Here is a 55,536-nt window from a genome sequence, read left to right on the forward strand (position 1 = left end):
CATCAACAACACAGGTGAAGCGACTGCAAACACAAGAGAAAAGACCGTAATCAGAAAGCCTGCTTTCCCGATACTGACCTGTAAATCCTTTGCGACCAAGTCTAAAATTCCACCTATGATCAGTTCGACCATCCCTACAACAAAGGAAACAATGGTCAATAAGTAAACACGTTTATTCAAAGTACTCATCCTTTATTAAAAAGTTACCACTGTAATAGTAACATTATTTATGAGAAAAACAAGACAAAAATGCTGATGTGTAGAAAATGGAAGGCACTATGGTATGATTAGCTTACGAAATTGAGGCAAGGAGTTAGAAAAATGCTGCAGCAATTTGGATTTACGCAATATGAAAGCCAGGTGTATCAATCGCTGGTCACCTCTGACCAACCCCTTGATGCCACGGGTGTTGTCAAGGGTTCTGGTGTTCCCCGCGCGAAGGTGTATGAGGTGCTTCACCGTCTGGCCGAAAAGGGAATGATTTTGGAGTCAACTGTTGAAAAAAAACGCCTCTATTCAGCATTGCCGGTTGAGTCTGCCATTGAAAAACTTAAAGCAGATTTTGAGACGAATGTGCAGCAGCTGAGAGAGGCCAAAAGCAAACAAACCATAACAGACGACAGGGTCTGGACGTTGAAGGATAATCAATCGATTCAGTCGTTGATGAAAGGCATGCTGGATGGCGCTGAACAGTCTGTTATTCTTTCCGGCTGGTCCGATGACCTGAGTTCCCATTTACCGCTGCTGGAGAAAAAATATAACGATGGTATCGATGTCAAAATCCACGTAATCGGCGAGCTTTCCACAGTGATTCCCGACGTTTCCACATTATTACCTGATACCCAGCATGGAACGCTTGAACGAAGCCGAATCCTTATTATTGATCAGCAGGAAATGCTCTTTGCGGGCATCGAAGATACCGTTTGGCAGGCGATTCGCACGCGATCCAAGCCGCTTGTAAAGTTTTTTACTGAGTTCTTCTACCATGATGTGGCTTTAACAGAAATTACGAGAAAATATAAAGATATGGTGATGGAAGATAAAGCTGTACGGGATGTGCTCTTGAATTTGAGGTATTAAGGAAAACCCCTATGAAAGCGGGTTTTTAAATGGATAAAATTTACGTGTTCACAAAGCAGAGATTTAGGGTAAAGTTCTGTATGACAAATACAGAACGGGAGTTGCTAGAATGGAAAATAAACGACCGGTGATTGGTATCACCTGTTCCACGAAGGATATTGGGGGTCTTGAAACGGCCTATCTTCATTACAGTTATACGACATCAGTAATGAATGCCGGCGGAGTGCCTGTTATCTTGCCAATGGCAGATAAAGAGATAGCCAGGGAATGGGCAGCGCTGTGCGATGGTATTCTGCTCAGCGGTGGCGAGGATATGGATCCCCAGCAAATCGGTGCCGAACCTCATCCAAATCTCGGCAAGGTCATTCCGGAAAGAGACAAGACAGAAATGGATCTCATTGAGTTTGCCAAGGAGCAGAAGATTCCGATTTTCGCCATTTGCCGGGGAATCCAGGTGCTTAATGGTGCACTTGGCGGTACTCTGTACCAGGACGTGTATGACGAAATGGAAAAGGTCATTAAACATTATCAGGATGGTGCAAGGGACGCTGCGACCCACTCCATCTCGATCGAGGAAGGCTCATTGCTGGCTGAAATTATCGGAAGCAACGAAACTTCGGTCAACAGCTTTCATCATGGAGCTGTCCAAGAAGTGGCACCTGGCATGAAAGTTACCGCCAAGGCACCGGATGGTATCATTGAAGCGATTGAAAGTGAAGACTTTAATAAAAATTGGATCCTTGCTGTTCAGTGGCATCCCGAGGATATGACCGAGGTGAGCGAAGAAATGCACCGATTGTTTACCTATTTTGTTAAAGCGGCAGAGGAACGTGCAGGGAAGAAAGAAACCGTATCCTCTTCATAGAAATCATCAAAAAAGCGGTGGATTACTGAAAATCCACCGCTTTTTTCTAATTTTCATAGTTATGCTGTTCTTCAATTCGTCCATGTTCGTTATGGATGATGGCCATGGTGCCGGCTTCTTCCGCCATGCGGTTGGCTTCTTTTACCGCTTCGGATTTGGAGCCGGTTGTGTGTGCTGGCTCGTCTTCTCCTTCTTTCTTTACAGCCCAGCCTTCTTGTTCATGAGGAACCACATGGAAGTGGGCTTTATCTGTGCCTGCGCGGTCCTCGAAATATTGGTCGCGCTCTTCATTTCCTAATCGATTGTTATTTTGTGCCATGATAAACCCTCCCGTTAGATGAATTAATCAATGTACTATACTCTACCCGCATTTTTAGATTTAAACACAGGTTGTTTAACTTAGTTCTTCAACGTCCCAGGTGTTTTCAATGGCTACAGCTCCCTTAAGGGTTTGGGCCACGGGGCAGTTCCGTTCAAAAACGGAGAGAGCCCGAATCGCTGCTTCTTTTTTGCCCTGGGGAACTTTCAGGTTAAAGTGGCATGAAATTCTTGTGATTTTCAAAACACCCTCCGGCGCCTCAATCATGCCTTGGACGTTAGCGGATAATGTGTCAGGAGATGCTGGTATGTGACGCGCATCCAGCGCGCCTGCTAATGTACCGGTCAGTCAGCCACCGGCAGCGGCAACAATATGGTCGAGGGTGGACGGGTATTCCACCTCAGGATCCACACCGTAAAATTGTTTAACTCCGCCATGTACGCCATAAAAAACAGGATCAGGAAATTCTCCGATATACGCTCTGCGGACCTTGTTTTTTGTGTCATCCTGAAAGATGGTAATGCTGGTTAACGCAATAGGATCACTCATTATTTACCGCCTCCTTATCTTCCTTAATATCCGTGCGGTTCGTGTTTCAAACCTTTTCCTCTTCGTTGGGCGGAACAAAAACAGAAATGTGGCGGGAGAGGACAGAGGCGGTAAAAGGCAAGGGCTCTCCTTCATCTCCGTCAATATTGACAGCCATCGTTTCGGAAGAGGATACATCAAGGGATGAAGACTGTATGTATGTCACATCGGAATGCTCTTGCAGTTCCCCTTTGAATAATTTTGGAAAAAGCTTCAGGGTACCGGGTAGTGAAATATTTTTTATGATATATACGTGAAGTCTGCCATCATCCACCTCAGCCTGGGGAGCAAGCTTTTCAAAGCCACCGACAGAGTTGGTCATCGCGGCGACCAAAAGGTAGGCATTTCCTTCCCAAGTTCCCTCGTCGTGGGAAATCTTTAATGAAAACGGCGTTTTATTCGCCAGTGCTTTCATGCCTTCCACAAAATAAGCAAGCGGACCAAGTTTTGTTTTTTGGTCAGTGCTCACATTATACGAGGCTTCAGCAATCGCTCCCACAGCGAGGACATTCATAAAGTATTGATGGTTAATTTTGCCGATGTCGGCTTTTCTGAATTTTTCATAAGGAAGAATTCTTATGGCCTCCTCGGAATCAAGCGGAATTTGAAGAGCTCTCGCAAAGTCATTGACCGTTCCAAGGGGAATGATGCCAAAATGTGGCCGATGTTCCTGCTCGGCCAGGCCATTTACCGCTTCATTTACCGTTCCATCTCCGCCCATTGATAGTACAGTATCATAATGTTGCTCACAGGCATTCTTGGCGAATGCAGCAGCGTCGCCTTCCTTTTTAGTTTCACAGACCAGAACTTCATCATGAAACGTCTGAAGAACCCTTTCAGCTTCTGGAAGGAGCTCCATGGCTTGTTCTTTTCCTGAAGAAGGATTTACGATGATCATGGCTTTTTTCAATGGATTTAATACCCCCTTTTAGTGATCCGTCTTCTGAAAAATACCCGTTTTAGGACGGTTTCTAACCGTTTGGCTAAAATAGTCGCGGGGGTCAACTGGTTACCCGCCTTAAATAGGGAAATACTCGCTATAATCTAACATTTACCAGCCATTTCACGATTATGGTAAACTGCAGCAAAAAAAGCGGATGCAAAATATACAATGGCGTTCTTAATCCTGCCATTCATTACCATTTCATAATGAATGATTTTATATTGTAATCTTCATCCGGCCAACATAAAATAGGAACATACGTTTGTTTTGATGGAGGGAAGCCAAATGGAAGAGGAATTAAGGTATTTTTTCATGTATAAAGAACGCATGGCAATGACCAATGATGTTATCATCCAATTCATGGATTTTAAGGGGAAGCGCCTTGTACGGGCGATGGTACAGGATCTGAATACAACCACCAACAAAAAGTTAAAAGAAGATGCCCGGACTCAATGGGAGCAGATCAAAAAGGCAGATACACTTCAGCAAAAATAAAAAGAAGGACTATAGAAACACGTCTTTTGTCACAGAAATTTGTAAAATAATGTAGAAGTATTCCGAATTTTTGTTATACTAAAGAAAGTGGATGAACATATCCGCAGAGAAGGAGGGATGCGATTGTCTTAACCTGGATTCAAGAGGAGTAACCAATGGGGGCTGGATTACTTCCAAATGTGAGAGGGGAACGGGTTTATGGACAAAAAGGCAGAAAATCAGGGGAATCAGTACGAAATCCATGGAGACACCATGGCATTGCTTCCTATTTATCAAGAGTATGGAGAATTACTTACGAAGGTTCTTGAAAAACATCAAACACTGGTAACAAGTGAAAAACCTAAAGGTGTCATACAGTATAATTGCCGTTATTATGGTTCAAGCTACCGGGGCAGAAAGGATGGGGCTACTGCCATTATGGGTTACCGGAAACGGGCACCGATTGTGATCAGTGAGCATCTGGGCATTTTCTTCATACCTCTGGAATCACCAGATAATGAATCATGCATATGGATTGCCCAGGCTCATGTAAAACAGGTCAAACCCACCTCGCCAGACACCTCAGACATCATTTTTTCGAATGACACCTTCATTTCAGTCAACCAGGGGAAAAGCGCCCTTGAAACAAAAATTCATCGTGCCACACATTATCGTTTTGTATTGGAATTGCGGATCAAAGAGAAAAAAACACCCTATTCCCGCAGTTTTATTTTGCCATAAACATATAACCGTAATGCCCTGGGAGCTGAGATGCAACCAGGGTTTATTTAGTATTTTTCTTTCAGTTGGTTGAGTGTTTTCACCAGAATGATATTGCTGCTTTGGCTTCATACTAATAGCGAGCAGGATGGAGGAAGCGGCGATGAAAAAACGGACACTAAACTGCCTGTTCATGCTGGTTGTTTCGGCAAGCATTCTTATGATTCAGCTTCCGGATCCAGCACAGGCTTACAAAATTGAACGAAAATATTATGAAAAAAAGGGGCTGGTAATCTGGGATGTCCCCTCTCCACAAAAGGAAGTGGCCATAACGTTTGATGATGGACCAAACCCTCTGTATACACCGGCGATTCTGGATGTTCTAAAAAAATATCATGCAAAAGCAACCTTTTTCGTTGTTGGCAAGCACATCAAACGGAATCCGGAAATCGTGAAACGCGAAATAAGAGAAGGCCATGAGCTGGGGGATCATACGTACACACATCCCCATAATTTTTCCTATGCTTCCAAACGGCTGTTTGCAAAAGAAGTAACAAAAACCGAAAAGCTGATTGAAAAAGTACAGAAAAACGAAGTGAAGCTGTTTCGTCCTCCAGGTGGAAACCTGAATAAACAAATCATCAAGTACTCAAATAAAAAAGGATACAAAATCATATTGTGGTCCTGGCATCAGGATCCAAAAGACTGGCGAAATCCGGGAGCGGGCTACATTTCCCGCCATATCCTGTCCAATGTGAAAAACGGGGATATCATTTTGCTGCATGACTCCGGAGGGAACCGCAGGCAAACGATCGAAGCATTGAAGATTGTATTGCCCGAACTGCAGAAACGGGGTTTTAAATGCGTAACGGTATCCGAATTATTGCAAAATGATCCGAAGTTCACCCCGCTTTTTCCCGCGCAATTGGCACCCTTTAAACTATTTGATGCACCTTCCTGATGGGCTTTCTTAATTGAGGGCCCGTTTTCTTATATTTCCGTACCTGACCTTTGCTTAAGGAATAGTATAGGGTATCACGGGAAAAGAGAAGGGTTGTGAACTAATGATTAAAGTAGGGCGTTCACAGTTTGGCAGAGGTATATTTGCAACCCGCGATATAAAAAAAGGAGAGCTGATTCATGAAGCTCCCGTCATAGCGAGTCCGAAAGAAGAATGCAAATATATGCTGAAAACGGTATTGGCAGACTACGTATTTAATTGGGATGACGGATACGCAATCGCTTTGGGATATGGATCCTTGTTTAACCATTCGTACGAACCAAATGCCAGGTATAAATTAAAAAAGAAGGACTTGGTTATTCGGTTTTATGCCTATAAAGACATTGCAGCCGGAGAGGAAATCCTCGTCAACTACAATGGCGATCCAACAGACAAACAGAAGTTATGGTTTGAACCGAAATAAATTTCTCCAGACGAAAGCCCCTTAATCAAACGATCAAGGGGCTGTTTCTTGTTTCTATTTCGTGTGGCTTTGCGAAAAAGTGGGACTGCTTGAGTGCTGTTGCTTTTGATGGTTCGAATTTTGCCAATCCGACCGCCATGCCACAGCCATTGCGATCAAGAGAAATACTCCGGTCACAAGGAAAACGCTGTGAACGGTAAAAATGCCTCCGATGAATCCGCCGAGCATTGGACCAATCATTCCTCCGATTTGGTTGGCCGTCTGGTTCAATCCGAAGGCTCTTCCTCTGAAATCATCAGGTGTTACTTTTACGACAAGGCCATTAATGGCGGGGAATACCGCACAGAAGAAAATGCCGTAGACAAAGCGGATGATGGAAAATCCCCAGATGTCGTGAAACAGCAGCTGAGCGAGAGTACCAATCCCTCCGCCAAACAGCCCGATGATCAATACGGTGCGAAATCCGATTCTGTCTCCAAGCTTGCCCCAAAAGGCTCCGAACAAGACACTGGCAATCCCGGGCAACGAAAAGATAACCCCCGCCAAAAAGGAGACATTATGCTCAGCGCTTCCCAGTTTTTTTATATACAGCGGAAGGACAGGCTCTATGGTCATAAGAGAACATACGGTGACCATCGTAAGCAGCAATACGATCATAAACGGGCGATTAGAAGCTGCGGTTTTAATATCCTTCGTGACCGATCCTTTCACCTTATTGGGAGTAAAGTTGTCTTCAGTCACTAAGAAGATGACGAGCAGGGTAGAAATGAGCACCATGAAACCACCGCTCGCAAAGGACCACCGGTTTCCGACGAGCGCTGAAATACCCCCACCAAGCAACGGGCCAACAATCCCGCCCGAAGCCGTTGCCGTAGAAATCATTGCCAGAGCGTAGCCAACATGTTTTTTGGGGGTATTGGTTCCGATCAATGCGATGGAACCAGGTATAAATCCGGTCAACAGCCCCTGCATAATTCTTAGGGCCAGAAGCTCATAGGCATTGGTAACAAAGGCGGTAAGCGTATAAATCACAAAAAGTGCAATTCCTGCGCGGATGATCATTGGCTTTCGGCCATACCGATCCGCAAGCAAACCCCAATAAGGGGAAGAGATGGCGCCGGCTAAAAAAGCGGCACTGAACAACACTCCTGACCAGATTTCGATATTTTCACGCACACCGATCTCCAGAAGAAAGAGAGGCAAAAACGGAATGACCATTGAATAACTGGCCGAGGTGAAAAATACACCGATCCATAACACCCACATATTTCTTTTCCAACGTTCCACTAACATCCACTTCTTTCGCTCTTAACTAACATTTAGCTATTATAGCATTAAAGTTTATGAAATAACCTGCGAAAGTCTTACTCTTTTTTTCCAAGAGGAAGCGTGGTGGAATGCTTGATTTCTTTTAAAGCCAGGCTGGTCTGGATTCGAGAAATGCCAAGCTTGTTTAATTTTTTTATAAAGCTTTCCAAATCCTTGCGCCCTTTATTGGCAACTTTTAAAAGGTAATCATATTCTCCTGTCAGGCAATAGCATTCCAGCACTTCCGGCATGTCATGCAAGGCCGCTTCCAGCACCTCTAGCTTGTCGGTTTGATGAAGGTTGGTGCTGATAAAAATAAAGCAGAGCAAGTCGAACCCGAGTTTCTCCTGATTGAGAATAGCGACTTGGCGTTCAATATAGCCTTCCTGGGTCAGCCGTTTAATCCTCATATGGACAGCCGGAGGGGATAAATTAATCCGCTTTGCAAGCTCGGCATTACTGATCCCGTCCACTGTTTGCAGGATATTTAAAATCTGCAGGTCCACGCTGTCCAACGCTCTGATTTCATCCATTTTTTCACTTCCTAATTTTATTTAGCAGAAATAGGTAAGCTCGGCATTTGGGATTAATATAATTTAAAAATTTAGATATAATTATGAACTTTATTTTAATTATACCATATTACTAAAAATATTATTATCCAAATTGTTATTTCGTGTTAACATTTTAAATAAATGATTTGCAGGGAGTGTTTCATTGTGTCAATGATCTATGTATGGCTACTTCTGTTAACAAGTTTGTTCTGGGGTGGCAACTTTGTAATCAGTAAATCGCTGATCGGTCATGCTTCGCCGATGACATTGACCAGTTTACGGTGGATGATTGCGATCGTATGTCTTTTTCCGATTGTATGGCGGAAAGAAAAGAGACTGCTGCCTCCAAAAGCAGCGATCATTCCTATTTTCTTGATGGGCATGACGGGCGTTGTTCTTTTTAATGTGTTTCAGTTTGTGGCACTTCATGAAACAACGGCTACCAATGCAGGGTTAATCTCTACGTTAAATGCGATTTCCATTGCCGTATTTTCTTCTGTGTTCTTAAAAGAACGATTGAATAAGCTGCAGTTTCTGGCCATGCTTCTATCACTTCTAGGTGTTCTTCTCGTTTTGACGAAAGGAGAGATTCATTCTCTTCTATCCCTGACATTTAACAGAGGTGATCTATGGATGGTGGGAGCCGTATGTATCTGGGGAATCTATTCGATATTCAGCAAGTGGGCTACGATGAAAGCTTCTCCTCTGATCTGTACGCTGTATTCCGGTGTGTTCGGCCTGATCATTTTACTCCCGTTTAATGCGGGGGACTTTACGGTAACAGAATGGAATGCTTCCTTTACCGTATCTCTGCTTTATACAGGTGTGGTCTCAACGGTTTTATGCATGCTTTTTTGGAATATTGGAGTGCAAAAGCTCGGGGCTGGTGCATCGGGAATCTTTTTGAATTTCAATCCTGTTTTTACGTCTGTACTTGCGTATTTCCTGCTAGGTGAGCAACTGACATGGATACAGGGAGCCGGCAGCTTGCTGGTTATCGGGGGCTGTCTTCTCTTTTCATTAGTTAAGAACGTTTCTATAGAAGAAATAAAGCAACAAGAGTCTTTGGCATAAGAAGGTTCCGTAAGCGGCCGAGTTTGCCTATAATAGTGACAAGCTATTTATTGAGTGAAGGAGGTGCCCGCTTTTGGAATCGGAAAAACAATTAATGAGTTTAATCAATGCGGCCCGTGTCCTGACGTCCACGCTGGATCTGGACAAGGTGCTGCATCAACTCATGCGGGAAGTCGTACGGGTGATTGAAGGAGCGAATTCCGGCATTCTGTTCATTTATGATGAAAACAGGAATAAGCTTGTCGTAAAAAGCGGGATCGGCTTTGACCTGGAGTACCTGCAAAAAATAGCGCTCCATGTGCATGAAGGGATGACGGGTAAAACCTTTAGTACAAAAAAGGGGCAAATCTTCCGGCATATGAGGGATACAACGCGGGCGATGGAGAATATCCAAAGCGAGAATCAGAATCTGTTCAATAAAGCGGTCGGTGCCCATCAATATCCGGTGAGCACTATTTGTGCACCGCTTTTGTCCAAGGAAGGCTGTATTGGTGTGCTGACCATCGACAGTTTTTCTGAAGAGGTTTATTTCAATTCACGTGATCTTCTGCTTTTGGAAACCTTCGCGGCGCAGGCGACCATCGCGATTGAAAATGCCAGTCTGTTTGCTCATCAGGAGCGATCAGAACGCATTCACTCGGAAATGGCTGCAGCCTCCCTGTCCCATACAGGGATGAATGGAATCAACACGACTCTTTCGCGGCTCGTCCAAAAAGAAACCTGTGTGTATAATGAGCACCTTGAGATCGCGGCAAGTTCTTCAGATGAAGCAGAAAACAGCGGCAATGAACTCAGAGTCCATCTCGGAGAAGAGCTAAAAGATGTTATGTATAATCTTAACGGGATCTCCACCCGGTATGAAGCAGACGGGACTGCTTTTTATATGTTTCCTATACAAACGGATACCATCACCATCGGAATTCTCGTTGTATTTGCCATAGATCTGGACACACTTGATCAGCTTGCGATTGATTTGGGCTGCAGTTTATTTGCCCGTGAGATGATGGGGCAGGAGCGCATAAGAACCGATCTCTATAACTATGAAGGGTATCTTCTTGAACAGCTGTTCGATCAAAGAATAGATATGTTTTCTCTCCCCCAGCGAAGTCTTGTGGGCATTTCGGAAAAAAGCCGGTTTTTGTGCATTAATCTGCTGATTTCCAATGATTTTCTGCCTTTCCATGAACTTAACCGGAAAAGGCAGGTGTTCAATCGGCTGCTATACCGGGAAGTCAAAAATTTACACGATAAAGTTTTGATATTGGACCGAAACATGGAGTATGACTTGCTCGTTATCATCAATGACTCAAGAAATGAAGGTCAAATTCTGGAGGAGTTTATACGATTTTTCAAGAACTTTAACGAAAAAATTCAGGGGCTTATGACGTTTGTTTTTCATGTGGGGCTTGGAAGGGTCTTCGGGCAGATCTCGGAAATTCAAAGCTCTCACCGCGATGCCAAGCGTTGTGCCCAGTACATCCGCTCAACGAATAATGACGAAATCATTTTTTCCTATAAAGATCTAGGAATCTACCGTCTTTTTTTAAAACACGAAAGAGATGAATTGCAGGAATTCGTCACCGATATTATTGGGCCGCTCCTGTCTTATGATGAAAAACATGACTCCGAGCTGTTCAAAACCTTAAAAACGTATATTGAATGCAATCAGAATATGACGTCAACCGCGAAAGCTTCGTATGTTCATCTGAATACGATCAAATACAGGCTGCAGAATATCAGGGAACTGTTGGGAAAAGACAGCATGGAGGGCAAACGGATCTTTGAACTGCAGATGGCCATTTATATGAGAGAGTACTTGGCTTCTTCATAAATTGTCAACATTGGACAAAAAGGGACAATCCTTTTTGTCCTTTTTCTATATATTAATAATTGACTGACTATTCTATACTTTCTAATAACAAATCGAAGGAGTTTTCATATGGCTGTATTACAAAAAGATAAACTCAAAGAACGACTGTTGCAAAACTATTCGGATGAGCTGGATCATTCCGGGGTTTCAGGGGAAAGGATGGCAAGCCGTCTCTCTCTGTTATCAGAAATCGGAGTCACCGCGGACGGCGGATCCTGCAGAATTGGGTTTTCAACAGAAGAACGACAGGCGAAGGAGCTCGTAAAAAGCTGGATGCAGGAAGCTGGCCTGGTGGTCAGAGAGGACGAGGCAGGAAACATCATTGCCGTTTTTGCCGGCATCCATCCAAATGAGCCAGTGGTGCTGTCTGGTTCCCATCTGGACAGTGTTCCAAACGGCGGACATTTTGACGGGCCGTTGGGCGTCCTTTGTGCCTTGGAGGTAGCAGAGGCCTGGAAAGAAAGCGGGTACCAGCCGCATCGAACCTATGAAATGATCATCTTTTCGGATGAAGAGGGAGCAAGGTTCAACGGTGGCCTGACAGGCAGCCAAGCCTTTACGGGTGAGCTGGAAATGGAACAGCAGCTCAAGTTGAGAGACGGAGAAGGAAAGCCGTTTGAACAGGTGGTCAGGGAATACGGACTGGCGGCCAACCGTTTTTTAGATGCAAAAAGAGATATTACAGAGATCGCTGCTTTCATAGAGGTACATATTGAGCAAGGAAAGGTCCTGGAGAATAAAGATGTTCCAGTCGGTGTGGTAACAGGCATCGCTGGTCCAAAGTGGATCAAGTTTTCGTTTAAGGGGTCGGCAGACCATGCAGGCAACACACCCATGTACGACAGAAAGGATGCGCTTGTCGCTTCCAGTTGGTTTGTGTATGAGCTTTCAGGCATCCCGAAAGAGGTAAGTCCTACAGCGGTGGCAACAGCGGGGAAAGTGGAAGTTTTCCCGAACGGCATTAATGTGATTCCGGGCCAGGCAGACGTATATGTCGATATGCGGGATATCAGTGAAGAGTCGGTAGCGACTTTAAGTGAAAGGATTATTCAAAAGGCACATGAGGCAGCACAATTGCATGGCATTGCGGTTGAATACAATGAAACGCTTGATGTGGCTCCGGTCCCTATTCAAATGGAGATGCAGCATTTGCTCCTGCGGGCTGTGGAAGAGATGAAGCTGACGCCAGTGCTTCTCCCCAGTGGAGCGGCACATGACACCATGGTACTCGCAAGGTATGTTCCTGCGGCCATGCTGTTTGTCAGAAGCCAAGGAGGCATCAGTCACCATCCGGATGAGTGGACCACACTGGATGATTGTGTACAAGCGGTACATGTATTAAAAAAGGCAATTGAATCGTTAGTATCCAGATAGAAAATCAAGAAAAGTGGAGTGATCAGCATGGAAGTACAGACAAAATCAATGGATCTTTTGGTGGATGAAGTAAGAGAAAGCGTAGTGAATTGGAGAAGGCACTTGCACGAGCATCCCGAGCTTTCGTTTGAAGAAGTGAATACCTCGAATTTTGTGTACGATGTACTGAAGTCATTTGGCACTATTGAACTGTCGCGTCCGACAAAAACGAGCGTGGTTGGCAGAATTATCGGTTCGAGGCCAGGAAAAGTGCTGGCCATACGGGCGGACATGGACGCCCTTCCTATTCACGAAGAAGTAGAATCCGAGTTTTCTTCCGTTAATCCGGGAGTGATGCATGCCTGCGGACACGATGGACACACAGCCATGCTGCTTGGAGCAGCCTCTGTATTTTCTCAATTAAAAAATGAGATTCAAGGAGAGATTCGCTTTCTCTTTCAGCATGGGGAAGAATTATTCCCTGGAGGGGCAGAGGAAATGGTAGCAGCGGGAGTGATGGATGGTGTTGATACCGTGATTGGAGCGCATCTTTGGGCACCGCTGGAAATCGGCAAAATCGGAATTGTGTACGGAGCGATGATGGCTGCCCCGGATACCTTCACGATTACGGTTAAAGGAAAAGGTGGCCACGCTGCGCTGCCTCATCAGACCGTGGACAGCATTGCGGTTGCTTCTCAAGTCGTGACGAACCTCCAGCACATTGTTTCAAGAAATACGGATCCGCTTGATCAGCTCGTGCTTTCTGTCACAAAATTTATCGGAGGTACAACCCATAACGTGATCCCGGGCAGCGTTGATATCATGGGAACGGTCCGAAGCTTTGATGCCTCACTTCGGGAATCCGTGCCAGCTACCATGGAACGGGTGATCAAAGGCATAACAGAAGCTCACGGAGCAGGATACGAGTTTGGTTATGAGTTTGGATATCGTCCTGTCATCAACGATCAACAAGTGACAGCTGTTATGGAAGAAACGGTAAAAGAGCTTTATGGAGAGGAAGCCGTTGACCGTATGAAGCCGAATATGGGCGGAGAGGATTTCTCTGCGTTTCAACAAAAAGCAGCAGGCGCTTTTATTTATATCGGAGCAGGCAATGAGGAAAAAGAAGCGGTATATCCTCATCATCATGCGAAATTTTCCATTGACGAAGATGCACTGGAAAAAGGGGTGCGGATCTTTGCCCACGCAGCAGTTAAGCTGCTGAATTCATAAGAGAAGAAGGAGAGATTGTCATGAGTTTAATCAAATGGCTGGCGCTCATTCCGTTTATCGGGTTGCTCGGCGGTACATATTTTGCCAATAAAGTTACACCGTATATTTTTGGAATGCCTTTTTTACTTGGTTATTGCGTGATATGGGTAGTGATTACAACCGTTATCATGGTAATCATCTATAAGTTGGATCCAAGGAATAAGGAGGGGGATGTACAATGAATGCAGCATTGATTATAATCTTTGCCGTGATGATCATGTCGATTTTTCTCGGAATCCGGGCAAAGAAAGGAAAGGATATGGACCTGGAGCAATGGTCTGTCGGCGGCAGGGGATTTGGAACCATCTTTGTGTTCCTTTTGATGGCAGGTGAAATTTATACGACCTTCACGTTTTTGGGCGGAAGCGGATGGGCTTATGGAAAAGGCGGTCCAACCTATTATATTATCGGGTACGGGTGTCTGGCCTATATTATGTCCTATTTCCTTCTGCCGAAAATCTGGAAGTACGCCAAAGAGAATCGATTATTATCGCAATCTGACTTTTTTGTGAGCAAGTACAAGAGCCCTTATTTGGGTATACTCGTTTCACTTGTTGGTGTTGTAGCCATGATTCCTTATTTTGTTCTTCAATTGAAAGGGCTTGGCATCATCGTTTCAGAATCTTCCTACGGGACGATTTCACCTACAGTCGCGATCTGGATCGGCCTGGCGGTAGTGACCATTTATGTTATGGTTTCAGGAATTCACGGATCGGCCTGGACAGCCGTTGCCAAGGATATTCTCATTCTGGTCGTTGTGCTATTCTTGGGAATTTATCTGCCAATACACTATTATGGCGGCATTCAGCCAATGTTTGAGGCGGTAGAAGCGGCCAAGCCGGGATTCCTGGCACTTCCGGACAGCGGTATGAGTCCATCCTGGTTTGTGACAACTGTCCTTCTGACCGCGCTCGGATTTTACATGTGGCCGCATACCTTTGGCTCCATTTATTCAGCACAAAACGAAAAAGTGTTCAGAAAAAACGCGATTTTTATGCCGATTTACCAACTTGTACTGCTGTTTGTCTTCTTTGTTGGATTTGCAGCCATATTGCAGGTGAAAGGATTGACAGGGGCGGATGCAGACCTTGCTCTGCTCAGACTGTCCATTCAAACGTTCGATCCCTGGGTAATTGGTGTGATCGGAGCGGCGGGAATTTTAACCGCGCTTGTTCCTGGGTCCATGATCCTAATGGCCGCTTCTACCATTCTGGCCAAGAATGTGTACAAAGTGATAAAACCGGATCTTTCCGATGCGCAAGTTACACGTACAGCACGCTATCTTGTTCCGGTTGTTGCCCTTATCGCCGTTTTCTTTACCTTTAAAGGTGGCAACACGCTTGTTGCTCTTCTGTTGATGGGATACAGTCTTGTTACTCAGCTTTTCCCAACCCTTGTGTTCAGCTTGATGAAAAATAATTTTGTGACCAAAGCCGGTGCCTTTGCGGGTATTGGTACGGGTGTGGCAACAGTGACATATATCACCATCACGGGTAAAACAGTGGGTTCCATTTTTCCTTTTCTGCCACAGGCCATTCAGGACTTTAATGTAGGAATCATTGCCATGATCGTGAACTTGATTGTCTTGTTTGTCGTATCGGCAGTTACAAAATCCACTGCAGTGGTGAATACAAAAACAGAAAAAGCATTATAGGATGGAAGGAGAATGACGTAATTCCTCGGTCATTTGTTCGACAAGATCTGGACGGCCATGGAATTGGGCAGGCGTATTTTGAAAAAGCTGGATCTTCCAGGTGTTATCCTTTTTTACAGCAATAAGGGTTTGATGGGCGTTGAGCGCAGGATTCAACGCCTTCTCCCCGTGAGGGACCATACCTGCTATGGCACGTAAAAGGGCGCTGTTTTCGCTTAACAGTTTGATCGCCTTTACCTTGCAGGTAAACGGAGGAGTGGGGTGATCGTTGAATATCGGTGACAGGTGAGTGCGGATGTCTTCCCGGCCAATGATCTGGCTGCCGTCAAATCCAATCATTTCCCCGTCTTTTAAAAATTGTGCGGCCATTTCAACAGCATCTCGATTGTTCCAGGAACTAATCAGTGTTCGATAAAGCTTTATGATATCTTGCAGGTTTGAAGAATTCATGAATCTACCTCCTTCTTTTCTACCTCTAGCTTGCCCTTCCCTAAGGGGTATCGTCAAGAGCCTGCGTAAAAAAATGGACAGCCCATTTCTATTAAAAAGGGTGTCTGTACAAGATGATCCTGATAGAATCGCATAAGATGTGGTATAAGGGTCCTCCCTTATTATCCTTGTAAGAGGAGGTGAGGGAATGTCTATTAATCTTGTATCCATCGTTCTTGCATTACTCCTTTTGCTTGCGTTGTTAGTGGCTGTGCTCTTGGGAACTCCTGAACAGCAAGCAATTATCCGGGATGCATTAACAGCAATTCTTGGTGCTTAAATGTAACCATAGAATGATGGTTGTACCCCTTATATGAATCTTCGGAGACCTGTTCTCAGAAGATTTTTTGTTTTGATTTCTTTAATGCTTGTGATTGGAAAATCAACGGATAAAACGATAAAATAGGTTTCTACACGAAATGATGGTTATCGTTTTGTTTCCCCAATAACTCCTGATTCTGATGCGGTTTTTGATCGGAATCGTACGAAATAATACGAAAAGAATTTAAAGGAGTAAGGGAGCAAAACGTCAAACCTATCATGTGTAGTTGCCAATTAAAAAAATTTGGTGCAGGAGGGATCAGCATGAAACGCATTGTAACATACGAGCCCAATAAGCCCGACGCAACAGATATTGCAGATATTATTAGAGATGCAGCGGAATACACGAACGAGGATTCATACAGAACGGACTTGCTTTCAGTAAATCATATTAAAATCCTGCTGCATGTGATTGAACTGCTGCAAGAGGAGATGCAGGAGCAGGTTCATTACGCAGATCGGCATTTAAGAAAATGGAATGAACAATGGGAAGAAGGGGACCTTCGCTTCGTCCCTGAGGTGCTTACTATGCTCAATAGCCTGGTAGAAAATCCATCTCCGCTTTTGGAGCGGGTGGGCAGCTTGGCCTCCCATGAATAAAACGGTTAAAAGCAGCATTCTGTAATTCCGGAATGCTGCTTTATTATGCCGTAACATCCTCCGCCTGTTTTGCATAGGCTGTAAAGCAATAGCCCAATTCATATGGGGAACAGAAGGAGCGGATCGGCATGGCAGAGGAAAAGAACCAACCCACTCATCAGGAAGATGAGGCAATGGATGAAAGGAATGAAGCGCTCGACATAAACGGGATCATGAATCTTGCCGGAAGCGTATTGAATAATAAAAAAGACGACGAGGTGCTCGATCTCGGGGGCATGATGATGATGGCGGCAAACCTTCTCAAAGATGAGAATCTTCTCGGAAATCTTGGTTTTGCTCAACAAACCGAATTGTTGGGGGAAGATCAGCCGGACAGCGAAATGGAATGGCTTTCCCGGCAGCTGCATGATTTAAACCTTCAGAATGCGGAATTAAAGGGAGAGCTGGTGGCGATTAAAGAGCAAATTTCTGAAACAAAAGAAGCGATTTCCCGGTTGGTTGAAGCATCTCAAAAGAAACGCTGGTGGCAATTGGGATGAATCGTATGATTGAAAGAAGGAAGGCAAAATCTCAGGTCTTCCTTCTTTATTGTTTTTTAATCTCTTCATATTTTTGAAACCACTCAGGAAAAGCTTTGTTAAACGGCACAGGCCGGAAGTTTGTTCCATTTACTACAATATGAGTCGTTGTTCCGGTTGCACAAAGGTGTTCCCAGTCATCGTTTCTTTTTACAATTTCAAAACCATAGACTGTTTTTGATCGTTTGTTTTCTTCCACCCATGTTTTCACAAACACCTGATCACCAAAGCGAATTGGTTTTTTATAGGTAATTTCAAGGTTGTATACCGGAGCATAGTAGCCTTGTTTCTCCATCTCAAGATAATCAAAGCCGGCATCAGCGATTAGTGCGGATCGGCCTAGCTCCAAAAATTTAACATAGTTCCCATGGTAAATGACACCCATCATGTCGGTATCTGCATAAGTCAGTTGAATCGGTACAGTTGATATGTACATACTACAGTCTTTCCTTTCTCTGTGAGTAGACGTCTTCTTTATTGTACTTTCTTGACCAAAAAAGAGGGAGCAAATATACTTGTATAGGATTTTCTAACAGGTCTTTTGGCAGAGGAAGTCCATGTTGTGGCATTTAGCCACAGATAATCGTTGTGTTGTCAGTTATTATTAATATAATTCTAAAAAAATAGACGGTGAAATATATGCGGCATTGGTTAGGAAAACTAAGAAAAGATAAAGGACTCACACAGGCATATGTAGCGAGGGAGGCGTTTATTGACAGAAGCTACTATGCCCAAATAGAAAGCGGGAAACGAGATCCAAGTTATGAAGTATCGGCGAAAATCTCAAATGTGCTTGGATTCCATCCTGCCGTTTTTTATTCTGATAGTATAAGCGAGCCATTTAACAGTGCATTGGATAATTCTCCGGTAATTGTGTCTCAATGTGACCTGAATTTACGCTATACGTGGCTGTTTAACTCACATAGTGATTTCAGCAATGAAGAAGCGATCGGCAAACGTGATGATGAACTTGCAGTCAACAAGGGAACGGCAGATTTAATGGAATTAAAGCAACAGGTCATCTCAACAAAGCGATCAGCCAGAAAGATTATAACCTTTCCCTTATCAAATGGCCAAATCTCCTACGATGTTTATTGTAAGCCATTACTAGGGGAAGATGGAAGTGTAATCGGCGCTGCTACCATTTCAACAGAACTGAGCGGGTATTATACAGAGAAATAATCCTTTGAAGAACCTCTACAGGTTCTTTTTTTAAAATTTTTAACAAATCTGTTGTAAAACCGTTGTTTAAGGAAAAAATACCTACTGTGGCTAAACGCCACATCAATTTTTAAGGGTTTTATACATACGTTGAAGAAATATAAAGATAAGAAAAACAAGCAGACACCTATACTATTAAACCTTTATTAAGGCTAGATTTAAATATTACATGTTATTAACTAATTTTCTAGTAAAAAATATCTAATAGTGGCTAAAAGCCACGTCAAGTGTGTAGAGGTTTTGCGTAAGATAGAATTAATACAAGATTAGATGGTGAGCAAATGAGAAAATGGTTAGTGAATTTGCGGAAAGAAAAGAACATGACACAGGCACAGGTGGCCGCAGCGGCTTTTATTGACAGAGGGTATTATGCTCAGATCGAAACGATGAAACGACACCCGAGCCCCGAGGTTGCGCTTAAAATTTCCAAGGTACTGGGCTTCAATCCTGCAAATTTTTATTCCGAACACTTTAGTGAGCCCTTTAATATCACATTGGAAGATTCACCGGTAACAGTGGCTCAGTGCGATCTGGATTTACGGTATACGTGGATTTTTAATCCGCCGCCTGATTTTGCGCCATTTTCTGCAATTGGAAAACGTGACGATGAATTGGGTTACCATCCCGGCTCCATGGAATTTATGGAATTAAAACGACAGGTGATCCAAACAAAGGCTCCTTTGAGAAAGACCATTCCCTATTCGTTATCAGACGGGCTTCATACGTATGATATATTCGGTAAGCCTTTGTTTGATTCAAAAGGGAACATTGTAGGGGCAGCCATGATTTGTACCGATCTGACCCAAATCTTAAAAGATAATGACAGAGATAGGGGAGAGGCAAATGAGAAGGTTGAAAATTGATGAAGTGGCTCAGTTGACAGGTCTTACAAAACGAACCATCCGTTATTATGAAGAGATTGGCCTGTTTCGGACACCTGAGCGAAGCCATGGGAAAATACGGCTGTATACCGAAGATGATGTGAAACATATCAAACGGGTAATGGATGCAAAAGAAATCCTCGGTTTTTCCCTTCAGGAACTTCAGCAGTTTTTATCTTTAAAGGAGCGGGTCACTTCTCATAAATTTCATTATCAGAAGGCTTCAGAACAGGAGGATAAAGAACAGGATCTGGCTGAAATGGCTGCAGGCCTGACAGAGCAAGCATCCATGCTGGAAGAGAAAATGAAAAAAATGCTTGCTTTTCATCAAGAACTGACGGAGCTTATTCAGAAAGTTGACAGATTGTCAACCATGTCAAACACGATGTGATCCGTAAATATTTTCATAGCGACCCGATCGCCAGGAAACCAGTTGATCAGCTCCAAAGAGAAGTCTTTTCCATAAAGTAATAACGATTAAAGCGCAAACCTCGTATGGTTTGTGCTTTTTTAATATTATTTCATTCCCGAGATGGTGTAGCCCCCGATAATGTGCTTTTGGAACAGCATGAAAATGATAACGATAGGAACGACCATAAACGTTGAACCTGCCATCTGAAGGGCGAAGTTTCCGCCATACTGTCCTTTGAGCAAGGAGAGCCCGACAGACAGGGTATACAGGTTTTCGTCGTTGGCAATGATCAATGGCCATAAAAAGCTGTTCCAGCCAGCAATGAAGGTAAGAATGCCCTGAACCGCCAAAATCGGTTTGGAAATCGGAATAATGATTTGAAGAAACCGCCTGAATCCACTTGCTCCATCAAGCCTCGCTGCTTCGAGAAGCTCATCAGGGATGGTCGCCATGAACTGGCGGAACAAGAAGATGTTGATTTAAGCGGAAGACAAAAGAGCGGTATTAGGATTAACGGAAAGGAAGCGGGGGCAGAAGTCCTTTCCAACCGTTACCGAACAGGTGGTTTTAGAATCAGTCTTGACGAATTCAATGCGGCTTGCGATTCAGCCAAAGAAATCAATATTATTGAGATCAGAAAATAAGGGGCATCAGTGCCCTTCAATGACAAAAATGAACATAGGTGTGAGAACATTGTATAATAGAGATAACGTTTTCACGACAGATTGGAGTGTGCCCGGGTGGTCAGTATTAAAGATATTGCGAAACAAGCCGGCGTTTCGATTTCCACGGTTTCGTATGCGTTAAATGGAAGCCGGAAAGTAACACAAGAAACTACAGCGAAAATTTTAGCCATTGCAAAAGAATTGAATTATATCCCCAATGCAGCGGCACGGACACTGAAGAAACGGGAAACCAAGATTGCCGGGGTATATTTAACCAATTACAGCGGTGCCTTTTATGGTGAACTTCAGCAGGGCATGCTCGATCAGCTTGCTCATCATCGATATGAATTGATTGTTTGCAGCGGAAAGGAATCTCACCGGTTTCTCCCGGAAGGTATGATCGACGGGGCTATTATTCTCGACGCCCATTTTTCCAACGAGGAATTGCTCAGTTACGCAGACCGTGGACATAAACTTGTTGTACTTGACCGCGAGCTGCAGCATGAAAATATCACCCAGGTGCTGTTGGATAACAAAACAGGAGCAAAACTTGTAGTTGATCATGCGGCGGAGCTTGGCCATAGGAAGCTCTATATCGTGACAGGTCCGACCGGTTCCTTTGATTCCAGTCAGCGTCTCCAGCAGGCTTTGCTGACGGCTGAAAAGAACGGGATAGAGTGTTCGGTCATTCAGGGGGACTTTAACAAAGCTTCTGGAGAACAAGCGGGTAGAAAAATTATCGAAGAGTATTCCGGACCGGTCGCGGCATTTTGCCTGAATGACGAGATGGCCATCGGCATGTACAATGCCTTATCAGGCACAGCCTATAAAGTTGGAAAACATGTTCATATTATCGGCTTTGATAACATTGAAGTTGCGCAATATACTCATCCACGCCTCACCACAATTGATTATTCCAAACGTGAATGGGGAGCAGCAGGGGCTGAACAGCTCATCAAACTGATTAAAAAGGAATCATCTTCACATAAAAAAGTGGGGGTCACCTTGTCCGAGGGTGAATCCCTCTGCCGGCTTTAATGGGAAAAGGAAGGTACAGGGAGTACCTTCCTTTTCTGATTTAAAATTGATTGGGAAACTGTTTGACGATTCCTTCAGTAAAGGTACGAGGTCCTGATCTTTCAGTCCGGCAAGGGCGCTGACAATATAGCTTCTTGTCCAGATGGTATGGTCAATCCACAGCTTACGCAAATCCCCATGCAGTTTGACGTGTTTTGGACTAAGACATTCCTGCTGGGCGCGCTCAGGGGCTTTGGCATGGGCTTGGATAGGTGAGAGGATTAATAGAGCAGCAAGCAAAGGAACTAACGTGTGAATGAAGGGTTTTTTCATGATTATACCTCCTTTAGTGTGTATTAAATTTAATTTGGGCAATTTTTCCTGTTTTTATGAATGATTATTGAAATTTTGACTATAATTGGATACTATGTAAGTAATTCAATTCGGAAGGGTGAATAAAGGGTGATGAACAACTAATCTTATTCTTTAAAAAATTCGTATCAGTCATTACGTTAATTTTTTTCTGGATAGGATTCAGTTTGGCCTTTTATTGGTTGCCCAAAAGGAAACATACGATGAACCCGTGTGTACTCTGCCTTTTTGCGACATAAGAGCCTCCTGTCCAGAAAAACGGATCAGGAGGTTTTTTTATGAACGAAAATACAGTCCAAGAAAAAGCGGGCATGGGTGCCCTGTTTCAAAACAGGGTGGTGCGCACCATTCTTCTCTCAGTGTTCTTTCTTCAGATTGGAATTTGGGTAAGGAACTATTCCATCCTGTTATATGTTATTGAAAAGACAAATGAAAACCCGGTTGCCGTTTCTCTGATCTCGGTTGCTGAGTTTGCCCCGATCTTTCTCTTTTCGTTTATCGGGGGAACATTTGCCGACCGGTGGAAGCCAAAACGGACGATGGTATGGTGTGACCTGTTAAGCGCCATTTCTGTTTTTGTGGTTTTATTGACGCTGCTGTTCGGCAGCTGGAAGGTCATTTTCTTTGCGACACTTGTTTCATCGATCCTTTCGCAGTTTTCCCAGCCATCCGGCATGAAGCTGTTTAAGATTCACGTGCCTTCTGAGCTGGTCCAAATGGGCATGTCGATGTACCAGACCATTTTTGCGTTGTTTATGATTCTAGGTCCTATCGTGGGAACCTTCGTTTACCAGCATTTTGGCATCATGACAGCCATTGGGGTAATGGGCGTGGCCTTCTTATTATCCGCTGCCGTTCTTCTCATGCTTCCCGCCGATCGGACAGAAAAAGAAAGCGGGGTAAAAACAACATTGGTGCAGGAGATGAAAGACGGGTTTCGGTATGTGTTGAAAAGCCGGCCGCTGACTCTCCTTGGCGGATGTTTCGCGGCAGCTGGCTTAGCGATCGGCCTTACACAGCCGCTCGGTGTCTTTATTATTACTGAACGCCTTGGTCTTCCAAAGGAAGAACTTCAATGGCTGATGGCGGCTTTTGGCATCGGTATGATTCTGGGCGGGGGAATCACCATGGCCCTTTCCAAAAAAATGCTGCCGCAGGTATTGCTGGCTATCGGGTTGGCTGCAAGTGCGATTGGGTTTATCGGGATGGGGTGGTCCACATTTTTTTGGCTTACGCTGTTCGCCCAGTTCTTTTCAGGATTGTTCATGCCGTGCATCCATATTGGAATCAACACCATGATTCTGCAGAATACGGAAGAAGCTTTTATCGGGCGTGTTAACGGCATACTGAATCCGCTGTTTATGGGAGCGATGGTCATTACCATGTCAGCCGCCGGCTGGATGAAAACGCATTTGTCCATTGTCCTGATTTATCAGCTGGGTGCGCTTCTTCTGTTTGTGGGAGTGGTTACTTTACTTCCGATTATGAAAAAGCGTATCATTCAGCAGGAAATCAAGGGAGAACTATAGAAAAATGGAACGCCTGGACCTTTGTCCGGGCGTTTTTACAATTGCAGACTGTAAGATAAGGGGTGTGCACGATGAAGCACGATCAGTTATATAAAGTTTGGATCTGGTTGTTCGTTTCCACGATTATCATTGGAGTGCTTACGGTATGGATCGATACGTCTTGGATTAAAAAAGGATTATGGGGGGTTCTCGTTCTTTTCAGTCTGGCAGCGAGCATCGCGATAATTCCCAAATCGGATAATCGTGAAAAAAAGCAGTCTAAGGTGATTGATATAAAAGAAATTCAAAAAAAAAGAAAAGTAAACAAGGAGCTCGAATGATGCTGGAGAAACTACAAACCTTTGCACAAAAAGAAGAAGAGATTAAGGCGTTAATCCTGAACGGCTCCCGGGTGGATGAAAAGATAAAACATGATATTTTCCAGGATTATGATGTGATCTGTCTAACGACGAACGTAGCTTTATATCGCGAAAACCGGCAATGGATCAAGCAGTTTGGGGAAATTATGATTATGCAGACACCCGATGATATGGGAATAAGCAGATCAGACGAAAAGACAGGAAAGTTCACGTTTCTGCTTCAGTTTGCGAATGGCCAGCGTCTTGATATTACTTTTTTCCCGATGGACAACATACATAGCATGCAGCATGAAAGTTTAAGCAGGGTTATCCTTGATAAAGAGGGTCTGCTGGGTGAATTGCCGCCATCAAGCAATAAGGATTACATTACTCTGCCTCCTTCGGAAAAAGAATTTAATGATTGCTGCAACGAATTTTGGTGGGTGAGCATCTATATTGCGAAAGGGTTATGGCGAAAAGAGCTGCCGTACGCCAAAGCCATGTTCGACGGCCCGGTTCGGGATATGCTGATTCTAATGTTTCGCTGGCACATTGGCCAAAAGCATAATTTTACGGTGGATTCAGGAAAGTCCGGCAAGTACTTTGAAAACTATCTGGAAAAAGAAATATGGAATCAATTTGTGAAAACTTATCCGGATGGCGATTATGAGAATATATGGGATGCCCTCTTTGTAATGGGGAGCCTGTTTCGAAAGCTTGCCCGGCCCCTGGCTGATGAGCTTGGCTTTTCCTATAATGGGGAAGAAGATACCAGGGTGACAGCTCATTTAGAGCATGTCAGGAGACTCCCTTCAAATGCCAATTATATGTATCCGGACAAATAATTTAAACATTCTGAACAAATGTGGTAGAACAAGAGTAAGAGGTGATAGCATGCAATATAAAAAACTCGGTAAAACAGGGCTGGATGTGTCGTCCATTTGTTTGGGAACTATGGCGTTTGGACGCTGGATTGACGAAGAAGCGTCCCGCAGCATCCTTTATCAGGCGATGGAAGAAGGGATTAATTTTATTGATACTGCCAACTACTATGGCAAGGGGCAGGACACAGAAGTACCCTATGGGACGGGTGAATCGGAAGAAATCATCGGCCGGGCATTAAAGGGAAGAAGAGATGCAGTTATACTGGCTACCAAGGTCGGTATCCGCATGGGTCATGGGAAGAATGAATCAGGCCTTTCCAGATCCCATATCCTGAAGGAGATTGACCGATCCCTTCAACGCCTTCAGACTGATTATATCGATTTGTATCAGGTTCATTTGTTCGATCAAAACACACCGCTTGAAGAAACTTTGCGAGCGCTTGATGATGTTGTACGGAGCGGAAAAGTGCGCTACATCGGCTGCTCCAACTATGCCGCCTGGCAGATCATGAAAGCCCACGGAATCAGTGAAAAAATGAATCTCGAAAAATATGTTTCCGTTCAGCCGCAGTATAACTTGCTGTCAAGGGAGATCGAACAGGAGCTGCTTCCGTTTTGCGAGTCTGAAGGAGTAGGGGTTATGGTATACAGCCCCATGGCCAGAGGAATGCTTTCAGGCAAATATAAAAGTAAGGACGATGCCCCTGCTGAAAGCCGTGCGGCCAAGGGAGAACGCCTCATCCAAAACTATTTCACGGACCGGAATTTTGGCCTGGTCAGCAAATACCTTGAATTGGCCGAGAGGAATGAGGTCAGTCTGTCACAATTTGCTCTGTCCTGGGTATTAAATCAGCCGGCAGTTACATCCGCCATTGTTGGTGCCAGCAAGCCATACCATGTCACAGATGCAGTGAAAATCAGTGACTGGAAGTGGTCCGATGAACTAGTAAACGAAGTAGAGAATATTAACTAGTTCAAGAGGAACATATAGAATGAAATTTAAAACATTCCCGAAATAGAAACCAGGCGGCTATACATGTCGAAAGATGACAGTGGAGGATGCGCCTGCCGTTCTAAGTATTTATTCCGATCCGCTGGTGGTAAGAGATATGGGAGAAGGGCCTCTCAAAACTATCGATGAAGCAGAAGAAATGATTACCTTCATGAATGATTTGTTTGATGAAAATGCCGCCTTCCGCTGGGGAATTGTTCGTAGGGAAGATGATACTCTCATCGGTTCCTGCGGCTACAATGGCTGGGAAACCGTACGGGGCTTCCAGGGGAGAGATCGCTTATGACCTTGGCCGGAAGTACTGGCGGCAAGGATACATGAGCGAGACACTTGAAAAAATGATAGAGTTCGGCTTTTGTACAATGGAACTTTACCGAGTGGAAGCTTTTACGAATGTAGATGCACTGCCATCCATGAATCTTCTTGAAAAGGCAGGGTTCGCTCAGGACGGCATCCTTCGCGGCTATGCATCGTTTCATGGTCAATTTTATGATCAGCGGGTCTATTCGCTGCTTAAACCTGATTGGGAGAAAAGAAAATAGAAAGGACGAACGGCCCACTAGTTAATTCGTAGTGGGTCGTTTTATATGCCTGGATTATTATTGTTGTTATTTTTTGAGGTGTATTCTACCACATCTTTTTAGCTCTTGTTTGGTATAAACTGCAGATCATATTTCACTTTAAATAAACGATTCGATTTTGGCGTTTCAAGTGGAGTGGCGTCCACGTAAAGTTATAAGCTCCTTTAGGGACAGAAAACTCCAGAGGATTTGCGCCTACACTTGAGACGATAATCCCTTCTTCCACTGTTGAAAAGGGGAGAGAAAATGTACGCGTTGAGCCAGATGGTTTTTCATAGAGGGAAGGGGAGGATTCATTAATTTCACATTTGTAATCGGCGAGGGCTTCAAATGAGATCACGCCATCTTTTTCAATATAGCCGTGCTGAATATCGGCATCTGTCCAGTCTAAGAAGGGTTTTCAGTTCCTTTGTTGTATACAACTAATTGGGAATACGAAACGGTAAGTTCATTCACCATTTGCATGTGTGCCTCCTTAACGTCATCCAGGATTATTGTTTTATTACCTTATTGAACAATAAACAAAACCTTTGTGCCGTCAGGATAGTTTTCCACTTGATTGCCTACCCAGGCTCCTGCTCCGCGGTTATCAAAAGGAGAGATGAAGCGGATGTCTGCTCCGTATCTGCCTTCTTCACACATGGCCATTGGCCATAGTATCTTGTTTGGACAATGGTGCTTCCGACAATGACCCAGTATACGTAAATGTTAATTTTTAAAAGGAGGAGAAATGATGAAAGTCCGCTTACTTACTGCGTCAGATGCAGAAGAATATTGGAAATTAAGGCTCGAGGCGCTCATGTTTTCACCGGAGGCCTTTGCCTCCAGCTATGAAGATGCTGTGAAAAGGAAGAATGCGATTGAGCAGGTTAAGGAAAATTTTAAGGCGGAAGGAAGTTATACCTTTGGAGCATTCACAGATGATGTCATGATTGGCATGGTTACACTGGTTCAGGAGAGTTACAAAAAGATGAGCCACAAAGCGAATATCTTTGCCATGTATGTGACTTCGCGCAGCCGGGGGCAGGGGACTGGTAAAGCCTTAATGCATGCTGCGATCTCCAAAGCAAATGAAATAGAAGGCGTTGAGAAGCTGAATCTTACCGTTGTATCAAGCAATGACAAGGCAAAAAAACTGTATGAGCGATTAGGATTTACTGCTTATGGAACGGAAACAAGAGCCTTGCAGGTAGATGGCGTTTTCTATAATGAAGATCATATGGAATTGTTTGTCTAAAATGAAAAGGAGGCATCCGGAGTTAGCGGGATGCCTCTTTTTTCTGTATGGTGGTGAGTGTTTCTTTATTTCTCTTTTTTTTCGAAGACAGGTATACTCCTGCAAAAATGATAAGCAATCCTACGATCAGGTTTGGTGTGACAGGCTCCTTGAGGAGAACATAGCCCCAGATCATGGCACTTGCCGGAATCAAGTACGTGACCGTGGCGGCGAACTCCGGGCTGCCGTTTTTATTCAAATAAAAATAAATGAGCTGTCCGAGTCCGGAACCGAGACAACCGAGACCCAGAACCGCGAGCATAGGTTTAAGCTCAAGCAGTTGTCCAATATGCACCGGTTCTGTCAGCAAGACACCGACAAGGCCGGTAGCCGCTCCTGTAAGCAGCGTGAAAAATGTAATCGTGACCACCCCTACACCAGACAAATACCGCTTTGTGAGCTGCCCGGATAAACCGTAGCAAATGGCAGCAAGCACCATGGTGCCGATTCCGACAAATTGGGCGCCGAACAGATGGCCGATTTGAAAATCCATAAGAACCAATATGCCAAAAAAGCCAATAAGGATACCTATCCACTGCTGTTTGTTCAATCGGTAGGAAAAAAGGAAAAAACCAAGCAATCCGGTCCAAATGGGAGTGGTGGCATTTAAGATGGAGGCGGTATTGGACTGTATAACGGTCTCACTCAGGGAGATCAGCCCCCATGCCAGTCCGCAGTTGAAAAATCCTGTGATCAATAGCCATTTAATCGGAAGTTTTTTAGTAGAATCGGTTGTTTTTCTTAATACTAAGGGTAAAAGAATAATGGCACCAGCCAAGGTGCGAATAAAAACGACTCCCCATATGCCAGCTGGTTCCAGCAGCCATTTCATAAAAACAAAGGAGAGTCCCCAGATCAGGCTTAAACCGACCAGAGCTCCATACAAACGAATCATGTTCTTCCTTCTCTCTTTTAGGTATTAACTTATATATCCTAATGGAAAAAATTAAAAAAGGAAAGGCCCCTGGTCTTTTTTACAAGGAACCCTGTGGTGGTGTAAAATGAGAGGATTCTAGTACGTGGAGGAGGGACTTTTAGTGGTACGACCTTTAATCCTCGAAAAGACAACTCATCGCCTCCTTATCCGGCCCTATTTTGTTCATGATTATTCCAATTGGTGTGCTTCGTATGAAAGCTGTGGTAAAGCCCGCAACCGTTTCGATGAAGGTAATATGGATATGTCTGATTTTACTCATTCATGGTTCGATCAGATGGTGAAAAAACACCAACTTGCAATGGAACATGATAATGCCTATATTTTGGGTGTGTTCAAAAAAAGCGATGAAAGCCACATTGGTGTGTTGGATATATCCACATTGTTACGGGACGGATTTCAGTGGGGCAGAATAGGTTATACCATTCTAAATCCATACTGGGGGAATGGTTATGGCCAGGAAGCGGTAAAGGGTGTGCTGAATTTGGCGTTCTCGCAGCTCGGATTCCACCGGATTGAAGCACATATTCATCCGGACAATGTTCCCTCCATCCAATTGGCAACAGCTGTCGGAATGAATTATGAGTGTGTGAGGAAGGGATTTACACTGGATAACGGCAAATGGACTGATCACCTTATTTACTACAAAAATGATACCTAAGGGAGGCCGAAGCCCTACCTTTCCTGATCAGGTAAAAAAATCCATAGAGCAAACGGGTAGGCAAACGTTATCTTTTTTTGGTAAGATGAACAAAGTGAAATTTTAAAGTGCTACTTTTTTCATGGGAATGAGGTAGTGTGAAACCGACCTTTCATATGAAAGGGGTTTCTAAGAAAGGTGGAAAGAAGTTGGACGCTTATTTGCTTATTATTACTTTAGCAGCCATTGCCCTTGTTATTGTCGGGGTTTCTGTTTTTAAGTGGCATGCGTTTATCAGTTTAACGGTCGCCAGTTTATTCCTGGCCCTTACAGCCGGTCTGTCACTTGACAAGATTGTAAGCGCGTACGAAACCGGGGTAGGAGGAGTCCTTGGACACCTTGTTGGAATTCTGGCGCTCGGAACGATTCTTGGGAAGATGATGGCTGAGTCAGGCGCCGGTATGCAGGTCGCCGATTTTTTTGTCCGTAAATTCGGTGTGAAAAAATTGCCTTGGGCCATGCTATTCTCCGGATTTGTTATCGGAATCCCCGTTTTCTTTGAAGTAGGGATCTTGATTGTATTGCCGCTCGTGATTTCGATTCAAAAGACCACAAAACAAAACATTCTTCTGATTGCGCTTCCTGTGATCGCAGGTTTGTCCATTGTTCACGGATTGGTTCCTCCACATCCGGGTGCACTTACTGCAATCAGCATTTATAAAGCAAACCTTGGTCATGTTTTAATTTACTCTCTGATTATCGCCATTCCGGCAGCCATTATCGCAGGCCCGCTTTTTGCGAAATGGGTGCACAAACGTGTGGTTCCTCAAGGGGAGCCGGAATTGATTCGTTTCAATACAAACTATAAGAAACTTCCGAGCACTGGGATTTCGTTTTTTATCATTTTGCTGCCCGTTATCCTTATGGTTCTTGCTGCAGTGGCTCCTTACATGTCCATGCCAAAGGGATTTGAGAAATTTTTAGCATTTATTGGAAGTCCGGTAATTGCCCTCTTGATCTCTGTTTTTGCGGCATTCTACTTCCTGGGCATCCGTCAGGGAATGGATAAAAGTATGCTGAGAAAGTTTTCGGAAGACAGCTTGCTTCCTGTAGGTTCCATTATTTTGATCATTGGGGCCGGCGGCGGATTTAAACAGGTTCTCATCGACAGCGGTGTCGGCGATACGATCGGCCAAATGTCGGAGAACTTGTCACTTTCCCCGCTTGTTTTGGCTTTCCTGATTGCGGGTCTTATCCGGATTGCAACCGGATCAGCGACCGTTGCGCTGACCACGGCCGCCGGAATTGTATCACCAATTATCGAGCATATGTCCGGGGTTAACCTTGAGCTGCTAGTTATTGCAACCGGAGCAGGTTCCTTGATGTTCTCCCACGTCAATGATGCCGGTTTTTGGATGGTTAAGGAGTATCTTGGATTGACCGTTAATGAAACGTTCAAAACGTGGACAGTCCTTGAGACCCTGCTTTCTTTTGTCGCCTTTGCGGGCGCGCTGATTCTCAATGCGTTTATTTAACTGACAGTAACAAGCCGCCAAAGATTAAGGCGGCTTGTTTTGTTTTTCGCACGTAAACGGAAAAGGATGAAAAAAACTAATGGCGCAAACCTCAGGATTTGTTATAATGTTCATCATATTATATTGCAAAGTGAGTGATAGAAATGGATGCGAAGGAACGGGAATTGCTGCAGCTCATTGAAAAAAACGGCCGCCTTGAAAATTCAACCATTGCAAGACTAATGGGGATTTCTGAAGATGAAACGAAACAAATGATAGAAAAGCTTGAGAAAGAAAAAGTGATTCTTGGATATTCTGCCATCATTAATTGGACAAAGGGCACCGATGAGGGTGCGGTAACAGCCATGATCGATGTTAAAGTAACGCCAAAGCGGGGAGTAGGATTCGATAAAGTAGCGGAGAGAATCTATCGTTTTCCAGAAGTGAAAGCGGTCTATCTCATGTCCGGCGTTTATGATTTGTCGGTATCCATTGAAGGAAAAACGATGGCAGAGGTTGGACGGTTTGTCTCTGAGAAATTGTCTACTCTGGATTCTGTTCTTTCGACAACAACTCATTTCATTTTGAAAAAGTACAAGCATGATGGTCTTGTGTTCAGCGAAAATGAAGAAGATAAACGAATTGTGGTGTCGCCATGATTACCGAACAGCGATCTAAGTATTTGTCTGATTCTGTTGAATCCATACAGCCTTCGGGGATCCGCCGTTTTTTCGATCTGGCTTCTTCCATGGAAAATGTCATTTCACTTGGTGTGGGTGAACCGGATTTTGTGACACCATGGAACGTAATTGAAGCGAGTTACCATTCATTGGAGCAGGGGTATACCGCATATACAGCCAATGCCGGGTTGCTTGAACTGCGAAAAGAAATCACCCGGTACATGAGGCGGCGCTTTGGGGTGACTTACAATGCGGAAAATGAGATGGTCGTCACGGTAGGGGCTTCACAGGCGATTGATATTGCACTGCGTGCAGTGGTCAATCCTGGCGAAGAAGTGATTGTTGTGGAACCGAGCTTTGTTTCCTATGCTCCGACCGTAACGCTGGCTGGAGGGGTGCCTGTGCCGGTACACACATACAGCAAAAACGATTTCAAGCTTCAGCCGGAACATATCGAGGAGGCTGTGACTGAAAAGACAAAGGCCATCCTGTTATGCAGCCCGAACAATCCAACCGGTACCGTGCTGTCCAAGACAGATTTGCAAAAGATTGCGCAAGTGGTGGAAAAGCATGACCTGCTCGTTATTTCTGATGAAATTTATGCGGAGCTGACATATGACGAACCGTATACGAGTTTTCCTTCTGTAGGAAACATGCGGGAAAGAACTATCTTGATCTCCGGATTTTCAAAAGCATTCGCCATGACCGGCTGGCGGTTGGGCTTTGCCTGCGGACCAAAGGACATCCTGCAGGCCATGCTCAAAATTCATCAGTATACGATGATGTGCGCACCAACGATGGCCCAGCATGCTGCACTGGAAGCATTAGTCAACGGACAAAAAGATGTCATCAGGATGAAGGAAAGCTACCGCCAGCGAAGAAGTCTCGTAACCCATGCCCTCGAAGAGATGGGGCTCTCATGCCATATACCGGGCGGTGCCTTTTATGTATTTCCTTCTATTAAGAGTACAGGGCTCTCCTCAGAAGAATTTGCGGAACAGCTGTTACTGAAAGAACAGGTCGCCGTCGTTCCAGGAAGTGTGTTTGGTGAAAGTGGAGAAGGGCATATCCGATGTTCTTACGCCACATCCATCGCCAAGCTCGAGGAAGCAATGAAACGGATTAAGCGGTTTATTGAAAACAGGGAATAAGGGTACAGAAAAGCACCGATCCAAGAAGGATTCGGTGCTTTTCGCTTATTTATGCGGCGTACGCAAAAATTCATAGATGGCGGAGAAATCCTCTTTCCCCAGTCCGTATTGATTGGCCAAACTATACATTTCTTTTGTTACATTTGCAATGGGAAGGGAGCTTCCGCTCTGATAGGCTTCGCCTGCAATGAGATTTAAGTCTTTTTGAATATGCTCCAGAGGAAATTCGGTATCATATTGATTGGTTAGGAGCTTGTTCTTTTTACCGCCGATAAAGGCCCCGGTGGTTGGCCCTCCAATCAATGTGTTAAGGATGGTTTCTTTTTCAAGCCCGAGAGACTCTCCGAAATTGAGAGCTTCTGCAAAAACGGCCATGGACTGCGCGAGTGTCAGATTCACCACGAGTTTCATCGATGTACCGCTGCCATGCTCTCCCTGGTGATGAATGGCTTTGCCCATTACATTCAGGTACGTACGGACTTCTTCCAGAACCCCGGCGTCTCCACCCACATGGAATACCAATTCCCCATTTTCTGCAGGCTTTAGCGATCCGGCGACCGGGGCATCCAAAAAGCGGATATCAAATCGGCGGGCTTCATCCGCCATCTGTCTTGAAAAACCAGGATTAACCGTGCTGCAGTCCACCCAGATGGAATTCTTGGGAAGGTGCTGCAAAAATCCTTCATCTCCCAAAGCGACAGTTTCTACCGCTTTCGGATTGGTAAGCATGGTAAACAGTACGGTGGATTGCCTTGCTGTTTCAGCAGGGCTTTCCCCCCAAACTGCGCCTTTGTCGAGCAGGTCCAGGGCTTTTTCTTTGGTACGGTTGTAAATGACCAGTTTGTTTCCTGACGAAAGCAGGTTGGCTGCCATCCGGCTTCCCATAATGCCTAATCCAATAAATCCAATCATGAAATCCCTCCTTGTATGCCCCTATTTTAACGTTAGCGTGCATGGACTGCTAATAATCAGGCTCAAAAAAAACACCGATTCAAGGGAATCGATGAACAAAATCATAAAGCATATATGATTTTAATGTGGTGAAGGTTCCAATAAACAGTATCTCCTTCAGCATTCACAAGGGCGAGTTTGTTTTCGAAAACATTTTTCAGCAATCCTGTTTTTTGCAGATGATCTCCCAAATCAAGAACCACCATTTGATCTTCAAGTTTTTTGCATTGTTCTTCAAAGCTTCGCGACAAAGGTAAGGAGTGATGGCTGACTGGCAGTTTTTCGGAGCTTAAGGTGTAAGGGGTAACGGAGTTATTGTAGGGAATCAGCCATTTCAGATGGCTGAGGGTGATAAACATGGTTTTATAAACAGGCGAGTAAAAAACAAAGTAATCATTCATCATGCTGGTAATATAGCCATGAAGTGTTTTATCCCCCGTTACATAAATTTTGACAAAGCGCCCTTTTGCATTCATGAGAATTTTCCGGAAGGACACTCTGTCTGTGTGGTGGTCGATGGGTGCCTGGATACCTGCAGTGTTGGCTTCTTCTATAAAAGTACTTGATTTTCGAAGGTTGTGCACGTGAATGGAAGGGATATAAAGATAGTCCTGTCCATTAAATAGGACATAGATATCCGTGCCAATATCCACTAAAACACCAAGATGAACGTTGCCTCCGGAAACCTCCATTTCGACGAAGGTGTTTAAAAGATTCATATATTCAGTTGATAATTCATTTTTCATTCATTTTCCTCCATAACTAAAATAACCAATGAACCCAATAGTACAGGCAAATCAAGGTAAATACGAGGGTTGGCGGTATGACGACAATCGTGACTTTAAAGTAGTGCTTCCAGCTTAGCTTCACGTTTCCTTTTTTGAGCAAATGCATCCACATCAATGTGGCAAGTGTACCGATTGGAAGGAGCAGGGAGCCGATGTCGCTGCCAATCACGTTTGCCAGGTATGCAACTTTCAAGGTAAGCGGATCCAGGTTCATGTTGGTAAGGGTTAGTGTGCCTACCATCAGGGCGGGGTGATTGTTGAATAGATTGGATAGAACACTCAGGGTACCGCCCATCAAAAGGCTCGCATACAGGTGATGTTCGGAAACAAATGGCATCAGAACGCCAACAAGTGCCTCCGTTAACCCGATATTATGGAGTCCATAAATGATCACATACATGCTAAAGGCAAAGATGAGAATGTGCCAGGGTGTTTTCTTGAGCATGTCCAGCGGATTAATCTTTAAATAGACCCACCGCCATACGAGGAGAACCAGAGAACCAAGCACAGCCATGACTTCAACCGGAAGGCCTACATATGAAGCAGCAAACAGACTGAGCCTGACACATAGCACAAACAGCAGTATTTTGTACATGAACCCATTCTTGTTTTTTATCGGTGAGTCCTGGATAGGCTTTAGCGGGTGTGAGACCGGTTGCGAAAGATCGAACGTAACCTGCGGGAGGCGGCGGGGCAATGTTTTTCTGAAGTATAGAAACAACAGCAGCACCAAAAAAGTCAATCCGAGAGTTGCCGGAACAAACATCATTGCCGTATGCATATAAAGGTCCATGTGTACAATCTTTAACGCAATCAGATTTACAATATTGCTTACGCCGATGGGGGCACTTGAGGCTGTGGCAATCAAAGCACCTGAAAGTAGATAAGGGATCTTCTCGTGATTTTTTAAGCGGAAATGTTTAAGCAGAAGAATTAAGATCGGGGTGGTAATGAGTATACTTCCATCGTTATTAAAGAAAAGGGTCATAAAAAAACAAAGCAGATTGACATTCCAGAAAAGCCGGATTCCAGAACCTTTTGACTTTTCTGCAAGCAGCTGTGCCATCCAGGTAAAAAAACCAAAGCTTTCGAGTACGATTGCCATTACAATGGTAGCTATTATGGTGATGGCAGCCCCACTGATCGTTTCTGCGATTTTTCCGAGATCCTGAAGGGATATGGAACCACATGCCAACACGAGGACAGCCCCTATGGTCGCGGGGACAGCCTCGTTCATATCAAAAGGCCGCCAAAAGATAAATAGTAAGGTTAGGAGAAAGGAAAGAACAGTGACAGACACCATTATTTCAGTCAAAACTTCACTTCCTTTAAAGCAATCTTAGATGGGAAAACTAGTGAAGTTAAATGCGGCAGCATGCATCACTAAGGTACATCTATACTTAAAGTATATGTGTCTAGCAAAAAACTTGTCCTAAGCCATTCACACATTTTGCTAGAAATGCGCAAATGACCCTCAAAAAAAGAAGCTTTCATGAAGCTTCTTCTTACAGGGTTCTGGTTTTTCCATTCTTTTTCAATAGACGTTGTAGGCTTTTGTCATAATCTCTTTTTAGCTCTGAGACGATCTCTTTAACAGGAGCCACTTCTTTGATGGAATTTACGCCTTGCCCGGCAGACCATATATCTTTCCACGCTTTGGCATCCGAGGCATCAAGGTGTGAAACGTCCACTTGTTCCTTTCGTTTCAAGTGGTCAGGATCAAGACCTGCATTTCGTATACTTGGTGTTAGGTAATTGGCATTCACTCCGCTAAATGCATCCGTGTAGACCAGGTCTTCAAAAGAAGAATCGATGAGCATGGTCTTGTAATTCGTACTGGCAAAGCTTTCTTCCGACGCGATAAAACGGGTGCCCATATAAACCATGTCTGCTCCCAATGCTTCTGCAGCCAAAATATCTTGCCCATTGTTGATGCAGCCTGCCAAAATGGTGATGCCATGCCAGAATTCTTTGACCGCACCCATGAATGCGATGGGGTTTATGGTGCCGGCATGGCCGCCGGCACCATTGCAGACCAGAATCAATCCATCCACTCCTGTCTGTGCGGCTTTCCTGGCATGAACAAGATGAATCACATCAGAAAATACAAGGCCACCGTATTTGTGAACGGTTTCAACCACTTCTCCCGGATGGCCGAGCGAAGTAATAACAACGGGAGGCTGATATTTGCCAATCAGCTCCAAGTCCTGTTTATAGCGTTTGTTGCTTTTATGTACAATAATGTTTACAGCCCATGGAGCAACGTTACCAGGTTGGTTATCATTCTTCGCCAATTCGAGTTCTCCGGTGATCCGGAGCATCCATTCCTCGAGTATCTCACTGGTACGTGCATTTAGGAGCGGGAAGGAACCAATAATTCCTGATTTACAAGCTTCAATGACAAGCTCAGGACTTGATACAAGGAACATGGGTGCAGCGATAACAGGCAAACTCAATTTGTTTACAAAATCTTCAGTCAATTTTTCCGGCATAACTATTCCTCCCTTGGCGATTAAAATGAATGAATTATCATTCATTTTATGGATGTGAAATTGTACTTCTCCCTTTAAAGGTACTTTACGGATTTTCGGCGGTCAAGTGAAAACGCTATATTTCTATGATAGAATGGGAATATCTACTAATTTAATAGATAGGAGAATAAAATGGCCAAAAAAATCGTGCTCGCTGGAGGAGTGCAGAATTGTGGAACAGGGATTTGAGTTTTCGTATACAAGTCTTGAAGATGCATTCCGTGATTTACTCCAGCCCGTTTCGGAATAACATGCCATTTGTCACACCATTTTAATGACACATTCGACTGAACAGCGACCTTTTTCTTCGTACAATAAACTATCAATTGGAAGTGGACGAAGATGAATAAGGTCGTTTCATTAAAACATGTCTCAAAGTCTTATTTCTTGCCAAGCTGCAGGTGAAAAGCAGAATTGAAGCCATTACATTGGCTGAGGAAAAAGGATGGATGTAAAAAGCAATCCAATTTTGGATTGCTTTTTTCGTTACACCCGGGTTAGCAGGCTCTCAATTTTATTTTTGGCCTCTTCTGGTGAGTCGAGCTCCAGAATGATTTTCTTGTATTCAAAATTATCAAGGTCGAGAATCAGCACGTTTTTGTGATTGGAGAAGGAAAGGAAGACCCATTCATTTTGATATAGGAAACGCCCGTGTTTTATGTTACGCGTGATGCCTGAAGTACCAATACGGAAGGCGACCGGGTTAATTTTAAAGTCCCCGACACGGACGGAGGAAATAGCGGTGAGGGGAACGGTGATTTCTTTTTTCAGTGCCGCAGCCGCTGTTAGCCCTTTGAAGTTTATGATTAAGCGGTCGCTTGCGAATTCAATATGTCTGCTCATATGAAAAACTCCTTTTTGTAACTAAGACGTATGAGGCAGCAAAAAGGTTCAGTGAATCATAAAAAAAGAGTGCCCAAAAGGCACCCTTTTATTAATTGGCTTTTTTCAATTTCACCTGAACCACAACAGGATCATGGTCACTCGCTCGTCCGTGCTGCTCCATGAACTGGGAGTTAATGTGCACGATATCTACCTTAGTGCTGTTCTTAAGGTTATTGGAAACAAGAATGTGATCCAGTACTTGAGCATTTCCCTGGTAAGAGTAGGAATAGCGCTCAAAGGAAGGCACTTCTTCAATCATGTTGGATAATTCTTTTCCTTTTACCTTTTCAAGAGTGGAGCTGAATTCGAAGTCATTAAAGTCACCAGTCAAAACGACATTCGCGTTTGGATCGTCGGCTTTAATGCTTTTTACAAAATGGTTCACGATATCTGCAATCTTATGGCGCTGAATTTCACTGCTTAATACAGGCGGCTGGTGCTTGCCAAACAATGGCTCATCTCCGCCTTTTGAGTTGAAGTGGTTGGCAATGACTACAATCCTTTCTCCATTGAACTCAAATTGTGCCGCAAGAGGTTTTCGGCTGTTGTCAAATGCCGGATTTGTCGGATCGATGCGTCCTGGGTTTAGAGACAATTGGCCGTCTTTATATACAACTGACTGGGTAGCTGTTCCTTTTTCTCCTGAAACAAGGGAAACACGTTCCGGATTATAAATGAAAGCCACGCGGATGTTCCCCCCTGGAATTCCGCCGTCTTTTCCGTTGACAGGGGCAATATCAGTGAACTTGTATGCTGGACCGCCATTGGCCTGAATGGCTTTAATAAGGCGCTCGGCACTTTCCTTTGAATCGGTTTCTCCGTTATTAACGGGACCATTGCTGTCCTGAATCTCGGTAAGTCCAATAATGTCAGGAGACTTTAGGTTATGGACGATGGAATCTGCAATTCGCTCCGCCTTTTCGTCACTTGTTCCGTCTGCGCCTTCTTTATTAGCTGAGAAGTTTTCAACGTTAAAGCTGGCAATGGTAAGCTTTTTCTTTTTGCCTTTAAGCTTTGTGACTTCACGTTCTGTTTTTCCTTCAAAGAATGCTGGAAGTTCATCCTTGTTGGCAAGGACTTTATAGTTGCTGAAGCTGTAGCTTACAACACCGGTAATGCTGCCTTTAAAGTAATCCCCGGATTTTGCTACAAAATTATTGTCATTGATGTCTACAAAGATACGTTCAGGATTAAAATCCTTTTTTGTAATATTGATGGCTCCTGATGAATTGAGCGGAGAGTTACCTTGATTCTTGACCACTACAGACAATTCACCATAGCTTTGGGGAGCGATTACTCGTGGGTCTTTTAACTGGATTCTCATACCTTCAAGGCTTTCGTAAAAATCGATTCCGTCTTCTTCTGGATCAAACTTGCCAAAGTTATCATTATCAATTACCAGTGTCGGGATGTGTCTTCCGCCGAAACCAAGGAGAACAGGAGCAGGAAGTGCATGCCCGGTTTCTGTCAAGGTTACCGAACCGCCGGTATCCGCATTGATTTCTGTAACGGGAAGGTCGGTTTTCAACTTTTCAGAATAACCGTCCAGTACCCATTCTTTTACTTGCCCTGTGGTTTTGATCACATCACCAGCTGATAATCCATGTCCCTTTTTATATACAAGAATTCCTTCTGATGTTTTTTCGTTTTTGTCTGGCTTTAGATCCTGCATGTAGAAATTATTGCTGTCCACGACATGTGTGACGATTCCTTCTACGTTTGCTACGGATTTATTAGCAAATGGTGACTGCTGGGAAGCTCCCTGAATATCATGGATTCGCAATCCGGTGAGAGCGACTGTGTATGTAAAAGTAGATGTCTCACTGTTTTTTAAGCCGTCCTTTACGGCTATTGCTTTGATGGTCGTGTCTTCATTGATGGTGATCGGTTCACTGTACTTTGTGCTCTCGGCAGATGGATCGCTTCCATCGACTGTATAATAGATGTCTGCATCTGGTGTGGCTGTTGAGAGTGTAACCGTCGAGCCGCCTGTCACAATCCCTTTATCTGGAGTTGCCGTAACAGGTTCTGCCTGAGGATCCTGTGGAGTGTCACCCACAAATGTATAGCTTTTGGCATTCTTATGTCCTGGTACCGCAAAATAGGCGGCCAAGTCACCCGTAATTTGAATTTTTTTGCCAAGGTTTTCAGGGTGATCTTTTAAATTCAGATCCTCTCTTACAGCATTAGCTGGAAGTTGTACCGGCAAAATTTTGGTTTTTTCGGTTTCTGTTGGCGAATCAGCGATGGCCAGATTGGTATTTGCGGAAAAAGGTGCGGAGAATTGGTAAGAGATTGATGTTCCGCTTCCTCCCCTGACCGTTCCTACAATATAGCCTTCCACAGTCTTATTACTGCCGCTGTTGTTGGCGATGGCATCCTTAACCGAAATAACATCGGCAGCAGTTGCTGTCTTTACAGCGACAGGGGATAACAAGCTGACAATAAAAAGGAGAACCATTGCCAGGCTTAAGCCCTTTTTGTACCCTTTTGTACGCATGTCCTTTCACCCTTTACTTTAAAATTTTAAAACAGACCCATTACCTCGTATCACCCAATTATTAAGAAATGAGACGAATAATGTAAATATATCATGTAAAAACGGCTACAAAAGACTTATGTGGAAAAATGAGGAATTGTGCCCTGAAATTCGTTTTTACTTAGTAAAAACGTCCTTAAAATATTAAGCCCGCTAAATGATTTCTAGATATACCCATTTTTGCGGAAAATTCAGAATACTGTCATAAATTTCACTTGTAACTCACTCTATAGTCTTATAAGCTTAGAGGAACTTGCAGTAAAGAAAGGGGACCTTTATATTAAAGACCTTCATTCGTTTGGGTGGTACGCTGCCCGCATTACACCGCATCTATCAAAAACTATGTTTAAACCTGTTCCATCCCGGCTGTGGGGAGGATTCGCCTATCTTCTCGTTATCGTTGCCGGCTTTTTAGGGATTGGTTTCTTTGATCTTCATATTGTGTTCAATATAATGATTGCCGGGGTTTTGGGTGCTTGTTTTGCCGCCATGGGATTTTTAGGACATGAAATCCTTCATGGAACAGTTGTTAAAACAGCCTGGCTGCGCAACTTTCTTGGTGCTGTTGCTTTTTGGCCGTTAAGTACTGGCCCGAGACTATGGAGAAAATGGCATAACATGAATCATCACGTTCATACCCAGCACGACGAAAAAGATCCGGATGCCTGGCCCGCTCTAGAGCGGCTTGTCCAAAATTCGTTTCTTCGGGTTATTTACCGACTGCCTTTTGGGCTGCGTGCATTCTTCAGCTTTATATCCCTAAGCATTCAATTTACCATGCATGGACTGAAAATGTTTTTTGAATATATAAAGGATTTCAATCCACGAAATCGCCCGGCTGTTCTACTGCAAACGGTTCTTCCATGGGCGACCTGGATTGGTTTGTTATTCTGGATCGGACCGGTTAAATGGCTTTTCGCGTTTTTCATACCTTTGCTGATCGCTAATTTCATTGTCATGAGCTATATTTCAACCAATCATAGACTGAATCCATTGACACCTGTTAATGACCCGTTGGCTAACAGTCTGACAGTAACCGTTCCCAAATGGGTGGATGTACTTCACTTCAATTTTTCTTATCATACCGAGCATCATTTGTTTCCAAGCATGAGCCCGAAGTATTATCCTGTGGTCAAGCAGCATATTAAAAAAATGTGGCCCGAACGATATCATGAGATGAAAATGAGCAAAGCAATGAAAGCCTTATGGAATACACCGAGAGTCTATTTTAAAGGAAATGAGCTGATTGATCCGAATAAGGAAACACTGTTTGGAACACTGGGGAATGGTTTGTACAAAGATTCGAAAACGAAGAGTTATAAAAAATCAGTATAAGCTGGAGCAACTTGCAAAAAATCCGCCTTCTTTTTTAAAAGGTGGATTTTTTTGATTTACTCTTTTTTCATGATTGGAAGGACTTGTGTCTAACGATTATAGGACCTCAGGATGCATGGGAGATTCTTCTTTTTTTAGCCCATTACCCTTTTTTAGAATGTAAGCATTAAAGCCGATGTAATAGGTTCCTAAAATAAAAAAGACAAAAGCGGTTAACGGGTCGGTAGTAAAATGCTGTCCATACTGCATGTTCTGCATCGATTGCCAGTCGGAGCTGCCCGCCAAAATGAGGAATCGGTATAAAAAGCGTCCCAAAAAGAGGATAAGGACGGTGGCTTCAATCCATTTATGCGTTCGATAATACAGTTCGTTATTTTTCCACTGAAATTTACTGTGCAGCGCCGCATAACGGACAAGCACAACTCCGATCAGAATTCCGGGCACTGCATAAAAAAGAGTACGTGGATGAAGTGCTGCATTTGCTAAAAAGCCGATAATAATTAAAGTAAAAAGAATCATTCGAAAGATAAGCCTTCTTGGTTTGAAAAATTGAAAACCGATCGTACGCTGGGTTCTTCGGTAAATGACAAACGCCATTACAAGCAGGGGTATGGCCATTTGCTGAATGTGCATACCTTGTTTCACCTCTTCTCTATATATCCTTTCCGTTAGTATAACACCTGCTTTGAAAAGGGGAACGGCTGGTGTCTATCCATTGATTTAGTTAGGTTTTTAAAATAATAAAAAAGGGTAAAATTATAGTTTGGCCTAGATTGTTATCTCATTGTAATGTTCTTAACATCCTCATGTCATATTGCCTTGTTAGAATGAGCAGGGAATTCAGATATACAGGAGGATGTTATTTTGAAAAAATTAGTTTCAGGAATGATCGCGGCTGGCGTTCTTGCACTAAATCCCGTAGCAGGCCATGCAGCTCTCGGAGATGAGACACTTAAACCAAAAACCACAGATTCAGATGTTCAGGACCTCCAGGCTTTATTGAAAGATAAAGGATATTTTACATATCATAAAACCACAAATTATTATGGTTCATACACCACTTCAGCAGTAAAAAAACTTCAGGAAGATAAAGGGCTTGCGGTTGATGGCGTCGCTGGAAACTCGGTGTATAAAGCGTTGGGTGTGTTCAGCAAACAGGCAATTGTGGATGAGGCAAAAAAATATACCGGCACACCTTATGAATGGGGTGGTGAAACACCGGACGGATTCGATTGCAGCGGCTATTTAAACTACATTTTTGACCGTGCAGAGAACATTGACCTTCCTCGCACCGTAAAAGACATCCATAAAGAAGGAAAATCTGTGGATTCTCCTCAGGTCGGGGACATCGTGTTCTTTGATATTAACGGAAACGGAGAACTTTCCCACGCGGGAGTATATGTTGGCGACGGTAAATTCATGCACGCATCTTCCTCAAAGGGAGTCACCACATCCGAGCTGGACAGCTCGTATTGGTCTCCGCGCTATGAAGGTGCAAAACGATATCGTTAGTCCTACAAAAAACGTCAGCTTATCTCATCAGGGGATAAGCTGGCGTTTTTTTGTTTACTCTTTTATATAAGTTTTATTAAAAGCTTATTGCTTTAGGCGGAAGAAACTTCATTGACAAGTTGATTGGAGTGCAAGGTGTAAGACTCCGACGGGACATGCGTGACAGGTGAGCCCCGTGGAAAGCGAGCATTCTGAAACGCAAATCAACCACTTACAAGAGCAACAAGAGATTCGTATTAAGAAACTTGAACGTTTCTACCAAAGTGACCAGTCAAGAAGTGATGAGGAAGGACTTGGTCTTGGTTTATCCATAGCGAAATGGTTTATAGAGAAGCATGAAGGCAAGATAAAAGTGGAAAGTGAACGCGGCAAAGGAACCGCCTTTATCATGAATTTTCCAAAATAAAGACGAAGGGCTTCAGCCCTTCGTCTTTTTATATTGCCCAGTTTCCGTTGGTGAACAATGGAATTCGTTTGCCGTCATGATACTCGGCTTCAATTTCAAGATCGGCAGAGCCAATCATAAAGTCGGTGTGCCCATGGCTTTGGTTGACGCCTTTTGATTCCAGTTCTTCCTTGCTTAACTTGTCCGCACCAGGAATGTTCATGCTGATCGTCATGCCCAGTGCCAGGTGACAGGATGCATTTTCATCAAACAGTGTGTTGTTGAACACAATCCCTGCGTTCGAAATAGGGGAATCATACGGAACAAGTGCAACTTCTCCGAGGTATTTCATTCCTTCGTCGATGTTAAGAAGCTGTTTCAGCGTATCTTCGCCTGTTTCCGCTTTAAGATCCACGACTTTTCCATCTTTAAAGGTAAGTGTGAAGTTGTCGATGATATTCCCCATGGCGGATAACGGTTTTTTACTGGTTACGGTGCCATTTACACCTTCTTTAAGGGGAGCGGTAAATACTTCTTCTGTCGGCATATTGGGTATGTAAAAGGTGTTAAAGGTGGAGTGATGGCCGCCGCCAATCCAAACATGCTCTGGATGAAGGTCAATGCTTAAATCAGTGCCTTCGGATTTGTAATGAAGGGTTTTAAACTTCTGTTCGTTCAGATAGTTTACTTTTTCCACCAATGTTTGGCCGTGTTCTTTCCATGCCGCTACAGGATCAAGCTGATCGACGCGAACGGTTTTAAAGATGGCTTCCCAAAGCGCCTCAATGGCATCGGTTTCATTTTTTTCCGGAAAGACACTTTTGGCCCAGCCTGCTGTAGGTGCACCTGCAATCAACCAGGGAACTTCTCCTGCCAGCCTTGCTTTGGATACTTTCTCAAGGCGCTCGCCGGCGTTTTTTTGCACAAACATTAGTCGTTCAGCTGGCACACCCTTAAATCCATTCGGATCACTGCCTGTGACCATGAGCATGCAGTCATTGTTTTCAACTAAACTTTCATGCATGTCAATTTGCCACTGTGGAAGGTTATCTTTCAATACTTCTTCTGAAGCGTTGTTTAAATGGATTCGGTTCGTTTCTGTATCTGTCCACTCCACAAAAACACGCTTGCAGCCATTTTTATAGGCATGCTCGGTTACCTTGCGGGTGAACGGTGCCGCTTCAATTGGAGAATTGATCAATAATCGCTGGCCTTCCTGAAGGTTAAGTCCTACTTTGACCACGATTTCTGCATATTGGTCGAGCTTTTCTTCAAACGTTTTCATGAAATATCCCTCCTATATTGTTCATTCTACTACAGTCATGCCAGAAGGTGGTATTTTAAAGAATTGGGCTGGAACGGTATACTATGCATAGAAAGGAGGGGACATGATGAAAATCGATCATACAGGCATTGCGGTCCGCCGTATTGATGAAGCCATCGAGTTTTACACAGTGATGCTTGGAGGAAAACTGCTTCACCGGTACACAAGCGAAAAGCCTGGTGTGGAGACTCATATCGCCGTCATTGAAATGGAAAATCAAATCATTGAACTGCTGGAGCCAACGAGCAAAACATCTCCCATTGAACGCTTCATCCGGCAAAAAGGAAAAGGTGTCCACCATATTGCCTATCAAGTGGACAACCTTGAAGAAGCGATCAAAGATTACGAGAGTAAGGGAATCACCTTTTTAAAAGAAACGTACCGGATCAATCCTTATGGCAGAAGGCTCATTTATATCAACCCGGTGCACACTCAGGGAACCATCATTGAGCTGTGTGATTATAACGGCCAATAATGCCCGTTTGGGGGATAAGGGCGAATACTTTGGGAGAAGCAGAAAACATTATACGGATCATATTCGGTTTTTACTTTACGAAGCCTCTTGTAGTTTGAACCATAGTAGGCGCACGGCCAATTTTTTATGGCGTTGTCCGGCCAGTTCACATAGTCACCCTTGGTGTATGGCTTCAGTGCGTTCCTTATCCCTTCTACCCAACAGATATTTTCGTGCTTCTGGTCCTTGCACGTCCAGGAAGTGTTATACTCTTGGGCAATCATAGCCTTTCGGTGAAAAAAAGCGGTCTCTTTAGGGGCATATTCCTTTACAGCTCCGCCCAGAGCCTGCTGCCAGATGGTCGTTTGCTGATTAGGTGCATTTTCAAGAAATTGTTTCATGGTTTCAATGGCTTTATCAGGTAGTGGCTCATAAACAAATGAGCCCGAACGCTTGAAGGGAGCAGGGAGATTTCCAGCCGGGGAATTAAAGAAGCTTACAGCTTCTATATAAGGGATGGACTGAATCATCACATTTAAAGGTGTACCGGTCTCCAACAGAGGTTTAATCAGCTCTTCCAGTTCCTTTGGGGAACCGAGGAATTCACCTGAGGCAGTAGTGGTTCCTGAAGCAAAGAGTTCGATTTGGGATGTCAGACGGCTGTCGGTAAACGGAGCCCAGTTTTGCCAGGAGTTATAGGAGGCATGGAAGTCTTCCCAATTCCAGGTGATTGAGAAAATGGATACGTTGGCCACAGGATATACTTTGAATTTAAAGGCTGTAACAATGCCGAAGTTTCCGCCACCGCCACCGCAGCATGCCCAAAATAAATCACAGTTTTTCGTTTGACTGGCACAAATGATTTTTGCGCCATGTTTTTCGCATGGAACGACGATCTCTATTTCTTCAATGCTGTCACATGTTAACCCATAGGCGCGGGTAAGCATACCAATTCCCCCGCCGAGTGCCAGTCCACTGAGACCTACGTTATAGGATGTGCCTGCAGGGATCGTTACTCGGTTGTCCCACAGTTGCTGATAAACCATCCCCAGTTCAGCGCCTGCTTGAATATAAGCCATTTGCTGCTCTGGATGATACACAATATCTTTCATTTCACTGACATCAATAATGAGCCCCCGGTTTACTAGAGAAAAATTTTCATAGCTGTGCCGCCCGCTTCGGACGCGGAAAGGGGTTCGCTGTTTTCGTGCCCACTTTAGAGCGTTTTTTACATCGCACCGGTTTTGGCAAAAAACTATGATGCAAGGATATTTTTGAATGCTAAGATTCAAGTTTTGCCTGTCTTTACGATAGGAGGGACTTCCTGGTACAACGATTTTACCTGTTAGTCTTGTCCGGCTCAATTTTTCATTCTCCTTGTTCACATGTATTGAATAAACCTAGACCTATGGTATGTGAGCAAGAGAAAATTGGTTTGGACAGCTTGCATGGTTGACGCACGCAAAAGCCCGCCGTTCATTTGGCGGGCTGTTCGGTTTTATTAGTCTACAATTTTTATGCCATTGTGTTCTTTTTCTCTGTTTAGTTGATACAGCCGGTACGTATGACTCACAACAACTTTTAACAGCGCATAGAACGGAACGCCGAGAATCATTCCGAGGAATCCTGCCATATTTCCTGCAACCAGAAGGATAAGGATTACTGTTAGCGGATGGACATCGAGTTTTCTTCCCATAATTAGCGGGGAAGTAACATTTCCATCGATCTGCTGTACCACAATGACCACGATGGCTACCTTCAAGGCCATGAATGGAGACATAATCAATCCAATAATTAAGGCTGGAATGAAAGCGATAAAGGCGCCAAGAAACGGTATAATATTCGTAATCATGGCCGTAATGGCAAGGATGAGTGAATAATCCAGGCCGATGATGCTGTAGCCGATATACATCATCACTCCAACAAGAAATGCAGCAATCGCCTGGCCCTGTATATAGGAACTGAGTGCTTCGTCCATGTCTTTTAAAATTCGTTTCGCTTCAGAAGCCTGCAAATAAGGCAGTACGTTTTCCACTCGGCTTCCGATCCCTTCACTGTCTTTCAGCATATAAAAAACGATGAATGGTACGGTTACAATCACTGTCGCAATGCTGGTAATGATTCCGATTAAACTGGTAATCTTGTCACCGAGGTTACTTGAGAAATCCTTAGCGTAATCACTTGCTTTCTTAGTGATGCTGTCAATGGTAAGATACTCGTTTTGCTGAAAGCGCGAAAACCATTCATTCTGCTTCAGTCCGTTGATTTTATCATTGAGTGTGTCCACAATTTGCGGCGTATTTTTAATAAGTCCCTGAAACTGGTTTTGCAGCTGCGGCCCCAAAAGAAATACAAGAAGAGTGCCAAGCCCGATAAATAAAAGATAGATTAACAGGATGGATAAGGCTTTGGGCACACGATGTTTTCCAAGGTAATAGACGATGGGTCGAAGCAAATAAAAAATAACTCCGCCAATTAAAAACGGAAAAAACAAGGTTGTGAATATGATTTCAAGCGGCCGGAAGATAAAGCTTACTTTGGTCGAGAGAAAAATAATGATTAGAATTATAATAATACCGTATCCAATTCGAAAATATTTTGAGTTTGGCATTTGATCACCTCTGATTGAAATGTTATGTCGTTGAATGGGCTTTAACCATAGCGGCGTTGGTGTTCTTTTTTAAATTTAAGATATTCTTCGTCTTCCCTGGCCATTTTCCATTTTTCCATGAAGATGGCTGCCGATTCTGCTTTGGTTTCATCGATTTGTCTTTCGTTTGCCTTTCCTTCTTTATCGTATTTCCTCCCACCCTTATAATTCGTGTATCGTCTGGCCCGGGTATAGCCCATCTGCAAAAATTTTCTCGCCATATCCATTCCAACAAGATCATTCTCCTCTTTGTATTCCAAAAAAAGCTGATAGATTTTCTCGGAGGACTCTTTTGCAATTTCGGGAGTTTTGAAACGCCAGTGTGAGAGAATTTCACTCTTGTATGGTTCGACGAGCAGGACTCCTTGCTCTCCTCTGCCTACTTTGTATTTTTCCGGGTGCTTGCGGAAATCAATGTGCTTAAAATCAAGATCATAATCGAACCCCATCTGCAGCGCCTCCTCCTAATATCACCATACTTCCCGTTTCTCTCCATTCTTAAAACGCTTAAGGAAAGAGCGGTATAGCCGACATGGTGAAATTTCATGAACCGAAACTGTCGGTATATTGAAAGTTTATCGAATATTATTCCTCCACTATTGGCTTTTTGGGTTCCCTGATTTACCATAAGGGATAGGTAAGTAAGGAAAGAGGGGATAAGGATGGGATATATCATAACAGCTCTCATCGCAGGTGTGGTGATAGCCGCTCTAACGATATTTATTGGTCTGCAAAAGGACGCAAAGTATGGTTCTTCAACAAAAAGCAATTTAACCCGACTCACTGCCATATATATTGCGTTGATTGTTTTCTGTCTTATCGGACTTGGGCTGTACATAGGAAATCTTTGATCAATTTTTAGGAAAGGAAGAGCATAAATGAAATTAACCATACTTGATGTCGATACGGGAATTGATGATGCATTGGCCATTGCCTATGCTGTAAATTCTCCTGAGTTGAATATCCTTGGCATTACAACCGGATTTGGGAATGTTTCCGCTGACGAAGCAACAAGAAATACGCTCCAGGTTCTTCAGCTTCTGGGCAGAAGAGATATCCCGGTAATAAAGGGTGCGGATCAACCGTTCCGAAGAGAAACGACACGGCACAGAGCGTATGAGGTGCATGGAAAGGACGGACTCGGAAATATAGGACTTCCAGATCCCGCGGCAATTGTCCCGGATACCCATGCCAGCGATTACATCATATCCATGGTGAAAAAGTACCCAAATGAAGTTACCCTGGTGACTGTCGGGACTCAAACGAATATGGCATTGGCGATAGAAAAGGATCCTTCGATCATTACTATGGTAAAAGAGGTCATTATCATGGGCGGCGCGGTCACTGTCCCGGGAAATGTTACGTCTTATGCTGAGGCTAATTTCTACGCTGATGCGGAAGCTGCTGATTATGTTCTGCGTTCAGGACTGCCTATTACACTGGTGGGACTCGACATTACGATGCAAACTCTTTTGAAAAGAGAGTCTCTTGAAGATTGGAGATGCCGGGGGATTGAGATTGGAACGGCTTTTGCAAACATGTGCAGTTTTTATATGGATTTTTATGAAAAAAACAATCCGCATCTTGGCGGATGTGCTCTGCATGACCCGCTCGCCGTTGCGGTGGCCATTGAGCCATCCTTTATTAAAACAAAAACCATGCAGGTGCATGTTTCAACGGATGAACACACCCTGGGACAAAGCATTGGAAAAGCTACAGGACATGGTATTGAGGTAGGGCTGGAAGTGGACAAAGATGTTTTTACGTCCCACTTTCTTAATCGTGTTTTGTCCTTTGAAAAGGAGCAGCTATAACAATGAACATAAAAACAATTCCACCAGAACAAACTTATCCGGTAAGGCACAACATCCTTCGGCCGAACCAGACCATTGAGGATTGCCACTTTCCGGGAGATCATGAACCGGACACCTTTCATTTAGGCGCATTTATCGGAGAAGAACTGATTTCCATTGCTTCTTTCTATAAAGAAAAACATCCTGATCTCGACGGTCTTGTGCACAACCGCTTACGAGGCATGGCAACATTGGAAAACTTCCGTAAAGAAAAAGCAGGGAGCAGTCTGCTCGCTAGGGGCGAAGAAATCCTTAAGCAAAGGAAATGTGACCTCTGGTGGTGCAATGCCAGAACAGGGGTGGCAGGATATTATAAAAAAATCGGTTTGCAGGAGAACGGAGAAGTTTTTGAACTGCCTGGAATCGGTCCGCATATCGTGATGTACAAGAAACTTTTATAACCCGGTGCACATAGAGGAAAGCATCCTAGCATATGATGTAACAAATCCATACCGCACAAGAATTTGCTGATCAGACATGCTGAAGGCTCGCTTTTTTAATGAAGTGGGTCTTTTTTTGTATAGATGGGAGGGAGGGTAAAGTTCTGCGGTAAGGATACTGGCATATAACAAGGAGGAAAAGTACAATGACAGTTTTCTTAATTGTTGTTAATATTGCCGTTTTGTTGCTGATCGCAGGCAGTCTTTATTACTTGCAGAAAAAAAAGGTTTCTTTTTCCAAAAGAGTGTTTACAGCCTTGGCCGCCGGTATCATTTGGGGACTTATTCTACAGTTTATTTATGGGCCTTCTTCTTCAGTGCTTACCCATTCAACCGACTGGTATTCGATTATCGGGGGAGGCTATGTTAAATTTCTGCAAATGGCCGTGATGCCGCTTGTTTTTGTGTCTATTCTGTCAGCATTCACCAAGCTGAAACTGACGAATAATGTTGGGAAAATCAGCGGCTCGGTGATTGGACTCCTCATCGGAACTACTGCTATTGCCGCTGCCATCGGGATTGCGGCAGCTCTTTCCTTCAACTTGGAGGCAGTTCAAATTTCAAACGGCAGTGCAGAAGCGGCCCGGGCGGCAGAACTGCAGACCACATTTGAAACGGTGAAGGATAAAACCTTGCCACAGCAGGTTCTTGACCTCCTGCCCACAAATCCTTTTCTTGATTTTACAGGTGCAAGGCCAACTTCCACCATAGCAGTCGTTATTTTCGCAGCCATACTGGGAGTGGCTTATCTTGGTGTGAAAAGGAAGCAGGAGGACCATGCGGCTCTTTTTGCAAGCTTTGTTGATGCTATTCACTCCATCGTTATGAGAGTGGTAACGCTCATTCTCCGGCTGACGCCCTATGGTGTGCTTGCTTTGATGACAAAGACCGTGGCTTTAAGCGATCTGGACGCGATTGCCAAACTGGGTAAGTTTGTGGTTGCCTCGTACGTTGCTCTGGCATTGATGTTCGTGATTCATTTGCTGTTTATTGCTTTTTCCGGGTTGAACCCGCTCACCTATATTCGAAAGGCTATACCGGTGCTTTCGTTTGCCTTTACATCTAGAACGAGTGCCGGGGCGCTTCCACTGAACATCAGTACCCAAAAAAGTCTCGGAGTACCTGAAGGCATCGCCAACTTTGCGGGTTCCTTTGGACTTACCATCGGGCAAAACGGATGTGCAGGTATTTATCCGGCGATGCTGGCGGTGATGATTGCTCCGTCTGTGGGAGTCAATCCGCTGACCCCATCCTTTATTCTTAGTCTGATCGTGATTGTTGCCATCAGCTCTTTTGGTATTGCCGGAGTGGGAGGAGGAGCAACATTTGCTGCACTTCTCGTTCTTTCCTCCATGAATCTTCCGGTCGCTTTGGCAGGGCTGCTCATTTCGGTTGAACCGCTGATTGATATGGGCAGGACCGCATTAAACGTAAGCGGAGCCATGACGGCGGGAATATTAACCAGCAAAGCCCGAAAAGAACTTGATACCTCCGTTTATCATTCTCCGGTTCATGAGTTGGAGTGATGGGAAGCAAAAAACCTGGAGATACAGTTCTCCAGGTTTTTGCTATTTTTACTCTTCCGCCGCTTCAGCTCTTTGAAGAGCTCGAAAATCAGGAATATGTTCTCGCTCCGTATGAATCGTTTTGGAAAGCCCATTTTACCAGGGTAGTGGAAAGTGTTCTTGATGTTGTACATTTAAGTTTTGTTCACAAAGATTCATCTGTTCATCTTGATGATTAAAAAGAGGAGCCAGGATCCTTTACAGGAGATGCCGGCTCTTTTCATATATGTTAGTTAAAAATGATTTGTGGCGTATAAATCATCTCCGAGACTTCTTCCACAGAAAAAACTTCTTGATGTCTCTCTTCTCCTGAAGGAGTCCACGTTTCAGTGAGCTGCAGCCTCCCGTCGGGCAGAGTGTGCGGAACAGCGGTGCATTTCCCTCCTCTGATTTCATGGTCCTGGTTGATGTGGCTGTAAGTCATTTGAATGCTCCCGTTTTCATCAACCATCCCTACCATATTTCCCTTCAGGATATCACCGCCAGAGTAGGTTGCAGTAAGGATTGATCCCTCTTGTTTATAAGAAAAATAGGTTTTGGACGAAACCTCACCTTTTTTTGCTTGTCGAATAGTTACAAACTGTCGGTTATTGTAATCAATCATTTAACGCGTCCTCCCTTTAAAGTTTTAAAGATAATGATATCAGAAGAGAAAGGAAATTAAAACAGAAAATTCTGTTTTTTATTATTTTTGGGAGGATTTTGTGTTCGTCTGATGAATAAGTTCTTGCTGTCTTTATTGGTAATACTTGTTTATAATAGATTAGTGAATATGACTTTAAAAAGGCGGATGATAGAATGATAGGGAGAAAGAGATTCGGTATCCGGGGTAAGATATTTACCGGATATCTCGTCATTATTCTGTGTCTGGTCGTTTCAATAATCGCAGTAAACAATCAAATTTCCTCCATGCAGACGGAGCGGAATTATATTATTAACCACGACATTGAAGTGCACGGGCTTACGAATGAAATTGAAAAGCAAGTTTTGGATATGGAAAACGGTCAGCGTGGTTTCATCATTACAGGAGATGAAAGTTATCTGGAGCCCTATAGCCTTGGTGCAAGTGATTGGAAGGATAATTACAACAAATTGTATGATTTAATTTCCGATAATCCATCACAGCAAAAAAGGCTGCAGGATATCCGCGATGATATCAATCAATGGATTCAATATACGGCTGAGCCATCTATACAGATGAAGAGAGATGGACAGGATGGGAATGTCCTTTCTCTTTTCAAGAAAGATACCGCCCGGAGCAAGGGAGTAGAAGACATCCGCACCCAGTTCGATACGTTCCGCACAACAGAAAAAGGGTTGACCAAAGAGAGGGCGGACAAGCTTGATAACCAAAATGCTGTATTGAAGACAAGCTTATATGTACTGTTGTTCTTTGTTGTCCTTATATCTGCAGCAATCGCTGTGTTTGTATCCGGTTCCATTGTTAAGACCGTAAATGCGGTTGTACGATCCATCTCCGCCATGTCATCGAACGGTGATGTCACCCAGAGGATCCATGTCAAAAGCAGGGATGAAATCAGAGATTTAGCCGAAGCGACAAACAACCTGCTTTCCGTTGTTGAAAGCAGAGAATGGCTTCAGTCAAGCACGAATGAGGTAGTAGAGCGATATCAGGGAACGTCTACGATTAAAGTACTTGGTGAAAAGTTTATTACAGGAATTGCCCAATTTGCGAATGCATCCACGGGAGCCATTTATATTCGTGAAGGGGAAGGCGGTAAGGCTTCTTTTATCAAGAAAGGTACCTACGCTGCGCCGATGAATTCGGCTGGACGGGAATCCTTTAAACTTGGAGAGGGGCTTATCGGCCAATGCGCCGCTGAAAAGCGCCTGATGGTTATTGATCACCTTCCGGACGATTATCAGCTGATTGGGACTGGCCTTGGAGAGGTGCGCCCAAGAAGTTTGCTGATTGCACCGGTGATGTTTGAGAATGAAGTCATTGCGGTCTTGGAGCTTGCTTCTCTTGAAGCATTTACACAAGAACATATCGATCTTGTGGAAAACACTACCAAAACATTCGGTCTAACCATTGACAGTGTTATTCGCCGAATGGAAGTTGTGCGCCTGTTGAAGGAATCCCAGGCCATGACCGAAGAGCTCCAGGCTCAATCGGAAGAAATGCAGACGCAATCCGAAGAGCTGCAAATGCAGTCTGAAGAATTGCGCATGATCAATGAGCAACTCGAACAGCGCTCCATTGAAGCAGAAGGGAAATCAGCAGAACTTCAGCAGGCAAAAGTTGAACTCGAAGAAAAGGCGAAACAGCTTACATTAAGTTCCCGTTATAAATCTGAATTTTTGGCCAACATGTCCCATGAGCTGCGTACGCCGCTGAACAGCATCCTGATTCTGTCCGAAATGCTTGCCGAGAATTCTGCAAACGGACTTTCCTCGGAGGATGAGGAGTTTGCACGGGTCATTCATTCATCCGGACAAGACTTGTTGAACTTGATTAATGATATACTGGATTTATCCAAGGTGGAGGCAGGCAAGCTGGAAATGCATTTCAGCGAAGTCAACATGAGCGAATTTCCTTCACAGATTGAACGCAATTTTGGCCATATGGCCGACAAGAAAGGGTTAACCTTTGAGGTAAAAAAAGATGCGGATGTTCCGGATATTTTTTATACCGATGAAAAGAGGTTTCAGCAGATAATCAAAAATCTGCTTTCCAATGCGTTCAAGTTTACAGAGGAAGGCAGTGTGTCGCTGCATATAGCGAAAGACAAGGCATTCCATCCGCAGGTGGGCGCCGACCACTGGCTGAAGGTCTCAGTGAAAGATACAGGGATCGGAATTCCGAAGGATAAGCATGATCTTATTTTCGAAGCCTTCCAACAAGGGGATGGGGCGACCGTTCGAAAATATGGAGGAACCGGTCTGGGTCTCTCGATTTGCCTGGAATTCGTTAAGCTGCTTGGCGGGCAGCTGGAGCTTGAAAGTGAAGAGGGAGAAGGAAGCACCTTTACGCTTTACATCCCGAGTCTGCCGAACGGGCTCACTCAACACGCTCCGATGCTCGTGATGGAGGAGTCAGAAAGCGAGGTTGCTGCTGCCATTTCGGACGACGCGGCACTCGCTGAAGAACTGAAGGAAATTGATGAGCACACCAGCCATCAACAGGAAGATACCCCTGTTAAAGAGGAAGACAGCTCATTTAAAGGGAAAAAGGTATTGATTGTCGACGATGACCACCGAAACATTTTTGCGTTAAAAACGGCTCTGGAAAATGAAAAAATGAACGTCATTACGGCGGAAAATGGTACACAATGCCTGGAAATGCTAGAAAATGAAAATGATGTGGACTTAATTTTGATGGACATTATGATGCCGGTGATGGATGGGTTTGAAACGATGAGAAGAATCAGGGCTAATGAGCGAGTGGCTGGTGTCCCAATCATTGCACTGACCGCCAAAGCCATGAAGAGTGACCGGGAAAAATGCTTGGAAGCTGGGGCTTCGGACTATATCAGCAAACCGCTGAAAATTGAACAGCTGTTTTCTGTCATGAGAGTCTGGATATTAAACAAGTAAGGAAGAACACGGATGAACAATCAAGTAATGTTAAGTGAGGAAGAGCTGGACATCGGGTTGGTGGAACGCATTGAAGTCGATTTGCTGCTTGAAGCGATTTACCGACTGTCTGGTTTTGATTTCAGAAAGTACATGAAGTCCTCCATCATCCGGCGGATTCAAAACCGGATGAG

63 protein-coding genes and 4 pseudogenes (2 of these 67 cut by a window edge) are annotated in these 55,536 nt (G+C 44.0%); 41 read left to right on the plus strand and 26 right to left on the minus strand.

Going from position 1 to position 55,536, the window contains the following annotated elements:
* Positions 1–180 (minus strand): annotated as a pseudogene (locus tag AS030_RS03310) (MFS transporter); it reaches 993 nt to the left of the window's first position.
* 141 nt (positions 181–321) lie between these two features.
* Between AS030_RS03310 and AS030_RS03315 the strand changes: the two are divergent.
* Together AS030_RS03315 and AS030_RS03320 are read left to right on the plus strand one after the other, a co-directional pair.
* Positions 322–1,080, plus strand: coding sequence for a TrmB family transcriptional regulator (locus AS030_RS03315; protein ID WP_061968370.1), 759 nt, complete (start codon positions 322–324; stop codon positions 1,078–1,080).
* 109 nt (positions 1,081–1,189) lie between these two features.
* A complete protein-coding gene (locus AS030_RS03320) occupies positions 1,190–1,945 on the plus strand; it encodes a gamma-glutamyl-gamma-aminobutyrate hydrolase family protein (RefSeq protein WP_074440448.1) in 756 nt (251 codons plus the stop codon).
* A 46-nt stretch (positions 1,946–1,991) separates the two neighbouring features.
* Here AS030_RS03320 and AS030_RS03325 read toward each other — a convergent pair whose 3' ends face one another.
* The 4 genes from AS030_RS03325 to AS030_RS03335 form a co-directional block, all read right to left on the minus strand.
* Positions 1,992–2,264: a DUF2188 domain-containing protein gene (locus AS030_RS03325; RefSeq protein WP_061968372.1), complete on the minus strand. Its 273-nt coding sequence runs from the start codon at positions 2,262–2,264 to the stop codon at positions 1,992–1,994.
* A gap of 75 nt (positions 2,265–2,339) precedes the next feature.
* Positions 2,340–2,612: an OsmC family protein gene (locus tag AS030_RS22850; RefSeq protein ID WP_082635686.1), complete on the minus strand. Its 273-nt coding sequence runs from the start codon at positions 2,610–2,612 to the stop codon at positions 2,340–2,342.
* A complete protein-coding gene (locus AS030_RS03330; protein WP_061968374.1) occupies positions 2,613–2,813 on the minus strand; it encodes a hypothetical protein in 201 nt (66 codons plus the stop codon).
* A gap of 46 nt (positions 2,814–2,859) precedes the next feature.
* Positions 2,860–3,762, minus strand: a complete 903-nt coding sequence (locus tag AS030_RS03335; RefSeq protein ID WP_061968377.1) for a diacylglycerol/lipid kinase family protein — start codon at positions 3,760–3,762, stop codon at positions 2,860–2,862.
* A 318-nt stretch (positions 3,763–4,080) separates the two neighbouring features.
* Here AS030_RS03335 and AS030_RS03340 point away from each other — a divergent pair, with 318 nt between their 5' ends.
* The 4 genes from AS030_RS03340 to AS030_RS03355 all read left to right on the plus strand — a co-directional run bounded on the left by AS030_RS03340 (position 4,081) and on the right by AS030_RS03355 (position 6,413).
* Positions 4,081–4,290: a hypothetical protein gene (locus tag AS030_RS03340; RefSeq protein ID WP_061968380.1), complete on the plus strand. Its 210-nt coding sequence runs from the start codon at positions 4,081–4,083 to the stop codon at positions 4,288–4,290.
* Between the two features lie 198 nt (positions 4,291–4,488).
* Positions 4,489–5,010, plus strand: coding sequence for a competence protein ComK (locus AS030_RS03345; RefSeq protein WP_061968382.1), 522 nt, complete (start codon positions 4,489–4,491; stop codon positions 5,008–5,010).
* Between the two features lie 142 nt (positions 5,011–5,152).
* Entirely contained in the window at positions 5,153–5,950 is a 798-nt protein-coding gene (locus AS030_RS03350; RefSeq protein WP_061968385.1) for a polysaccharide deacetylase family protein, read from the plus strand.
* Positions 5,951–6,053: 103 nt separating this feature from the next.
* Positions 6,054–6,413 carry an SET domain-containing protein gene (locus AS030_RS03355; RefSeq protein WP_061968386.1) on the plus strand — a complete coding sequence of 120 codons (360 nt, stop codon included), beginning with the start codon at positions 6,054–6,056 and terminating at the stop codon, positions 6,411–6,413.
* A 54-nt stretch (positions 6,414–6,467) separates the two neighbouring features.
* On the opposite strand, the gene AS030_RS03360 is transcribed toward AS030_RS03355, so the two are convergent.
* Both AS030_RS03360 and AS030_RS03365 read right to left on the minus strand, forming a co-directional pair.
* The gene (locus AS030_RS03360; RefSeq protein ID WP_061968389.1) at positions 6,468–7,700 is read right to left on the minus strand and encodes an MFS transporter; all 1,233 of its coding nucleotides are present in this window, start codon (positions 7,698–7,700) and stop codon (positions 6,468–6,470) included.
* Positions 7,701–7,777: 77 nt separating this feature from the next.
* On the minus strand, positions 7,778–8,254 hold the full coding sequence (locus AS030_RS03365) for an Lrp/AsnC family transcriptional regulator (RefSeq protein ID WP_061968392.1): 477 nt from the start codon (positions 8,252–8,254) through the stop codon (positions 7,778–7,780).
* A 192-nt stretch (positions 8,255–8,446) separates the two neighbouring features.
* On the opposite strand from AS030_RS03365, the gene AS030_RS03370 reads away from it, so the two are divergent.
* The 6 genes from AS030_RS03370 (at position 8,447) to AS030_RS03395 (ending at position 15,498) form a co-directional block, all read left to right on the plus strand.
* Complete coding sequence (locus AS030_RS03370) at positions 8,447–9,349, plus strand: DMT family transporter (protein WP_061971493.1); 903 nt, start codon at positions 8,447–8,449, stop codon at positions 9,347–9,349.
* A 73-nt stretch (positions 9,350–9,422) separates the two neighbouring features.
* Positions 9,423–11,180 carry a helix-turn-helix domain-containing protein gene (locus AS030_RS03375; protein ID WP_061968394.1) on the plus strand — a complete coding sequence of 586 codons (1,758 nt, stop codon included), beginning with the start codon at positions 9,423–9,425 and terminating at the stop codon, positions 11,178–11,180.
* Between the two features lie 108 nt (positions 11,181–11,288).
* On the plus strand, positions 11,289–12,593 hold the full coding sequence (locus AS030_RS03380; protein ID WP_061968396.1) for a Zn-dependent hydrolase: 1,305 nt from the start codon (positions 11,289–11,291) through the stop codon (positions 12,591–12,593).
* A 27-nt stretch (positions 12,594–12,620) separates the two neighbouring features.
* Entirely contained in the window at positions 12,621–13,805 is a 1,185-nt protein-coding gene (locus tag AS030_RS03385; RefSeq protein WP_061968399.1) for an amidohydrolase, read from the plus strand.
* A 20-nt stretch (positions 13,806–13,825) separates the two neighbouring features.
* Positions 13,826–14,026: a DUF3311 domain-containing protein gene (locus AS030_RS03390; protein ID WP_061968401.1), complete on the plus strand. Its 201-nt coding sequence runs from the start codon at positions 13,826–13,828 to the stop codon at positions 14,024–14,026.
* Positions 14,023–15,498, plus strand: coding sequence for a sodium:solute symporter family protein (locus AS030_RS03395; protein ID WP_061968403.1), 1,476 nt, complete (start codon positions 14,023–14,025; stop codon positions 15,496–15,498). The genes AS030_RS03390 and AS030_RS03395 overlap by 4 nt, the downstream gene beginning before the upstream one ends.
* Here AS030_RS03395 and AS030_RS03400 read toward each other — a convergent pair.
* A complete protein-coding gene (locus tag AS030_RS03400; protein WP_061968405.1) occupies positions 15,493–15,948 on the minus strand; it encodes an SgcJ/EcaC family oxidoreductase in 456 nt (151 codons plus the stop codon). The genes AS030_RS03395 and AS030_RS03400 overlap by 6 nt on opposite strands.
* Before the next feature lie 187 nt (positions 15,949–16,135).
* On the opposite strand from AS030_RS03400, the gene AS030_RS24510 reads away from it, so the two are divergent.
* The 3 genes from AS030_RS24510 (at position 16,136) to AS030_RS03410 (ending at position 17,447) form a co-directional block, all read left to right on the plus strand.
* Positions 16,136–16,267, plus strand: a complete 132-nt coding sequence (locus AS030_RS24510) for a hypothetical protein (protein WP_276203837.1) — start codon at positions 16,136–16,138, stop codon at positions 16,265–16,267.
* 305 nt (positions 16,268–16,572) lie between these two features.
* A complete protein-coding gene (locus AS030_RS03405; protein WP_061968408.1) occupies positions 16,573–16,908 on the plus strand; it encodes a hypothetical protein in 336 nt (111 codons plus the stop codon).
* A 128-nt stretch (positions 16,909–17,036) separates the two neighbouring features.
* The gene (locus AS030_RS03410; RefSeq protein WP_061968411.1) at positions 17,037–17,447 is read left to right on the plus strand and encodes a hypothetical protein; all 411 of its coding nucleotides are present in this window, start codon (positions 17,037–17,039) and stop codon (positions 17,445–17,447) included.
* Between the two features lie 46 nt (positions 17,448–17,493).
* Here the strand turns inward: AS030_RS03410 and AS030_RS03415 are convergent, their stop codons facing one another.
* Positions 17,494–17,922, minus strand: coding sequence for an acyl-CoA thioesterase (locus AS030_RS03415; protein WP_061968413.1), 429 nt, complete (start codon positions 17,920–17,922; stop codon positions 17,494–17,496).
* 203 nt (positions 17,923–18,125) lie between these two features.
* On the opposite strand from AS030_RS03415, the gene AS030_RS03420 reads away from it, so the two are divergent.
* From AS030_RS03420 to AS030_RS03430, 3 genes are all read left to right on the plus strand, one after another.
* Positions 18,126–18,668, plus strand: a complete 543-nt coding sequence (locus AS030_RS03420; RefSeq protein ID WP_061968415.1) for a helix-turn-helix domain-containing protein — start codon at positions 18,126–18,128, stop codon at positions 18,666–18,668.
* Positions 18,669–18,988: 320 nt separating this feature from the next.
* Positions 18,989–19,570 (plus strand): helix-turn-helix domain-containing protein, encoded by a 582-nt coding sequence (locus tag AS030_RS03425; protein WP_061968417.1) that lies wholly within the window; start codon positions 18,989–18,991, stop codon positions 19,568–19,570.
* Positions 19,551–19,979, plus strand: coding sequence for a MerR family transcriptional regulator (locus AS030_RS03430; RefSeq protein WP_061968420.1), 429 nt, complete (start codon positions 19,551–19,553; stop codon positions 19,977–19,979). Before AS030_RS03425 ends, AS030_RS03430 begins: the two co-directional genes overlap by 20 nt.
* A gap of 125 nt (positions 19,980–20,104) precedes the next feature.
* Here AS030_RS03430 and AS030_RS03435 read toward each other — a convergent pair.
* Positions 20,105–20,473 (minus strand): annotated as a pseudogene (locus AS030_RS03435) (carbohydrate ABC transporter permease); the annotation flags it as partial.
* Between the two features lie 267 nt (positions 20,474–20,740).
* Here AS030_RS03435 and AS030_RS03440 point away from each other — a divergent pair.
* Complete coding sequence (locus AS030_RS03440) at positions 20,741–21,703, plus strand: LacI family DNA-binding transcriptional regulator (protein ID WP_061968422.1); 963 nt, start codon at positions 20,741–20,743, stop codon at positions 21,701–21,703.
* On the opposite strand, the gene AS030_RS24120 is transcribed toward AS030_RS03440, so the two are convergent.
* Entirely contained in the window at positions 21,647–22,015 is a 369-nt protein-coding gene (locus AS030_RS24120) for a hypothetical protein (RefSeq protein WP_061968425.1), read from the minus strand. The two genes, AS030_RS03440 and AS030_RS24120, sit on opposite strands and share 57 nt — an antisense overlap.
* A 317-nt stretch (positions 22,016–22,332) precedes the next feature.
* Between AS030_RS24120 and AS030_RS03450 the strand changes: the two genes are divergently transcribed.
* From AS030_RS03450 to AS030_RS24900, 6 genes are all read left to right on the plus strand, one after another.
* Positions 22,333–23,583, plus strand: a complete 1,251-nt coding sequence (locus AS030_RS03450) for an MFS transporter (protein WP_061968427.1) — start codon at positions 22,333–22,335, stop codon at positions 23,581–23,583.
* Positions 23,584–23,654: 71 nt separating this feature from the next.
* A complete protein-coding gene (locus tag AS030_RS03455) occupies positions 23,655–23,903 on the plus strand; it encodes a hypothetical protein (RefSeq protein WP_061968430.1) in 249 nt (82 codons plus the stop codon).
* Positions 23,900–24,766: an aminoglycoside 6-adenylyltransferase gene (locus AS030_RS03460; RefSeq protein ID WP_074440451.1), complete on the plus strand. Its 867-nt coding sequence runs from the start codon at positions 23,900–23,902 to the stop codon at positions 24,764–24,766. Before AS030_RS03455 ends, AS030_RS03460 begins: the two co-directional genes overlap by 4 nt.
* Before the next feature lie 49 nt (positions 24,767–24,815).
* Entirely contained in the window at positions 24,816–25,778 is a 963-nt protein-coding gene (locus AS030_RS03465) for an aldo/keto reductase (RefSeq protein WP_061968434.1), read from the plus strand.
* Between the two features lie 73 nt (positions 25,779–25,851).
* A complete protein-coding gene (locus tag AS030_RS24895; RefSeq protein ID WP_478210299.1) occupies positions 25,852–26,103 on the plus strand; it encodes a GNAT family N-acetyltransferase in 252 nt (83 codons plus the stop codon).
* On the plus strand, positions 26,057–26,359 hold the full coding sequence (locus AS030_RS24900) for a GNAT family N-acetyltransferase (RefSeq protein ID WP_338082299.1): 303 nt from the start codon (positions 26,057–26,059) through the stop codon (positions 26,357–26,359). The genes AS030_RS24895 and AS030_RS24900 overlap by 47 nt, the downstream gene beginning before the upstream one ends.
* Before the next feature lie 133 nt (positions 26,360–26,492).
* On the opposite strand, the pseudogene comJ reads toward AS030_RS24900, so the two are convergent.
* Together comJ and AS030_RS03475 are read right to left on the minus strand one after the other, a co-directional pair.
* Positions 26,493–26,783, minus strand: a pseudogene (gene comJ / locus AS030_RS24770) (competence protein ComJ); the annotation flags it as partial.
* 122 nt (positions 26,784–26,905) lie between these two features.
* Positions 26,906–27,052, minus strand: a pseudogene (locus tag AS030_RS03475) (NucA/NucB deoxyribonuclease domain-containing protein); the annotation flags it as partial.
* Between the two features lie 76 nt (positions 27,053–27,128).
* Here AS030_RS03475 and AS030_RS03480 point away from each other — a divergent pair.
* Complete coding sequence (locus AS030_RS03480; protein ID WP_240482197.1) at positions 27,129–27,635, plus strand: GNAT family N-acetyltransferase; 507 nt, start codon at positions 27,129–27,131, stop codon at positions 27,633–27,635.
* A 22-nt stretch (positions 27,636–27,657) separates the two neighbouring features.
* Here the strand turns inward: AS030_RS03480 and AS030_RS03485 are convergent, their stop codons facing one another.
* Positions 27,658–28,569, minus strand: a complete 912-nt coding sequence (locus tag AS030_RS03485; protein WP_061968439.1) for a DMT family transporter — start codon at positions 28,567–28,569, stop codon at positions 27,658–27,660.
* A 142-nt stretch (positions 28,570–28,711) separates the two neighbouring features.
* Here AS030_RS03485 and AS030_RS03490 point away from each other — a divergent pair, with 142 nt between their 5' ends.
* From AS030_RS03490 to AS030_RS03505, 4 genes are all read left to right on the plus strand, one after another.
* A complete protein-coding gene (locus tag AS030_RS03490; RefSeq protein ID WP_240482198.1) occupies positions 28,712–29,269 on the plus strand; it encodes a GNAT family N-acetyltransferase in 558 nt (185 codons plus the stop codon).
* A 188-nt stretch (positions 29,270–29,457) separates the two neighbouring features.
* Entirely contained in the window at positions 29,458–30,783 is a 1,326-nt protein-coding gene (locus AS030_RS03495; RefSeq protein ID WP_061971497.1) for a GntP family permease, read from the plus strand.
* A gap of 143 nt (positions 30,784–30,926) precedes the next feature.
* Positions 30,927–31,421, plus strand: coding sequence for an Lrp/AsnC family transcriptional regulator (locus tag AS030_RS03500; protein ID WP_061968441.1), 495 nt, complete (start codon positions 30,927–30,929; stop codon positions 31,419–31,421).
* The gene (locus AS030_RS03505; protein ID WP_061968442.1) at positions 31,418–32,593 is read left to right on the plus strand and encodes an aminotransferase; all 1,176 of its coding nucleotides are present in this window, start codon (positions 31,418–31,420) and stop codon (positions 32,591–32,593) included. Before AS030_RS03500 ends, AS030_RS03505 begins: the two co-directional genes overlap by 4 nt.
* A gap of 45 nt (positions 32,594–32,638) precedes the next feature.
* On the opposite strand, the gene AS030_RS03510 is transcribed toward AS030_RS03505, so the two are convergent.
* The 6 genes from AS030_RS03510 to AS030_RS03535 all read right to left on the minus strand — a co-directional run bounded on the left by AS030_RS03510 (position 32,639) and on the right by AS030_RS03535 (position 40,248).
* Positions 32,639–33,505, minus strand: a complete 867-nt coding sequence (locus tag AS030_RS03510; protein WP_061968443.1) for an NAD(P)-dependent oxidoreductase — start codon at positions 33,503–33,505, stop codon at positions 32,639–32,641.
* A 101-nt stretch (positions 33,506–33,606) separates the two neighbouring features.
* Positions 33,607–34,290, minus strand: a complete 684-nt coding sequence (locus tag AS030_RS03515; RefSeq protein WP_240482199.1) for a DUF2642 domain-containing protein — start codon at positions 34,288–34,290, stop codon at positions 33,607–33,609.
* Positions 34,291–34,306: 16 nt separating this feature from the next.
* The gene (locus AS030_RS03520; protein WP_061971501.1) at positions 34,307–35,635 is read right to left on the minus strand and encodes an arsenic transporter; all 1,329 of its coding nucleotides are present in this window, start codon (positions 35,633–35,635) and stop codon (positions 34,307–34,309) included.
* Positions 35,636–35,837: 202 nt separating this feature from the next.
* The gene (locus AS030_RS03525; RefSeq protein ID WP_061968444.1) at positions 35,838–36,824 is read right to left on the minus strand and encodes an NAD(P)H-dependent flavin oxidoreductase; all 987 of its coding nucleotides are present in this window, start codon (positions 36,822–36,824) and stop codon (positions 35,838–35,840) included.
* A gap of 525 nt (positions 36,825–37,349) precedes the next feature.
* Positions 37,350–37,706 carry a hypothetical protein gene (locus tag AS030_RS03530; RefSeq protein WP_061968447.1) on the minus strand — a complete coding sequence of 119 codons (357 nt, stop codon included), beginning with the start codon at positions 37,704–37,706 and terminating at the stop codon, positions 37,350–37,352.
* Between the two features lie 91 nt (positions 37,707–37,797).
* Complete coding sequence (locus tag AS030_RS03535; RefSeq protein ID WP_061968450.1) at positions 37,798–40,248, minus strand: DUF6359 domain-containing protein; 2,451 nt, start codon at positions 40,246–40,248, stop codon at positions 37,798–37,800.
* Positions 40,249–40,566: 318 nt separating this feature from the next.
* Between AS030_RS03535 and desB the strand changes: the two genes are divergently transcribed.
* Entirely contained in the window at positions 40,567–41,622 is a 1,056-nt protein-coding gene (desB, locus tag AS030_RS03540) for a Delta(10) desaturase DesB (RefSeq protein WP_061971503.1), read from the plus strand.
* 96 nt (positions 41,623–41,718) lie between these two features.
* Here the strand turns inward: desB and AS030_RS03545 are convergent, their stop codons facing one another.
* Positions 41,719–42,255, minus strand: coding sequence for a CcdC protein domain-containing protein (locus AS030_RS03545; RefSeq protein ID WP_061968453.1), 537 nt, complete (start codon positions 42,253–42,255; stop codon positions 41,719–41,721).
* 231 nt (positions 42,256–42,486) lie between these two features.
* Here AS030_RS03545 and AS030_RS03550 point away from each other — a divergent pair, with 231 nt between their 5' ends.
* Together AS030_RS03550 and AS030_RS03555 are read left to right on the plus strand one after the other, a co-directional pair.
* Positions 42,487–43,134, plus strand: a complete 648-nt coding sequence (locus tag AS030_RS03550; RefSeq protein WP_061968455.1) for a C40 family peptidase — start codon at positions 42,487–42,489, stop codon at positions 43,132–43,134.
* Between the two features lie 175 nt (positions 43,135–43,309).
* Positions 43,310–43,540, plus strand: a complete 231-nt coding sequence (locus AS030_RS03555) for an ATP-binding protein (protein WP_061968458.1) — start codon at positions 43,310–43,312, stop codon at positions 43,538–43,540.
* A gap of 28 nt (positions 43,541–43,568) precedes the next feature.
* On the opposite strand, the gene AS030_RS03560 is transcribed toward AS030_RS03555, so the two are convergent.
* Positions 43,569–44,804 (minus strand): aminopeptidase, encoded by a 1,236-nt coding sequence (locus tag AS030_RS03560; RefSeq protein ID WP_061968460.1) that lies wholly within the window; start codon positions 44,802–44,804, stop codon positions 43,569–43,571.
* Positions 44,805–44,910: 106 nt separating this feature from the next.
* On the opposite strand from AS030_RS03560, the gene AS030_RS03565 reads away from it, so the two are divergent.
* Positions 44,911–45,318 (plus strand): VOC family protein, encoded by a 408-nt coding sequence (locus tag AS030_RS03565; RefSeq protein WP_061968464.1) that lies wholly within the window; start codon positions 44,911–44,913, stop codon positions 45,316–45,318.
* On the opposite strand, the gene AS030_RS03570 is transcribed toward AS030_RS03565, so the two are convergent.
* From AS030_RS03570 to AS030_RS03580, 3 genes are all read right to left on the minus strand, one after another.
* A complete protein-coding gene (locus AS030_RS03570; protein ID WP_061968466.1) occupies positions 45,303–46,661 on the minus strand; it encodes an FAD-binding oxidoreductase in 1,359 nt (452 codons plus the stop codon). The genes AS030_RS03565 and AS030_RS03570 overlap by 16 nt on opposite strands.
* Before the next feature lie 137 nt (positions 46,662–46,798).
* Positions 46,799–47,908 carry an AI-2E family transporter gene (locus AS030_RS03575; protein ID WP_061968469.1) on the minus strand — a complete coding sequence of 370 codons (1,110 nt, stop codon included), beginning with the start codon at positions 47,906–47,908 and terminating at the stop codon, positions 46,799–46,801.
* Between the two features lie 41 nt (positions 47,909–47,949).
* On the minus strand, positions 47,950–48,396 hold the full coding sequence (locus tag AS030_RS03580) for a DUF4385 domain-containing protein (RefSeq protein WP_061968471.1): 447 nt from the start codon (positions 48,394–48,396) through the stop codon (positions 47,950–47,952).
* A gap of 213 nt (positions 48,397–48,609) precedes the next feature.
* On the opposite strand from AS030_RS03580, the gene AS030_RS03585 reads away from it, so the two are divergent.
* The 5 genes from AS030_RS03585 to AS030_RS03605 all read left to right on the plus strand — a co-directional run bounded on the left by AS030_RS03585 (position 48,610) and on the right by AS030_RS03605 (position 51,984).
* Positions 48,610–48,798 carry a hypothetical protein gene (locus AS030_RS03585; RefSeq protein ID WP_061968473.1) on the plus strand — a complete coding sequence of 63 codons (189 nt, stop codon included), beginning with the start codon at positions 48,610–48,612 and terminating at the stop codon, positions 48,796–48,798.
* A gap of 27 nt (positions 48,799–48,825) precedes the next feature.
* Complete coding sequence (locus AS030_RS03590) at positions 48,826–49,761, plus strand: nucleoside hydrolase (RefSeq protein WP_061968476.1); 936 nt, start codon at positions 48,826–48,828, stop codon at positions 49,759–49,761.
* Positions 49,762–49,763: 2 nt separating this feature from the next.
* Positions 49,764–50,201: a GNAT family N-acetyltransferase gene (locus AS030_RS03595; protein WP_061968478.1), complete on the plus strand. Its 438-nt coding sequence runs from the start codon at positions 49,764–49,766 to the stop codon at positions 50,199–50,201.
* Between the two features lie 185 nt (positions 50,202–50,386).
* Positions 50,387–51,766: an L-cystine transporter gene (locus tag AS030_RS03600; protein WP_061968481.1), complete on the plus strand. Its 1,380-nt coding sequence runs from the start codon at positions 50,387–50,389 to the stop codon at positions 51,764–51,766.
* The gene (locus AS030_RS03605) at positions 51,766–51,984 is read left to right on the plus strand and encodes a hypothetical protein (protein ID WP_061968483.1); all 219 of its coding nucleotides are present in this window, start codon (positions 51,766–51,768) and stop codon (positions 51,982–51,984) included. Before AS030_RS03600 ends, AS030_RS03605 begins: the two co-directional genes overlap by 1 nt.
* Before the next feature lie 50 nt (positions 51,985–52,034).
* Here the strand turns inward: AS030_RS03605 and AS030_RS03610 are convergent, their stop codons facing one another.
* Entirely contained in the window at positions 52,035–52,409 is a 375-nt protein-coding gene (locus AS030_RS03610; protein ID WP_061968486.1) for an avidin-fold protein, read from the minus strand.
* A 194-nt stretch (positions 52,410–52,603) separates the two neighbouring features.
* On the opposite strand from AS030_RS03610, the gene AS030_RS03615 reads away from it, so the two are divergent.
* Entirely contained in the window at positions 52,604–55,363 is a 2,760-nt protein-coding gene (locus AS030_RS03615) for a response regulator (RefSeq protein WP_061968488.1), read from the plus strand.
* A gap of 12 nt (positions 55,364–55,375) precedes the next feature.
* Positions 55,376–55,536 carry the start of a CheR family methyltransferase gene (locus AS030_RS03620; protein WP_061968492.1) on the plus strand. Its footprint extends 694 nt past the window's final position, so 161 of the gene's 855 nt are visible here — the first part of the coding sequence; the start codon lies at positions 55,376–55,378; the stop codon falls past the right edge of the window.

It is taken from the genome of Fictibacillus enclensis, from assembly GCF_001457035.1.
In the GTDB taxonomy this organism is placed as follows: Bacteria; Bacillota; Bacilli; order Bacillales; family Fictibacillaceae; genus Fictibacillus_C; species Fictibacillus_C enclensis.

Excerpts from the sequence above, each read along its gene's own strand:
- AS030_RS03315 (WP_061968370.1), top strand. The coding sequence starts at position 322 with ATGCTGCAGCAATTTGGATTTACGCAATATGAAAGCCAGGTGTATCAA.
- AS030_RS03320 (WP_074440448.1), top strand. The coding sequence starts at position 1,190 with ATGGAAAATAAACGACCGGTGATTGGTATCACCTGTTCCACGAAGGAT.
- AS030_RS03325 (WP_061968372.1), bottom strand. The coding sequence starts at position 2,264 with ATGGCACAAAATAACAATCGATTAGGAAATGAAGAGCGCGACCAATAT.
- AS030_RS03330 (WP_061968374.1), bottom strand. The coding sequence starts at position 2,813 with ATGAGTGATCCTATTGCGTTAACCAGCATTACCATCTTTCAGGATGAC.
- AS030_RS03340 (WP_061968380.1), top strand. The coding sequence starts at position 4,081 with ATGGAAGAGGAATTAAGGTATTTTTTCATGTATAAAGAACGCATGGCA.
- AS030_RS03345 (WP_061968382.1), top strand. The coding sequence starts at position 4,489 with ATGGACAAAAAGGCAGAAAATCAGGGGAATCAGTACGAAATCCATGGA.
- AS030_RS03350 (WP_061968385.1), top strand. The coding sequence starts at position 5,153 with ATGAAAAAACGGACACTAAACTGCCTGTTCATGCTGGTTGTTTCGGCA.
- AS030_RS03355 (WP_061968386.1), top strand. The coding sequence starts at position 6,054 with ATGATTAAAGTAGGGCGTTCACAGTTTGGCAGAGGTATATTTGCAACC.
- AS030_RS03365 (WP_061968392.1), bottom strand. The coding sequence starts at position 8,254 with ATGGATGAAATCAGAGCGTTGGACAGCGTGGACCTGCAGATTTTAAAT.
- AS030_RS03370 (WP_061971493.1), top strand. The coding sequence starts at position 8,447 with ATGATCTATGTATGGCTACTTCTGTTAACAAGTTTGTTCTGGGGTGGC.
- AS030_RS03380 (WP_061968396.1), top strand. The coding sequence starts at position 11,289 with ATGGCTGTATTACAAAAAGATAAACTCAAAGAACGACTGTTGCAAAAC.
- AS030_RS03385 (WP_061968399.1), top strand. The coding sequence starts at position 12,621 with ATGGAAGTACAGACAAAATCAATGGATCTTTTGGTGGATGAAGTAAGA.
- AS030_RS03390 (WP_061968401.1), top strand. The coding sequence starts at position 13,826 with ATGAGTTTAATCAAATGGCTGGCGCTCATTCCGTTTATCGGGTTGCTC.
- AS030_RS03395 (WP_061968403.1), top strand. The coding sequence starts at position 14,023 with ATGAATGCAGCATTGATTATAATCTTTGCCGTGATGATCATGTCGATT.
- AS030_RS03400 (WP_061968405.1), bottom strand. The coding sequence starts at position 15,948 with ATGAATTCTTCAAACCTGCAAGATATCATAAAGCTTTATCGAACACTG.
- AS030_RS24510 (WP_276203837.1), top strand. The coding sequence starts at position 16,136 with ATGTCTATTAATCTTGTATCCATCGTTCTTGCATTACTCCTTTTGCTT.
- AS030_RS03405 (WP_061968408.1), top strand. The coding sequence starts at position 16,573 with ATGAAACGCATTGTAACATACGAGCCCAATAAGCCCGACGCAACAGAT.
- AS030_RS03410 (WP_061968411.1), top strand. The coding sequence starts at position 17,037 with ATGGCAGAGGAAAAGAACCAACCCACTCATCAGGAAGATGAGGCAATG.
- AS030_RS03415 (WP_061968413.1), bottom strand. The coding sequence starts at position 17,922 with ATGTACATATCAACTGTACCGATTCAACTGACTTATGCAGATACCGAC.
- AS030_RS03420 (WP_061968415.1), top strand. The coding sequence starts at position 18,126 with ATGCGGCATTGGTTAGGAAAACTAAGAAAAGATAAAGGACTCACACAG.
- AS030_RS03425 (WP_061968417.1), top strand. The coding sequence starts at position 18,989 with ATGAGAAAATGGTTAGTGAATTTGCGGAAAGAAAAGAACATGACACAG.
- AS030_RS03430 (WP_061968420.1), top strand. The coding sequence starts at position 19,551 with ATGAGAAGGTTGAAAATTGATGAAGTGGCTCAGTTGACAGGTCTTACA.
- AS030_RS24120 (WP_061968425.1), bottom strand. The coding sequence starts at position 22,015 with ATGAAAAAACCCTTCATTCACACGTTAGTTCCTTTGCTTGCTGCTCTA.
- AS030_RS03450 (WP_061968427.1), top strand. The coding sequence starts at position 22,333 with ATGAACGAAAATACAGTCCAAGAAAAAGCGGGCATGGGTGCCCTGTTT.
- AS030_RS03455 (WP_061968430.1), top strand. The coding sequence starts at position 23,655 with ATGAAGCACGATCAGTTATATAAAGTTTGGATCTGGTTGTTCGTTTCC.
- AS030_RS03460 (WP_074440451.1), top strand. The coding sequence starts at position 23,900 with ATGATGCTGGAGAAACTACAAACCTTTGCACAAAAAGAAGAAGAGATT.
- AS030_RS03465 (WP_061968434.1), top strand. The coding sequence starts at position 24,816 with ATGCAATATAAAAAACTCGGTAAAACAGGGCTGGATGTGTCGTCCATT.
- AS030_RS24895 (WP_478210299.1), top strand. The coding sequence starts at position 25,852 with ATGACAGTGGAGGATGCGCCTGCCGTTCTAAGTATTTATTCCGATCCG.
- AS030_RS24900 (WP_338082299.1), top strand. The coding sequence starts at position 26,057 with ATGGCTGGGAAACCGTACGGGGCTTCCAGGGGAGAGATCGCTTATGAC.
- AS030_RS03480 (WP_240482197.1), top strand. The coding sequence starts at position 27,129 with ATGATGAAAGTCCGCTTACTTACTGCGTCAGATGCAGAAGAATATTGG.
- AS030_RS03485 (WP_061968439.1), bottom strand. The coding sequence starts at position 28,569 with ATGATTCGTTTGTATGGAGCTCTGGTCGGTTTAAGCCTGATCTGGGGA.
- AS030_RS03500 (WP_061968441.1), top strand. The coding sequence starts at position 30,927 with ATGGATGCGAAGGAACGGGAATTGCTGCAGCTCATTGAAAAAAACGGC.
- AS030_RS03505 (WP_061968442.1), top strand. The coding sequence starts at position 31,418 with ATGATTACCGAACAGCGATCTAAGTATTTGTCTGATTCTGTTGAATCC.
- AS030_RS03510 (WP_061968443.1), bottom strand. The coding sequence starts at position 33,505 with ATGATTGGATTTATTGGATTAGGCATTATGGGAAGCCGGATGGCAGCC.
- AS030_RS03515 (WP_240482199.1), bottom strand. The coding sequence starts at position 34,290 with ATGAAAAATGAATTATCAACTGAATATATGAATCTTTTAAACACCTTC.
- AS030_RS03520 (WP_061971501.1), bottom strand. The coding sequence starts at position 35,635 with ATGGTGTCTGTCACTGTTCTTTCCTTTCTCCTAACCTTACTATTTATC.
- AS030_RS03525 (WP_061968444.1), bottom strand. The coding sequence starts at position 36,824 with ATGCCGGAAAAATTGACTGAAGATTTTGTAAACAAATTGAGTTTGCCT.
- AS030_RS03530 (WP_061968447.1), bottom strand. The coding sequence starts at position 37,706 with ATGAGCAGACATATTGAATTCGCAAGCGACCGCTTAATCATAAACTTC.
- AS030_RS03535 (WP_061968450.1), bottom strand. The coding sequence starts at position 40,248 with ATGCGTACAAAAGGGTACAAAAAGGGCTTAAGCCTGGCAATGGTTCTC.
- AS030_RS03545 (WP_061968453.1), bottom strand. The coding sequence starts at position 42,255 with ATGCACATTCAGCAAATGGCCATACCCCTGCTTGTAATGGCGTTTGTC.
- AS030_RS03560 (WP_061968460.1), bottom strand. The coding sequence starts at position 44,804 with ATGAAAACGTTTGAAGAAAAGCTCGACCAATATGCAGAAATCGTGGTC.
- AS030_RS03565 (WP_061968464.1), top strand. The coding sequence starts at position 44,911 with ATGAAAATCGATCATACAGGCATTGCGGTCCGCCGTATTGATGAAGCC.
- AS030_RS03575 (WP_061968469.1), bottom strand. The coding sequence starts at position 47,908 with ATGCCAAACTCAAAATATTTTCGAATTGGATACGGTATTATTATAATT.
- AS030_RS03580 (WP_061968471.1), bottom strand. The coding sequence starts at position 48,396 with ATGGGGTTCGATTATGATCTTGATTTTAAGCACATTGATTTCCGCAAG.
- AS030_RS03585 (WP_061968473.1), top strand. The coding sequence starts at position 48,610 with ATGGGATATATCATAACAGCTCTCATCGCAGGTGTGGTGATAGCCGCT.
- AS030_RS03590 (WP_061968476.1), top strand. The coding sequence starts at position 48,826 with ATGAAATTAACCATACTTGATGTCGATACGGGAATTGATGATGCATTG.
- AS030_RS03595 (WP_061968478.1), top strand. The coding sequence starts at position 49,764 with ATGAACATAAAAACAATTCCACCAGAACAAACTTATCCGGTAAGGCAC.
- AS030_RS03600 (WP_061968481.1), top strand. The coding sequence starts at position 50,387 with ATGACAGTTTTCTTAATTGTTGTTAATATTGCCGTTTTGTTGCTGATC.
- AS030_RS03605 (WP_061968483.1), top strand. The coding sequence starts at position 51,766 with ATGGGAAGCAAAAAACCTGGAGATACAGTTCTCCAGGTTTTTGCTATT.
- AS030_RS03610 (WP_061968486.1), bottom strand. The coding sequence starts at position 52,409 with ATGATTGATTACAATAACCGACAGTTTGTAACTATTCGACAAGCAAAA.
- AS030_RS03615 (WP_061968488.1), top strand. The coding sequence starts at position 52,604 with ATGATAGGGAGAAAGAGATTCGGTATCCGGGGTAAGATATTTACCGGA.